This is a genomic window from Prevotella sp. oral taxon 475 (assembly GCF_018127805.1).
Lineage (GTDB): Bacteria > Bacteroidota > Bacteroidia > Bacteroidales > Bacteroidaceae > Prevotella.
In genome coordinates, this window is record NZ_CP072334.1 from 57672 (window position 1) to 115342 (window position 57671).

The following is a 57671-nucleotide window of genomic DNA, read 5'->3' on the forward strand; positions in this document are numbered from 1 at the left end:
CAGGTAAGAAACTGTGGGAGCTGACTTCGACGGCCGATAAAGCCAAAGGACCGGGCAAACGCTTGCGTTCGGCATCGCCGGATGGGGCTATCACCGTGGTGTTCAACCCTAAAGACAGTCATTATACGGCAGAGGGCTTCATTGCAACAGTGAGCGAATATCTGCCACAGGCCATGATGCTAACCTCTGTTTCTACCCTTCAGGCCTCTACAGAGACGCTTGTTTCGGGTGCGACGGCCCAATCTTTGCTCGACGTAGATATAGAAACAAACGGCAATCTCTCGCCACTCGCGCTCAAGGGCTTGTCGATAGATTTGAAAAATGCGGTCTCACACCTTTCGTCGGTTAGCATCTACGCTCTTAAAGAGGCAGGAGAAGTGCTCGGAAAGACGGCCATCCCATTGGTCAACATATCCAAAACCAACCTGACAAACAAACTGAACATGGTTCTGCCTGTAGCTTTCGAACTGGCAGAAGGACACAACTGGTTGCGCATCTGTGTAGATGTAGACGACGAAGCACAGGCCGGAAACATCATCGATGCGGCCCTAACGGCGGTGAATATCAACGAGACAACTCATGCTGTGACCAATGGAGACCCGGCCGGAGAACGAGAAGTGCAAAACGTTCGTAACTTAGCGAAAGGTGAAAACGGAACGATCTTTATCGGTAAGAACACCCGATTGATGCTCTACGACGATGGAGGGAAAGACGGAAAGGAGTCGAAAAACTTCGATGGAACGATTACTTTCGCACCGAAAGAGACCGGATATTCCATCAAACTACGTACAGTGGAGTGGGGGTTGACCGCTGCAGACAAACTCTCTCTTTATCATGGAGGCAACAAAAAGGCCGTTGCCGATGCTGTTTTTGATAGAAAAGATAAGCTGGACAGACTGATTTCTAAGGCTGAAGACGGACGCATTACCTTGAATTATACCACCGGGAAATATGCCGTTTCAAACGGATTTGCCCTTGAAGTGACCGCCGTGCAGCCGCAACCGCTCTCTGTTGCCTCGGTGAAAGCTGTGTCTGTTGCCCCTGAAAAAGTGCTGAAGGGACAAACGGATGTACCGATGTTGCGTGTAGAAGTGGAGGTAGCAGGCGAGAAAGGTTCGCTTTCTATCTCGCAATTGCGCTTCCATCAAACAACAAACGGCATTGTTACGGCTTCAAAAGTCTATGCGACAGACACCATCAGCAGCTTTTCCACAGCACATCTCTTTGATGAAAACACCACAACGGCTTCTCCTTTTACGGGCCATTACACTGTGACCGGTGAGGGAACCTACTATTTCTGGCTCTCCTACGACCTCTCTTCGACGGCCACACCGGGCCAAAGCGTCGAGGCTTCGCTGACTTCTGTTGTGGCAGAGGCGACTTCTCACACACCTGCCTCTACCGTTACAGCTCTTGCAACGGTGAAAGCAGGCATGAGCGGAACGCTCGATGTAGGGGCAAGTGCTCAATATCACACGATCCAATCGGCTGTAGATGCGCTGAAAGAGGGTATCGACGGACCTACCACCATCCGCATCGCAAAGGGCGAATACAACGAAAGGGTGTTGGTTCCGCAGATTCCCGGCATGTCGAAAATCAACACATTGACCATCACTTCCTCGTCGGGCAATTACAAAGACGTAAAGATTTATCACGACCAATACGTGAAACCGGGCTACTCGTCCGACCAAATGGCGAAGGAGATAGGCGTCTTTACTTTCGACGGAGCCGACTATACCACCCTCAAAGGAGTAGAGGTGACCACACAAAATTTGGCTTATCCCTCGGTGGTGCATCTGCGAAATATGAGCCGAAACGTAACCATCGATGGCTGTTATATCCATTGCAGTCAAACCAACAACTTCCAAACCAAAATCAATCTCATCAACATGTATGCGCCCAATACGGCCTATCACAACAACGATAACTTCCTTTTGCGAAGTTCTTTGCTTGAAGGCGGCTACATCGGAGTGCGCCTTGGAGGCACTGGTTTTGTGGCTTTGCCTAAGCAACAGGGTGGTAAATTGGAGCAAAACGTCTTTCGCGAGCAGGGCACAAAGGCTATTTATGTGGCTCGAGAGAGAGATGTGCAACTGCTGGGAAACCGTATTGAAAACACTACTACCACCCGAAACGATTTCAATGCTATCGACATCGATGCCGAGGGAGCGGTGAAGGTGGAACGAAACACCATCCGACTGGCCACGAAAAACTATTCTTCGGCCATCTATGTGCGCAATATCAATGGTGAAAAAGATTCGCAAGCAACACTTGTGAACAACGTTGTGAGCGTTGACGAGACGACTACCGACGGCACTTCTCTGCTGCTTTTCAAGGAAGGAAGTCGGCTTCTCGTAGCTCATAACACGCTCTGTCTCACCGGAAAGCCGGGCAACAGCGTTCTCTCGGTTATTGGAAAGATGGGTCAGGACGTGGTCTTCGCCAATAATTTGCTGCAGAACGAAGGCGGCGGAGTAGTGTATCGCTTCAATAAATCCGACTATCTGTCGACGTTCAAATCCTCGCACAACAATATCTTTACTACCGGAACAACGTTGGCCGAGGCAAATGTGGCCTATAAAAACCTGACCGACTGGATGCGGGCTTCGGGCGAACGATACAGTCGCAACACGCGGATTGTCTTTGCAGACGATGCTCTCTTGCAGCCCAAAGAGGAAGGTGTGCTGCGCAACGGACAGCCTTTGGCAGACGTAACCACTGATGTGACGGGTGCTGCACGCAATATCACTCGTCCCATGATAGGAGCTTATGAGCAAGTGGCCCATCCTTCGGCCACTGCTATCGGTGCTTCTGCCATTCGTGAGGGTGGTTTCAAGGTGGGTGTAGAGGGTAAAAACCTCGTTATCACCTCGGAAGAAGCTGATGCCAGGGTACAGATCTACACGCCGACAGGTATGCTGGTGGAGGCTGGGAGGATAGAAAACGGTGCCTCCAGATGGGTGGTTCCCGAACTGCCGAACGGGGTTTACGTGGTGAAACTATCTTCTGTGGCGGGCACAAAGACCCTTACTATTTGTCTATAAAATCTGCTTTTCCTTTCTTTCGCCCCAAGTCTTTTGATAGCAAAAGGCTTGGGGCGATTTTAAAATCGCTGTTCTAAACTTCCGAATACGCGCGTGTTGGCAGCCGAAAATTCGTTTCTTTGCAAATGTACGCGTATTTTTGATAGATAGGGTAGGGAGCATGTAACATCTTATATTACAATGTTTTATAGGTGCTGATGCTCCTTTTCTAAAGCCTTCCTTTTCTTTTTGTTTTCTCATCTCTTAGCTTTCGCCTTGCGTTTTCTTAGCTTTTGGCTTGCATTTTCTTAGCTTTTGGCTTGCATTTTCTTAGCTTTTGGCTTGCATTTTCTTAGCTTTTGGCTTGCATTTTCTTAGCTTTTGGCTTGTATTTTCTTAGTTTTTGCAGGTTGTTTTCTTAGCTTTTGCAAAATGGAAAATGAGAGAGGTAGGACGGAAATGGATTTTCGGAACGGAGAAATGCTGATTCTCCAGAATGAAAAATCCGATTGAGCTGTATCAAATCTTTCTTTCCTTCCCCTTGATTTCATGTTTTTTACAAATAGGAAAGGTCGAATTTCTATCTGGATATGCTATCTTTGCAGCTCTCAAACGAGCACTTGTTTCATTTGTTGTGCCGTCGAAAAGGCGGTGAATGCAGCGGGGTAGGGGCTTGCAAAGAGAGACAAATAGAGTTTTTATGAGCCCTTTGCAGGGCATTTTACAAACAATTAAAGAAAGATGAAAGATAAAATCGTAGCTTTTCTGACGTTTGCAGCCGGTCTGAAAAACGTTGGTCTGAACCTGATTCGTGTGGCCATTCTCATTGTTTTTGTGTGGATTGGCGGTTTGAAATTCGCCCATTATGAGGCTGAAGGTATTGTTCCGTTCGTGGCAAACAGTCCGTTTATGAGCTTCTTCTATGAAAAGAAGGCTCCGGAATACAAAGAATATAAGCTCAAAGAGGGCGAACTGAACTTGGAAAAACGCCAGTGGCATGAGGAAAATCGTACGTACGTCTTTTCCTATGGTCTGGGTTGTCTGATTATGAGTATCGGAATCTTGGTGTTTCTGGGTATGTTTTCGCCCAAAATCGGTATCGTTGGCGAGTTGCTTTGCATCGTGATGACCCTCGGTACGCTGTCGTTCTTAGTGACAACGCCCGAGTGTTGGGTGCCTAACTTAGGCAGTGGGGAGCACGGTTTCCCCTTGCTCTCGGGCGCAGGCAGACTGGTGGTGAAGGATACGGTGATTCTGGCCGGTGCCATCACCTTGCTTTCCAGTTCGGCCGGCAAGCTTCTCAAACAGTTGAAGACGGAATAAACGTCTTGTTTTCAAGATTATCGGCAAATAAAAAAGGTGCTGTTGCAGGGTGAAATTTCGCCCGCGACAGCACCTTTTAGCGTCTGTAAAAGAGGAGATTAAAGAATTTGAAGTGTGATTTTTTTGTACATTTCAATGTGCTTCCAACCAATTTTGGCCCCATCCGCCATCTGCTACAAGGGGAACAGACAGGGGATAAGCGGCTTGCATCTCTTCCATTACGATGCGTTGCACCTGCTCTCGCTCCGCGGGAAGAACGCTAAAGTTGAGTTCATCGTGCACTTGTAGAATCATTTTGCTGCGAATCTGTTCGCGCTGAAAACGTTGATCGATGCGCACCATCGCTACTTTGATGATGTCGGCAGCCGACCCTTGAATGGGCGCATTGATGGCATTGCGTTCTGCAAAACCGCGAACGGTGGCGTTGTTGCTGTTGATGTCGGGCAGATAACGGCGGCGATGAAAAAACGTTTCGACATAGCCGTGCTTGCGGGCTGCCTCTTTACACTCTTCCATATACTGCCGAACACGTGGAAACATTTCGAAATAGCCGTCTATGAGACGTTTGGCTTCGGCGCGGTCGATGTTCAATCGGTCGGCCAAACCAAAGATGGTGATGCCGTAAATGATGCCGAAATTGGCGCGTTTGGCCTTGTTTCGCTCGTCGCGGGTCACCTCTTCAACGGGTTTCTCGTAGATTTTGGCGGCCGTTGCAGCATGAATGTCATAACCTTCTCTAAAGGCTTCCATCATATTTGGGTCCTGACTGAGGTGCGCCATCACACGAAGTTCAATCTGACTATAGTCTGCTGAGAAGAATTCACACCCTTCTTCAGGAATAAAACACTTGCGAATCTCTTTGCCATCTTCGCCCCGAACGGGGATATTTTGCAGGTTAGGATCGCTCGAAGAGAGGCGACCTGTAGCCGTAACGGTCTGATTAAAAGAGGTGTGAATGTGTCCAGTGCGCGGGTTAATGAGCTTAGGCAGCGCGTCGACATAGGTTCCCAGCAGTTTTTTTAAGGCTCGATAGTCGAGTATATCGGCAACGATGGGATGTTTTCCGCGCAACTGTTGCAACACTTCTTCACTGGTAACATACTGTCCGGTCTTGGTTTTCTTGGGCTTTTCGATGATTTTCATTTCGCCGAAAAGAATGTCTCCCACTTGTTTTGGCGAAGAGATGTTGAAGGCTTTTCCGGCTAAACGATGGATGTTCTGTTCCAAATCATGCATCCTAAGGGTAAAAATCTCCGACGTCTCTTTGAGCGATTGCGTGTCGATGCGCACGCCGTTCATCTCCATTTTAGCCAGAACCGGCACCAAAGGCATCTCTATTTGGTAGAAAAGCTCTTCTACTTCGGCTTCCTTTAGTTGAGGTTCCAATACGTTTTTTAGGCGTAAAGTAATGTCGGCATCTTCGCAAGCATAGACGTAAACCTCAGCGGGCGAGAGGTCGCGCATGTTCTTTTGCAACTTACCCTTTGGTCCAATGAGCTGCTCTATGTGAATGGTTTGATAGCCAAGATACACCTCTGCCATGTAGTCCATGTTGTGATGAAGTTCCGGTTGGATAAGATAATGCGCAATCATCGTATCGAAAAGTTGCCCCTTGAGTTGCACTCCATAATGCGAAAGCACCTCTAAGTCGTACTTGATGTTCTGACCTACCTTTACGATGTCTTCGTTTTCGTATATCGGTTTGAAGATGTTGACGATTTTTTGAGCCGCTTCTCGTTCGGCGGGAATCGGCACATAGAAAGCTTGTTTTTCTTCAACCGAGAAGCTCAAACCCACCAATTCCGCATTGATAGGGTTGATATCGGTGGTCTCTGTGTCTAAACTGAGAATTTGTTTTGTATTGAAAAGCGAACAGATTTTCCTCATATCATCTTCATTGTCAATGAGTTGATAATCTGTTTGAGTTGTTTCTACCGTCTGATAGCTTGCGAATTTCGGCGTGTCTGCACCCTTGTGCGCAGATTCTTCAAAGAGAGAGAGTTGTTGATGGTTGTTTTTTTGATTCTTTTCACTTTTATTTAAGATTCTGTTCGCAAAACTTTTGAACTCCAGTTCGGCAAAGATTTCTTCCAATTCGGCCGTGTTCGGTTCCGTTATTTTTAGATGATCGAGATTCAGGTCGATAGGAACATCAGTTCGGATGGTGGCTAAGAACTTCGACATCTTAATGTCATCGACGGCCGTTTCCACCTTTTCGCGCATCTTACCTTTCAGCTCCGAGGTTCTGTTAAGCAGTTCTTCAACGCTCCCGAACTGGGCAATCAGCTTTGAAGCAGTTTTCTCTCCAACACCCGGACAGCCAGGAAAATTGTCGGCAGAGTCGCCCATTAGTGCCAGAAGGTCTATCACTTGGTGAGGCGAACGGAGGCCATATTTCTTATTAATATCCTCTTCTTTCAAGATCTCATACCCTCCGCCATGTCGTGGACGGTACATCAACACATTCTCGCGAACGAGCTGAGCATAATCTTTATCCGGTGTAAGCATATAAGTTTCAACACCTTCTGCCGCCGCTTTGAGGGCCAATGTGCCGATGACATCGTCTGCTTCGAACCCGTCTACCTGAAGAACAGGGATGCGATAGGCCTCTAAAATACGCTTGATAATAGGCACAGACCGCTTGATATCCTCGGGTGTGGCCTCGCGTTGTGCCTTATATTGTGGGAAAACCTCATTGCGAAAGGTGAGTCCATGGTCGAAAGCCACGCCCATATAAGTAGGCGATTCTTTGGTGATAACCTCGTTGAGTGTGTTACAGAACCCCATGATGGCTGACGTATTGAGCCCTTTCGAGTTGATGCGAGGGTTTTTTATGAAGGCGTAATACGCGCGATAGATCAGCGCATAGGCGTCGATAAGAAAGAGTCGATTCATAATTCATGTGATTATATCGTGTAAAATTACAAAAAATGGCAGACAAATACCGATTTATTCCGTAAATTTGTGTCAAATTTTACTTCATGGATCATTTGTCACTCATTCACAAACCGATACGCAAAGAGCTTGAAGACTTTGTCTCCTTCTTCAACAATGCCCTCTCGCACAACGACGGATTGCTCTCCCAGGTGTTAGAACACATCCGCAACCGAGGCGGGAAACGCATGCGTCCCATCCTCATTTTGTTGATAACCAAGAGCTTTGGCAGCGTTACCTCGGTGGCTCAACACGCTGCCGTAGGACTGGAATTGCTGCACACAGCCAGTCTTGTTCACGACGATGTGGTGGACGAAAGCGGCGAACGCCGTGGTCAAGCCTCGGTCAATGCCTCTTACAACAACAAGGTGGCAGTGCTTGTTGGCGACTACATCCTTTCCACTGCACTCCTCAACATGGCCCTGACAGATGCCTCAGACATTGTTCGCGATCTGGCAGAGCTGGGCCGAACGCTTTCCAATGGAGAGATTCTTCAACTCACCAACATCAGCAACAGTCGGATTTCTGAGGAAGTTTATTTTCAGGTGATTCGTCAGAAGACGGCCGCTTTGTTCGAATCCTGCGCCGTGATTGGGGCCAAAGCGGGTGGGGCAGAGACTCAACTGATAGAAGAAGCGCGGATTTTTGGTCGCAACATCGGCATCATTTTTCAGATTCGCGACGATATATTCGACTATTTCGATTCAAAAGAAATCGGTAAACCCACGGGCAACGACATGGCCGAAGGTAAACTCACACTGCCCGTCATCTATGCGTTGAACAGTACGAAAGACGAAGAAATGCTCTCGTTGGCTCGCAAAGTGAAAGCGCGCAACGTCTCTTCGGCCGAGATTGCTCGATTAGTGGCTTTTACAAAGGCCAACGGTGGCATCGAATACGCCGAGCAACGGATGGAGGAATGCCGACGTTTAGCCATCGACTTTATAGAGAAAAGGGTAGGGGATAGCGACCTTCAAGCCGCCCTTACGGCTTATGTCAACTTTATTATTGATAGAAAAAATTAGAAAAACGGCTCACATTTGTGAGCCGTTTTTAGATTCTTCTCCAACAGAATGCTTCATAGATCACCTCTCAAATAGAGACGATCAAACTGCTTATCATCTTTTTTCGACATCTATCCATCAATAGAGATTTGACGTGTCGTAACCTATTGATTTTCTTTGCCTTAACAAGCAGATTTCAAAAGCTAAACTTTTACACGTCGTTTTCTTAGCTTTTGCAGGCTGTTTTCTTAGCTTTTGGCGTGCGTTTTCTTAGTTTTTGCAACACGGGTTGTTAGAATTGGAAATAGATGAAGGGCTGGATAGTACTGCTTTTTACCTGTATCACGATGTAGATAACGGCCACGATGCACAGCGCATGCACCACGACGTTGGTGCGACCAAGGATGGAAACCACGCCCTCTTGCCAACTATTGGGAATAAAATGTGTGACATAACCCAACAGTATCAGGGCAAAGACATAGCGATAACCCATGATCACTTGGAGGAAAAGTTCGGAATGGAAGTCGGTAAAGATGCGGTTGAGCATGAGCAAACTGGCATCGAAGGAGGTGTTGCGGAAGAAAAGCCAGGTGAAACACACGAAGTTGAACGTGAGAAACACACCCAACCCTCGGCGTAGACCTCGGCTGCGATAGGACGAATCGCGGCCTAAGATGGTGGTTCGAAAGAACTTATGCACCGCCAAAGCCAAGCCATGCATGCCTCCCCAGGCCACAAAATGAAGGCTGGCACCATGCCACAATCCGCCCAAAAGCATGGTGATGAGGAGGTTGACGTATTGTCTGACTTTGCCTTTGCGGTTTCCACCCAGCGAGATATAGATGTAATCGCGAATCCAAGTGGAAAGAGAGATGTGCCAACGACGCCAAAAATCGGTGATGCTAACGGCCGAATAAGGAGCGTTGAAGTTGAGCGGGAAGTGGAAACCCAGGAGAAGGGCGATGCCGATGGCCATGTCGGAGTAGCCGGAGAAGTCGCAATAGATTTGCAGGGCATAACCATAGAGGCCGAGAAGGTTCTCCAATCCGCTGTAAAGTTGGGGATTATCGAAGATACGATCAACGAAGTTCAGACTGATATAATCGCTGATGACAGCCTTTTTGAACAGTCCGATGAGGATGAAATACACGCCGCGGGCAAACATCTCGTTGGTGATCGTGAGCGGACGGCGTATCTGTGGGGCAAAGTCGGAGGCTCGTACAATCGGGCCGGCTACGAGTTGGGGAAAGAAGGAGACGTAGAAGGCATAGTCGAGGATGCTGGATAGTGGCTTTAAATCGCCGCGATAGACGTCTATCGTGTAGCTTAAGCTTTGGAAAGTAAAGAAGCTAATGCCCACGGGAAGAAAGATGTCCCAAGGCTGAAAGTTGTTGTTCAGCAGCTGGGCAACCATTCCTGCAAAGAAATTGGTGTACTTGAAGTAGGCCAGAAGACCCAGATCGATCGTCAGACTCAGGGCAACGAGCCACTTGCCAAGCCCTCTTCTCGTGCGATGACGATAGATTGTGGCAGCAATGAGATAGTCGCTCAGGGTGACAAGAGCCAGTAGGAAGAAGTAGAATCCGCTGCTTTTATAGTAGAAATAGTAGGAAAAAGCGGTGACGAAGAGTAGTCTTGCCGTGCATTTGCGTTGCAAACACATATAAATAAAGGTGAATCCGAGGAAGAGAAGGAGGAAGAGGGCACTCGAAAAAATCATCGGTTCCTGTGGATGATACGTCAAGACGTTGGTCAGTTTTTCTATCATTTTTGCCGTTCTTTTCGTTGTTGATAGTTCTTAATTCCTGCTTTGAAAGAGGGAAAGATGCGTTGTGCCAGTTCTTTTCCACCCTTATGATTCAGGTGTGTATAGTCTTTGTTGGCCATTCCCCGTTCTACCAGGGCAGCAACACTCTCGGCTCCGCCCATGGCTTCATAGAAATTGAAGAAGGCCACCTGGGTGTTGGCTGCCAGTTGCTCTTGAAAGGCCACGAGTTGTCGCACCTCTTTCATCGTGCGAAGCCCCTCTTGGGTGCGCTGATCACGGTCGGGCACGCTCATGATAAGGATAGAAGTCTGCGGAAAAGCCTCTTTCAGATTTCTCACCACCCGTTCCATGCTGCGCGCATAATGGCGAATCACGCTCAAAGGATTGCCCGGCGTAGCGATATTCAGTCCGAAATGCAGAATGATGAGGTCGTAGGGGCGCAGCCGATTGAAGTCTTTCAGCAGGCTGATGGGTACCTGTGCCAGCGTAAGACCGGGCGAAGCGCGCATGCTGAAGTTGTCTAACACCACGCCTTCACGGCTCTCTAAGGCCATACCGAAGAGGGAAGTGCCGGCTCCTATGTGGCTAAAGGTGTAGGAAATGCTGCTGGTCGAGTCGGTCAGGACGGCCGTCTGCACTCCTGCTTCGCCGTCGAACGTCTGTGTAAAGCCATGTCCTTTTCGGCTGGTGGCTTGCAAGGTGAGACCCGTTGGGGTGTGAAAGAACAGTGTAGAAACCGTCCATCGTGCGGCGTGAGGATGGAATCGAACGCCCGAGGTCTTTGCCCATGCTCCTTCCTCTGGGATAAAATATCGCTCGCTAATGCCCTGTCGGCTCTTGTCGAAAGGCTTTTTGGCGGCTGCAAACTCGGTGATGCCGTTGCATTTCTGCCGGATAGAAGCTCGATTTTGCAAGATGTGCGATCCGCAATCTACCCATCCCACACCGTTTCCACCATAAGTTTGCTGGAAAAGTTCGCGTAGATCGCCCGTCAAAATGTCGCCTTCGATATACGAATCACCATAATAGGCAATGCGAACAGGCCTGTCGAGTGCTTTGATTTGTGCCATCTGACGGTAGAAATGTTCCATTCCGCCCGCCTTCCCGGCAGAATAATCTACGATGGGTTGTACGCCTTTGGGCCATGTTTCTTGAAAGTGGATCGCCTCTTTCCGACTGTTCGGTACGGCAGATGGAGGCAAAGGAGTGGGCGTAGGCACGTCTATCTCGGCCTCTTCGGGCTCGGGAAGCACAGCACTCAGTAGGTTGACGGGTCGCAAAGGGACGTCGCAGACAGAGAGAGAGGGGAGCTGATGCATCAGCAACAGCGTAGAGACGATGAGGGAGATGAGGGTAAATGTTCGCGCAGAGGGGTTCATTGGTGAATGATGGGGTGGGGTTTGCGAGACTGATGAGACAGACAATAACAGAACGACCGCTGCCTGTCAACGATCGTTCTGCCTGTTTTGAAACTGCGATAGTGAAGCGTCTTTAGAAGAATTTCACGTCTTCGCCGGTGAGTTCGCTCAACAACATGTTGGCCAAACGGCTTGTTCCCAGTCGGAACCACTTGTTGGTAAGCCACTCCTGGCCCAGTACTTCCTTCACGATGGTGTAGTAAATGATGGCGTCCATCACGGTGTTGATGCCGCCGGCGGGCTTGAAACCGATTTGGATACCCGTTTTTTCGTGATACTCTTTGATAGCTTGGCACATCACATAGGCCGCCTCGGGCGTGGCCGAAACTTTCTCTTTGCCGGTAGAAGTCTTGATGTAATCGGCCCCGGCATACATCGAAAGCAATGAGGCCTTTTTGATATGGGTAGCCGTTTTTAGGCATCCCGTCTCGAGAATCACCTTCATCGGTCTACTGCCACAGGCCTGTTTGAGTTCGGAAATGTCGTCGCACAGCTCCTCGTAGTTGCCCGAAAGGAATTTGCCCACGGGCATAACGATATCTATTTCGGTGGCTCCGTCGCGCACGGCGAGGGCCGTTTCGGCTACTTTCACTTCGATAACGGCCTGCGAAGAAGGGAAACTGCCTGCCACACAGGTCACTTCTACGCCATCTACCTCGAGCATATCGCTCACCACCTCTGCAAAACAAGGATAGGTACAGACAGCGGCCACATGCGGAAGATGGGGATAAGCGGAGTCGAATTGGTTCACTTTCTGAGTGAAAGCCAGGATGCTTGCATCCGAATCGGTGGTGTTGAGCGAAGTGAGCTCGATGCTTCCGAAGAGGAATCGCTTCACTTCGGCCGTGTCGTTTTCATGCACTTTCTCGGCGATGATTTTCTTAACGGAAGCCTGTACCTCAGCGTCGTCCATCTGTGTTGCATACTGTGCCAAGACGGCTTCATACTTGTTGGTCTCTGTGTTGTGTTCGTGGTGCTCGTGACCGCAAGCACAATGATGATGTTCTGACATTGTTATGTGTTGTTGGAATTGACGAATGAAGGAGTGGACAAGTGGACAAGGAGGTTTGTTTTGTCGCAATGAGGTTGCTCATAGACCAACTTCCTTGTCTACTTGTTCACTCGTTAATTTGTCAACTTCTTGTTATGAATATGTCTATTGCAGTCTCTCTGCGTTTTTTTCTCGATGTTTTTGAGGAGCTCTTCCTCGAGATTCACACCCGTTTGATTGGCCAAACACAGCAGCACCCACAGCACATCAGCCATTTCGTCGCCAAGGTTGGCCTTCTCTCCGGCCTTAAAACTCTGGTCGCCATACGTGCGTGCCATCACCCGGGCCAGTTCTCCTACCTCCTCGGTAAGTACTGCCAGATTGGTCAATTCGGAGAAATAGCGCACGCCGTACTGCTTGATCCATTGGTCGACCAGCTGTTGTGCGCCGACTAAAGTTAATTTTTCTTTTGTCATGTCAACTCTTTTAGGGGAAACAACAGAGAGAAAAACAAAATGAACAATAGGAAGATAACCCATAGATCAACCCCTAAGGCGATAGATGATGTTCTGTTCCACAATTTTGTTTTCAGTTTTTTGCTGCGCTGTTTCATGCCTCTTCCTTCGTATCGATACAAATGGTCACGGGCCCATCGTTGAGCAAGGCCACTTGCATGTCTGCTCCGAAGCAGCCCGTTTGCACGGGTTTGCCAAGGGCGAGAGAGAGTTCTTGGCAGAACTTCTCATAGAGAGGAATGGCCATCTCGGGTCGTGCGGCAGCGATGTACGAAGGTCGATTGCCCTTTTTGCAGCTGGCCATGAGCGTGAATTGGCTCACAACGAGCACGTCTCCGTCTATATCGCGCACCGAAAGGTTTATCACGCCGTTGTCATCGTCGAAGATACGCAGATGGCTTATCTTCTTTACGAGCAAGGCAATGTCTGCTTGGGTATCGTCATGTCCGATGCCTAAGAGCACGAGAAGGCCTCTTTGGATGGCCGATTTCACCTCTTGGTGAATGCTGACTGAGGCGTGCGAAACACGTTGAACGACTACTCGCATACGAACTATTGATGGATTCCGTTGTGCAAAATTAGATAAAATCGCCGGAACGGCAAAAGATTTCCGCCTCTCAAAACGCAGAAACTCACCGAAAGGCACCGTCTGCAACGAGTTGTTAGGAAGAGAAAAAACAAACGTTTCTATCTACTTGAAAAACAAGAAGTTACAAAATTGTTTCCAAAAGCTTAGCTTTTACATGCTGTTTTCTTAGCTTTTACACGTCGTTTTCTTAGTTTTTGGTATGCGTTTGCTTAGTTTTTGCAAAATCATCGCAAAGACATCGGTTTTCAATCGTTAAAAGAAGAGGGCAGAAAAATTGATTTTTTAGCATATTGATGCTATTTTCTAATGATTTAGTTGTACATATCTCGAATATGTTATACATTTGCGACATTATATTGTTTTTAGTAGTTAATTTTTTATTTCTTAATCAACAAAGCCTATGAGAAGGAATGATTGTTCTTTATTTGGCGGATGGAAAACCAATGCTTTGGCACTGTGCTGCCTTTGTTTACCTCTGAATTTTGCTCCGCAAGCGGCTTATGCTGCGCATGATGTACGCCAGGCAAGCCCTGAAAAGGTGGTGGTCCGGGGGGTGGTTGTCGACGTAAACGGTGAGCCTATCATAGGGGCCGTGGTGCGTGTGACGGGTTCGGCCCTGCTGACGGCTACCGATAAAACGGGTGCTTTTGCCTTAGAGGGCGTGCCGTTGAAAGCCTTGTTGGAGGTGTCTTTTCTCGGAATGAAGACGGCCACGGTGCCTAACGAGGGCAAACCGCTGAACATTGTGCTCGAAGAGGCCGACAATAGCATCGGCGAAGTGGTGGTGACGGGCTATCAGGATGTGCGTCGTCCGCGAATGACGGGATCGGTATCGGTCATCAAAAGTTCGGACATCGCCAAGATGGATGTACGCTCGATGGACCAGGTTTTGCGTGGAACGATGTCGGGTGTGGTGACTTCTTACAACGGAAGGCCGGGTGCTGATGCCACGATACGTGTGCGTGGAGCCAACTCTATCACGGGAAGCACCGACCCGATATGGATTGTCGACGGGATGCCGCTTAACGGAATGGCTCCCAGTGTGAGCAATAGCAGCGACCTGCAACGCCTTGTCACGCAGACGGGAATCGGCGATATACCGCCCAGTGACATTGAGTCGATTACCGTTCTCAAAGATGCCGCCGCCACTGCGATATATGGAGCACGCGCTGCTAACGGTGTGATTGTGGTGAAAACCAAAAGTGGGCGCGAGGGAAAGCCCAGCTACAATGCCTCGCTTTACTTCGGAGTGACGGAGCGTCCCTATAGCAATATCCGCATGATGAACACCGACGAGAAGATAGACTTTGAACGAGAGATGTTTCTCGACGGAGAGTTCGACCGCGTGGGACGGGTCTCTTCGCTGCTCAACCGTGTGAAGAACGGGGCTCTTACACAGGCTGAGGCCGACCGGGAGATAGCTGCCCTGCGGGGAATTCACACCGATTGGTTCCGCGTGCTCTATCGGTTGGCCAGCACGCAACAGGCCAATCTCAGTCTGTCGGGCGGCTCGAAACGCACGCAATTCTACAATTCGTTCACCCTTCTCAATCAGAATGGTACCGAACTCAATAACAACTATAAGCGCATCACTTTCAGTAGTAAGCTCTATCATCACTTTTCCAGTAGGCTGACGCTGCAAACTATCCTCGCCGCTACCTATCGCACCGACCGCCATACGGCTTCGTATATCTCGCCGATGGAGTATGCCTACTATGCTAACCCCTATGAAACGCCCGACGGATACGACCAAAGCTGGGACATGACGCTAAGCCGTATCCGGCCAGGACTGCGCTGGGAGACGCTCAACATGCGACGGGAGATGATGGAAAACCAACAATCTAAACGCTATTTGGGGGCTTCGCTCAACGTGAAACTCATGTGGCAGATGCCCGTTCCGGGATTGGTCTACAGTTCGCAAGCCTCGTTTTCGCTCTCCAGCTCTTCTTCCCGACGCGAAGAAGGGGCCGGTACTTACACCAATATGCGCAACAACTGGGAAGCGAAATATATCTCGGGTAACGAGGTTTTGCCCAGTCATGTGTTGGGTTCGCTGCGCGAAGGCCACTACAACACCGATGCTCTGACCTGGCGAAACATGCTTTCTTATGCCAAAGATTTCGGTGCACAACATGGCATCGAGCTGATTGCGGGGCAGGAAATCACGTCGAACATGAACTATAGCTCGTATAATTATTCGCCGCAGTTCGACCGTGTGCACCGCATTGTGGGCTTTCCGCAGGTGCCGAAGGGCACGGATATGAACACGTTTCCTTTCGACGACCTGGGCGGAACGGCTAAATATCAGTCGAAAATGTCGTCGTTCTTCGCCAACGGAACCTATTCTTTTGCCGACCGCTACGTGCTCAATGCTTCGGCAAGATACGATGGGGCCGACATCATTGGCAATCAAAACCAATTCACTCCCTTGTGGAATGTGTCGGCAAGATGGAATATCTATAAGGAGAAATTCGTTAAAACCGATTTCATTAACTTCCTTTCGCTGCGCATGGGCTATGGCTATACGGGCAGTATCGACTATAATGCGCTGCCGTTTGTCACGATGACGCTCAGCGATACCCGACCTTATGGCGGATTGGTGGTACCTACTTCCTACACCAAAGCGAATCCTAACATCAAGTGGCAGACAAAGAAAGACTTCAATATCGGTCTTGAATCGACGCTGTGGGACAACCGAATCGTTCTGAATATCAACTATTATAACAACAAAGTCATTGATTTGCTCGACCATCGGTCGCTGCCTTATTCGTCGGGAATGGGCTCAATCAAGCAGAATGTGGCCAATTTGGTGAATCGTGGATGGGAATTTGATCTCGGGATAACTCCTCTCAGACTGCGCGATTTCGAATGGGTGTTGCGCGGAAACATCAGCTTTAATAAGAATATCGTCACGAAAACGTTCTACAACAACTTGGCAGAGGTGCCCAAAAACAACGTTACCCTGGCGCGAAGCGGTAATGTTTATGTGAAAGATTACGCCGTAGGTGCTTGGTTTGGATATAGATTTGCAGGCATCAATCCTGCCGATGGACACACCCTTGCCTATGCTGCGGATGGCTCGAAGGTGGACATGGACTTGCTCAACAATGCGACCTTGAAACTGAAAACACCGCCGATGAGCTATCTGGGAGAGTCGATTCCCACCACGACGGGTGGCTTTTCTACCGACGTAAGATGGCGCGATTTCGAGCTGACAGCCAGTTTTGAGTTCCAAGCCGGCCATCTTATCCCCTCTGTTGCCTCGCAAATGGGGCAGGATGCATACAACTCTCACAATCGATATGTAGCTGCAAAGTATCGTTGGAGAGCACCGGGCGATGTGTCTGAGTTCCCCGAAATTAATAACAACAACATGGCTTACAATCAGTATCGCTTTGATGTCTCGCTGGAAAAGGGCGACTATTTGCGTTGCAATCACCTCAGTCTGGGCTACCGTCTCCGGGAAAACCTCTGCCGGATGCTGGCCTTGCGCAGTGCGAGAGTAGCTCTATCGGTGAGCAATCTCTTCACCCTGACGAGCTTTACAGGCATTGATCCGGCTTCGATGGGCAGCCTTTCTTATCCTTCTACACGCACTTACAGTCTCACGTTGAACGTGGGATTCTAACGATGTTGAACTTTATCAAGAAACAAAAGATGAAACATTTAATCGTAAAATACCGACTGGCGACGTGTGCTTGGCTGCTCGTTGCACTGGCATTACTGGGTTCGTGCCGCGACTTTCTTTATGTAGAACCCACCAACCAGTTGAGCATCAACAGCTATTTGGACGTGAAACGCCTTCTGGGCGGACATCTACGAAACTATGTAGAAGGTTCGCGCTACCTCTCTTCGGCACCCAATGTGCTGCTCGCTTACGAGGGAAACCTGATTACATACTTCTATTCGGACGATTGCAATCTGGAACATTACCTCGACAACTGGGGCGGACGAAATAACCGCGGAGACTTTAACAACTCGCTGGAATGGAAACATCCCGAGATACATGAGACCATTTGGAAGACTTATTTCCAAGCCATCGGCTTCTATAACATCGTCTTAGCCGAACTGAACAAGCACCGTTCGGCCGTGGAAGCAGAGAACGAGCAAGTGGCCGGAGAAGCTCGTGTGATGCGTGCGTTCTGCTTTTTCAGACTGTTGCAGCTCTTCTCGCCCTATCATAACAACCGATTGGGTCTGCCGCTCAACACCGATCCCGACAAAGTAGGTACGTATGATGCCTCACGAAAATCGCAAACGGAGAACTACAATTTCATTATTTCCGAGCTGGAAGCAGTCTTGGCCTACACTGCACAGCCCGTTAAAGGCTATAGTGTGTTCTACAACAAGACCTTCATTCACGGTCTTCTGGCGCAGGTTTATCTCTATAAAGGCGACTCGGGAGCCAAAGCCGAGGGTGATTATGCCAAGGCTTCGCAGCATGCACAGGCTGTGTTGGATGCCGGTATCAGTGCCGATTTGGTGAAGTTTGCAGCACAAAAGGGCGACGATTTCGAAGCCATCTTCACCAAACCCTATGCCCCGATTGTCTTTATCTACAATGATGGCAACAGATTGCAGGACATTGTGGGCAATCCTTACTATGGCATTCCGCAGTTTCCATCAGACGATCTCTATGCGCTTTATGCCGATAACGACCGCCGCAAGAAGCTTTTCTTCGAGAGCGACAAGAGCATCTATCGCTACGAGAGCGACTTCCCGTATTCTTATTTCCAGTATACGCTCTGTTCAGGAGCCGAGATGAAACTCATCGTTGCTGAGGCTGAAGCCCGCCAAGGCCATCTTTCTGCGGCGCAAAACACGCTGGCCCAGTTTGCCGCTACACGTTACACCGCCTATACGGCACCAGATAACGAGCACCTGTTGCAGACCATTCTCGACGAGCGTCGCCGCGAATTCTGCTTCGAGCCCTACATGCGCTGGCTCGACATCCACCGTTTAGAGGTGCCCGTAACCCACCGTGTGCCCAGCAAAAAGGGACCGGACAAGGTGTATCGGCTCGAGAAAGGCGACTTTAGATACACCTTTCCGCTGCCCAAAAACGCAGAGTTGAAAGACAACGACATTGAACAAAATCCTGGTTGGAATAACTTTTAATAGGTTGATAATATGAAAGATAGAATGACAAACAAAGCTTTTCATCAATTGAAAGGCGGTCTTTTGCTGCTTGTTTTGCTCTGTATCGTATGGTTGATCAACGGTTGTAGCCGCGACGTCAGTTTTATGGAGACGCAGCGAATAGGGGCAGAAGGGATTGTGAGAATGGAAGTTTCGCCCAACAGTAGGGTGCTAAATGCCGACGGGAAAAGCGAGCTGCGTTTCCTCGTTCGCTGCTACTATCAAGTGGATACGGTGGAGGTTCAGCTGCTCGACGAGCGTGTTCCGCTTAACGAAATCACCATCACCAGCTCGGACGGTAAGACCTTTCGGGCCAACGAAACCTATACCACCACCGCGCATAACGACAGCATTAGCTTCACGGCAACCCTTGATCGAGTGCGTGCCCCGCAGGTGAAAGTGGCTCTGCGACAGCCTGTTTCGCTCTCGCTTACGCCGCTGCGCGTGCCCATTGTGTTCGTCTCTTTGTATACCGAACAAACCAAAACGCAGATGGAGAACATCTCTCTCGAACTGTTGCAGCAGATGGTCGAGCAGGCCAACAAAGCCTTCTCGGGCACGTTGATGCCTGCTCCCAATGGCTGCAATGCCGCTATGCAGTTTTACGTAAAAGACTATCAGACGGTGAAAATCACCGACGAGGAGGCCGAAACGCCCGAGAAATACATTCAGGACAAGCTTCTCTCGGGTTGCGATAAAGTGCTGTATGTGTGGCTGATGAACACTGTAAGGTGGCGGCTGAGGGAAGATAGAATCCATCCACAATATACCTTTGGCAATCCAAACGATATACCGGGCATCGACTTCGAGAAGGTCAACGCACTCTCCGATATAACCAATCTCGAACCCAACGAGGTGGGTATCGCCATGACTTTTGCCGACGTCTATCAGCAGAAAACAGGCTACGAGTCGCGGCCTTTCACACGCATGCTGGGTCGATTCTATGGCTTGCTCGAGACGGGCATCAATCCCACGAAATACAATAAGGAAAAGGATGTAGACTATTGTCCCGACACACTGCCTTATTTCACATCGAACGGAACGGTAGAAAAGCAGTCTATCCCACTGGATCAATCGGGTTTGCAATACACATTCAACTCGTATAACATCATGGATCGCAATTCTACCGGCGTGTCGGTGAGCCGAGATCAGGTGCTGCGCATTCGTCAAGTCATTAAAGATTGTCCTTATAGACAGCAGGGTGTAACGCCTTAATGACCATCCCAACAAGTGTTCTGCGTCATCGTTTCATAACGGATGATGACGCAGAACGTTTGTTCTGACTCTCCTGTCCACTCTGTTTCTCAAAGTCATCTCTTAGCTTTTGAAAGGCAAAAGCTAAGAAAATGCCTTCCAAAAGCTAAGAAAACGGAAGGTAAAAGCTAAGCTTTTGAAAAACACTTTGTAAGCCATTGAAAACCACTGAGTTATCTATCCTATTTTCGCATTTTGTTTTGAGTCTGTCTATCTTTTACTTTAGAGCTGGAATAGATTCACCTATTTCTCTGCAAACAACAGCGTGACGACTCTTTTCTCGATCGATTCCATATACAAATTCGGGATGAGCAACCCCTGTTGTACAGGCGTTGCTCATCCCGAATGAGTGTATGCTGCCGGCGTTAATGGCTCTTTGAGGAGTTAAGAATGAAAGAAAGAATACACAAATTGAGCCTTTTTCTGTCCGATAACGGCTGTAAGAGTTTGTAAATCAGTGTCTTTAATGGCCCTCACTGTCTTGAAATGCTTCATCAAGACCTCTTTTGTCTTTGGTCCAATGCCTTTGATGTCGTCCAGTTCGGAGTGTAAGGCCTGTTTGCTTCGTTTGTCTCGATGGAACGTAATGGCGTAACGATGCACCTCATCTTGCAGCAATTTGAGTACATGGAACAGTTCGCTCTTCACGTCGAGACCCACTACCTCGGGTGGAAAACCGAAGAGCAACTCGTTGGTTTGATGGCGATCGTTTTTTGCCAGTCCGGCAATGGGGATGTCGAGGTGGAGCTCGTCTACAATCACCTCGCGCACAACGCTCATCTGTCCCTTGCCTCCGTCGGTGATGATGAGGTCGGGTAGGGGCGTGTTTTCTTCCAGCATGCGAGTGTACCGACGGCGAACCACTTCTTGCATCGAAGCATAATCGTCGGGACCCTGCACGGTTTTGATGTTGAACTTGCGGTAATCTCGTTTGCTGGGCTTCATCCCTTTGAAGACTACACAGCCCGCCACGGCATTTGTTCCGCCCAAGTTCGAGTTGTCGAAACACTCGATGTGATAGGGCATCTTGGACAGGCGGAGTTTGGCTTGCAGCTCTTTCATCAGGCGGATAGACCTCTGTTCGGGATTGAGCTTTTCGGTTTGTTTGAGCCTGTCGAACTGATATTGTTTGCCATTCATCTCCGATAGCTCCATCAAACGTTTTTTGTCGCCCCGCGTGGGTACGGTGAAGGTCACCCCTTGCAGGCTCCATTCCATATTGAAAGGCACAAGAACCTCTTTGGCAGAACTGTCGAAACGCTCCCGTATCTCGGGGATGGCAGAGGCCAAGATGTCTTGAAGTTCCTCCTCCAGCTTGCGTTTGAATTCGAAGGTAAAGCTTTGGTTCACCGTTCCGTTCTTCACGTGCAGGTAATTGATGAACGCCGTATGCCTTAAATCATCCTCTACGATAGAGAAAACGTCTAAGTCGCCGATATGATAGCTCACCACTTCGCTCTTGGCGCAATAGTTGTCGAGAAGCAAATACTTCTTTTTCAGTTCTTCAGCCTCCTCGAATTTCAGTTCTTCGGCCTTCTGTTGCATCTGCTCGAACAGCATTTTGCATACGCTTCGGGTGTTTCCTTTCAAGATTTCGCGTGCCTGTTTGATGTTCTCTCGATAGGTCTCAATGCTTTGTTTGCCAATGCAAGGCCCATCGCAGCTGTGAAGATGGAATTTAAGACAAGCCTTGTGCTTGTGTGCTTTGATGGTTTCTGGCGTGATAGGAAAGAGACATGCGCGAGGCTTATACAGCTTATAGATGAGCTCGAGCAGAGCATTCATCGTGGGGATGTGGCTATACGGCCCATAAAAGCTACCCATTCGCTTGTCAATCTTCCGGGTTTTGAAGATGCGCGGTAAGAGTTCGTTGGTGATACAAATGCTGGGATAGGTCTTTCCGTCTTTTAACAGCACATTGTAACGAGGGTTATACTTCTTGATCAGACTGTTCTCCAGCAGCAACGCATCCTCTTCGGTATTGACAACGGTGTAAGAGATGTCGTGAATCTTGCTCACCAGGATTTTTGTTTTTAGCCGGTCTACCTCCTTATGAAAGTAAGTTGACACTCGGCTCTTCAGATTCTTCGCCTTCCCTACATAGATAATGGTGTGTTCCGAATCGTAAAACTGATAACTGCCGGGCTTGTCGGGCAAACTCGCTACAATGCTTTTGAGTCGTTCTAATCGTTTTTCGTTTTCTTCTTTCGTCATATTCTGTTTTTCCCTTTGTTTAAAGGCGTTTTGAGATTTCTTGTTTCACGTGAAACCAATTTGATTCTTTCGGTAATCGAAAGGAAGTCGATCAGGTGGCACGTTCTGAAAGGTTACATCGCGATAGGTTTTCTTTCGAAGGGTGAAGGGGTGATCATGGAGACGTCCTTTCTTTGTTGTCGTTCTGCTGTAGATGAGGTTGTGAGGGTGGAGAGAGGGTAGTTGGGATGCTTACGTCTGAGGTGCTGGCTTTCGAGGGTGCAACTTCTGTTTTTCAAAAGCTAAGCTTTCGCCTTCTAAAAGCTAAGCTTTTGCAACTCGTTTTCTTAGCTTTTGCATGCCAAAACCTTAGCTTTTGCAAACCGCTTTCTTTTCCACCTGGCTTTCGATGCTTTACGAGCGATGAATATGCAACAACGAATAACGAGAATATCGAGGGGTGTAGGGTAGAGGTTGGATAGGCTTCTCCCTGTTGTTCGATATTCTCGTTGTCGGCAAGCTGATTGCCTTTTATAGATGTGAGCAATGTTTCTGTGGCGCGATTCCTGGTGCGATGTTTCGCAAAGGCAAGCCGAATCCTTGCTCAAATCTTCTTTTGTGCCCTTACACTTGTATGAGAGCGGAGATCTCGATGTCGCGATCGAAAGCCTCACGACCATTTAAATTCTCGTTCACCAGTTCGATAATAAAGTTGGCATACACTTTTTGGGGGTGAAATTTCTTCACCAAATCGCAGGCCGCCTTCATGGTTCCGCCGGTTGCAAGGAGGTCGTCGTGCAGCAGAATGACGTCGTTTTCGTTGATGGCATCTTTATGAATCTCGATGGTATCGGTGCCATACTCCTTTTGGTAGCTTTCTTGCACGGTTTCGCAAGGTAGCTTTCCGGGCTTTCTACATAAGACAATACCAGCGCCTAAACGGATAGCGAGTGCTGAAGACATAACAAATCCGCGCGATTCGATACCAACAATCTTCGTGATACCTTTGTCTTTGTACAATTCATACATCTCATCTGTGATGAGTTTGATACACTCTGGGTTTTTAAAGAGCGTGGTTACATCTCTAAAATTAATCCCTTTCTTCGGCCAATCTGGTATGCAACGCAGATTGTCCAGCAATAGTTTGTTATTCATTTACAGTAAGTTATGTTTCTATTTTGTTATCTTTTGTTTCACGTGAAACGGGTTCCTTTTCTTTTAAAAATCTTCTTTTTGCACGTATTTCTTCTCGCTTATCGATTCATCAAAACTAATAATACGTTGATGTCACTGGGAGAAACGCCAGGGATTCGTGAGGCCTGGGCGAGCGTTTCTGGGTTGATTCGCTCTAATTTCTGCCGTCCTTCGGTGGAAATTTCATGTAATTCGGCATAATTAAAGTGCCCTTTTATCTTAATGTCTTCCAGTCTGTGCATCTTGTTGGCTACGATACGCTCGCGTTCTATATAGCCTTTATACTTCATTTTGATCTCTGCTGCCTCGATGATTTCGTCTTTTCTGTTGGTCGGTTTGTTAACAACGGCGTTCAGTTCGGGCAGTATCTCGGCGAGTATTGTTAAGCCGATTTGCGGCCGAGCGATAAGATCGGCCACCTTACAGCTCTCGTGTAGCGGAGTGGTTCCTATCTGTTCGAGGGCTGTATTGATTTCTTTCGGTTTCACCGAAGTGGTGTTACAAAAATCGATGATTCTTCCGATGGCTTCTTTTTTCTCGTTCCAGTGGTCGTAGCGACTGCGTGTTGCCAGGCCCAAAGCATAGGAACGTTCGGTTAAACGGGCGTCTGCATCATCCTGTCGGAGCAGAATTCGGTATTCGGCTCTTGAGGTAAACATGCGGTAAGGCTCGTCGACGCCTTTCGTTGTCAGGTCGTCTATGAGGACGCCAATATAGCTTTCGTCTCGTGCCATCACAAAGGGTGCAGTGTCATGGCAGCGCAATGCTGCGTTGATACCTGCCACAAGGCCTTGTCCTCCGGCCTCTTCGTAGCCTGTAGTGCCATTCACTTGTCCCGCAAAGAATAAGCCTTTCACTACTTCCGACTCAAGAGAATGCGCCAATTGGGTGGGATCGAAGTAGTCGTATTCTATGGCATAGCCTGGGCGATAGGCCTTTGCCTCGCGCAGAGCCGGTATCTTTTTCAGAGCGTTGAGTTGCACTTCCATGGGCATACTCGAGGAAAATCCGTTGAGATACATCTCTGTGGTGTTCTCTCCCTCGGGTTCGAGAAAGAGCGAATGTTGGTCTTTATCGGGGAAGGTGACGAGTTTTGTTTCGATGGAAGGGCAGTAGCGAGGGCCTGTGCTCTGAATTTGTCCGTTGAAAAGGGGCGATTCTGCCAATCCTTTTCTTAAGGTTTCGTGTGCTTCGGGGGTGGTGTAGCAGGTCCAGCAGGGCAGTTGTTGCAGGGCGCGAGGTGTGCCCATGTAGCTGAACTGATGGAAATCGGTTTCTCCCTCCTGCCGTTCCAGGTCTTCGAAGTGTACGCTGCGGGCATCGATACGCACCGGAGTGCCCGTCTTCATACGGCCTACTCGGATGCCATGGCGGGCAATGCTCTCGCTGAAACGATAGACAGCAGGTTCTGCACATCGGCCTCCGGGAATCCGGATCTTGCCCACGTGCATCAAACCATTGAGAAAAGTGCCTGCCGTAACAATGATACTCTTTGCGTAGAACGTAGCTCCCCACACCGTTTTCACGCCAATGGCCTCGCCGTCTTTCACTAAGAGCTCGTCGGCTTGGTCTTGCCAGATGTCGAGAAGAGGAGTTTTGTCGAGCACTTCGCGCCATTTCCAAATGAATTTCCCTCGATCGCACTGCGCCCTTGGGCTCCAAACGGCGGGTCCTTTGCCTCGGTTGAGCATCCGAAACTGTATCGATGTGGCATCGGTCACCATGCCCATGTGTCCTCCCAAAGCGTCGATTTCACGTACAATCTGCCCCTTAGCGATGCCGCCTATGGCCGGATTGCAGCTCATTTGTGCCAGTTTGTTCATGTCCATGGTCACCAGGCACGTCTTGGCCCCTAAGTTAGCAGCTGCCGTTGCGGCTTCGCAGCCGGCATGACCACCGCCGATGACGAGCACATCGTAGTTGAAATTCATTCTTTTGAAGTGGGTTTCTGTTGGGTTGATGCAAAGAGCGGGGTGTGCGGGCGATAAGCGTTATCCCCTTGAAACACACCTCTTTTATCCTTTGCAAAAGTACGTATTTCTGTCGAATGCACAAACTCTTTTCCTCAAAAGCGCGGCGCAGGCTTGGTAGAGTGGTCGCTTCTTTCGGTTGTTTGAGGGGATTTGGGCGGGCGGTTGTGGTCGATGGAATCGCCGTTAAAATGAGTAGTAAATTTGTAAGTCTTGCGGAAATGGCGTATTTTTGCAGGGTTAGGTCCCGTGTGGACAGATGTTTGAGTCGTTAGAATTCCAAATGAGAACAGGACTTTTTATAGGTAGTTTCGACCCTTTTACCCTGGGTCACGATTCGATTGTGCGGCGTGCGCTTCCCCTTTTCGACCGACTTGTCATCGGAGTGGGCGTCAACGAGCGCAAGAAATATATGTATAGTGCCGAGGTTAGGGTGAAAACCATCGCTCAGATTTACGCCGGAAACAACAAAATCGAGGTGAAAGCGTATAACGATTTGGCCGTAGATTTTGCCCATCGGGAGGGTGCATGGTTCATCATTAAAGGTGTGCGGAGCGTGAAAGACTTTGAATACGAACGCGAACAGGCCGACATCAATCGACAGATAGGCGGCATCGAAACCCTTTTTCTTTATGCCGAACCGCGGTGGGAGAGTGTCAGTTCGTCGCTTGTTCGCGAACTCATTCATTTCGGAAGAGACGCAAAAGAGTTTCTTCCCTAAAGGTCTTGCATCCCGACACCCTTCCAACAGACGAGCATAACGCCTGTGGGAACATTGGAAAGGGTCTTTTTATATCTCACGAAAAAGAAACAACAGCTTATGATTACCTATAACACAGACGGCGTGAAGATGCCGAAAATCAAGAGAAGAGACACTTCTGCCTGGATCAAAACCGTGGCTGCCAGTTACGGAAAACGAGTGGGCGAGGTGGGCTATTGCTTTGTCGACGACGAGAAAATGCTCCAAGTAAACAATGAATACCTTGGACACGACTATTATACCGATGTCATCACCTTCGATTACGATGAAGACGACACCGTGAACGGCGACATTTTTATCAGCGTAGACACGGTTCGTACCAACGCAGAGAAGTTTGGCAAGACCTACGAAGACGAGCTTCACCGTGTCATCATCCATGGCATCTTGCATCTTTGTGGGCTTAACGACAAGGCTCCCGGCGAGCGAGAGCTCATGGAAGCGGCCGAAAACCGGGCCCTGGCGCTCAGATCTGCCTCGACCGCCAAGGGTTGAAGATCCTGCCGCCTCTTTGTGTTCGTTTTGCAAAAGCTAAGAAAATGGCTTCCAAAAGCTAAGAAAATGCACGCTAAAAGCTAAGCTTTTGTGCGTCGTTTTCTTAGCTTTTGAAAAATGCTTCGTAACATCCTTACCATCAGACGCTTACCGAGGCAGGAGAGAAATCTCCAATATTTTTGCGCAAACCATCCTGTGAGGGCAGTTGATGATGCCCAATGGGCGTAGTCATGGCCCCTCCCTTTCACTTAGAAGGGCGAACATTCTTTTCCCCATTCCTTCACTTAGAGGCTTGGATCAACCAACCTTTACCGGATGGTTGGTGATTCCGAGTTGGCGTAAAATGGATAAAAAGAGAGAGGCCCTTTCAAAAACGATACACGATTTTGTTGCTGATGAGCCGAAAAAAGGAAAAAGACCTGCCCCGAGGAGCAGGTCTTTTTCTTTTTCTCAGGCCATCGTATGATGCCTGGGTTTTTGTGCCGGAGTGGCTGATGAGCCACTGTGGGGCACGTTTTTTCGGGAAGAATCCTTAGATGTCTGCCACGGCTGTGGGCTTAGAGGCTGTGGGATTGTTGTTGGCATTGCCAATCTTCTTGTTGTATTGCACCTCGTCTAAGGGCAGCGGATAAATCAAAGCGTTGTCGCCGGCAGGGATATTGTAGCATGATGCGGCTTCGAAGCCACCGCCACGACGGTCGAATGCTTTGCCCAAACGCATGTAGTCGAACCAGATAATGCCTTCTCCCCAGAACTCTATTCGCTTCTGTTGGAACACCTCTTCTTGCACCTGGGCCGCCGTTGTGCCCGTAAAGGTGTACGAAGGGTTGCGATAGGTCGTTACAAAGCTGGTGAGCGTGGCAGCACCCGCTGTGGGATTACCGCCCATGGCTTCGGCTTCGGCTTTGATATAATACATTTCTTCGATGCGAATCAAGGGAATATCCGATGCGTTGATGCTCTGTCCCAACACGCCCTTATAGGCATTGAACTTCACTTGAGCGTAAGGCGGAGCCCCTACCTCGGCGATGACGTAGCTTTGTTGGGCTGCTGAGAGGTTGGAAGATAAGGTGTCGGCGTCGAGGAACCAGCCTTTGCGTACATCTGTCGAGGGAATGCTGTTGTAAAGCTTCTTATTCACCCTGCGCCAAGACCCTACACTGGCGTAACCGAAGCACAATGAGCCCATGTGAGAGGGGAAGTTGACGATCTGACTCTGAACTACGTCGTCCGTTTCGGCCGTCTTAATGCCCCAAAGCCACGAGTCGTCGTTGATCGAAACGAAGGTAGGCTTGGCAGCATCGTTCTGCGAATAGGGCGTGGCTCCGCTGTTGTTGATGACGTATTCGGCATCGGTCAGAGCCGCACTGTAGTTCTTCATCGTGAGATACACCTGGGCGCGGATGGCGCGAGCCACATATTCGTTGGCATAACGTTTGTCGTCGCGCTCGATTCCTGAGCTGTTGAACAGCGTCACGGCGTTGTTGAGGTCGTCAAGAATCTGCTGATAGGTCGCTTTCACCGTTGCACGGGCGCATCCTTCTTCTTTTGCCGTGTTTTGATTCTTCTCGGTGATGAGGGGAACGCCCAGTTTTTTGTCGGGATCTATCGAGCCATAGGTTTGCTGATAGATCTGAACGAGCTTGAAATAGTCGAACGCCCGCACGGTGTAAGCCTGTGCCAGGTTGAACTGATACTGCTTATTGGTGGTTGTTGCGTCCACTTTTGCGGTCACATCATTGGCACTTCGTATCTGATTGTAAAGTGTTTGCCAGATGATCTTGTTGCTGCTACTGGTATAATTCACGTCGGCGTAGGTCAAAGGGCTTGAAAACCAGTTGTAACCGATGTCTTCCGACACCATGTCTACGCCTCTCGATTCGAGGATAAGCATAATGGCGGGGTAGCCGAAGTCGGCATGTGTCTTCACCGTTTGCTTGTAAGCATAGAAGTTGGCCAATGCTCCCGAAACGCCGGCAGCAAGCCTTTTGGGCTGGTCTTCTATGGTTTGCTTCTTCTGTGCCTCTGTGATGGTGTCTCCTAAAGGTGCCGTGTCGAGGCAGCTCCCTAAGAGAGCAGCTCCTGCCAGCATCGATATATATCTTGAAATTTTCATGTTCTAATCTTTATTGAATGTGTGATGATGAAATGTTAGAAGCCCAGTTTCACGCCCAGCGACAGGGTTCTGCGGGCCGAATATTGCCGGTTGTTGGCGCCTGTGAAGGTCTGGCGCGGATCCATTCCTTTACGACCGCTGAAGACATAGAGGTTGTCGGCGGCGAAGTAGACGCGCAATTGCTCGATGCCTGCTGAGCTCAGCCACTGCCGGGGCAGGGTGTAGCCCAACGTGATGTTGTCGATCGAGAAGAAGTTCGACGTGATCAGGAAGCGCGAAGAACGAGCACTGGCATAGTCGTCGGTGAGGTTGAAGCGCGGAACATCGGTCGATGGATTGGCCAAAGTCCAGGATTTAAGTAGGTCTTTGTGAACTCCCTGTCCGCCTTTGAAGTCGGAACCGCTGCTCATAAAGAACTCATAGCCCGTGTCTAACAGCTTTCCGCCTAACTGATAACTGGTTTGCAGCGATAAATCAATGCCCTTCCAGTTCACCGTCGAACTGAAACCGCCGTACACCTTGGGCAGAATGTTGCCCGTTTCCTTACGGTTATATTTGAAAGCGTTCTGCCAATTGTCGGTCAACTCTTCTATAATGTTGCCGTTGGCATCGGTTTGTGCCACCTCGTTTCCGTTTGCATCGGTCGTGGTTTTGGCTCCTTTGTAGAGAGCTTTACCTGTCGCGGCGTCTACACCGGCATATTCTACGAGGTAGAAGTTGTAGATAGCTCCACCCTCGCGATACATTCTGTTGGCCGTAATGTAACGTCCGTTGTCGTAATCGGCTGAAAGCGACTGAATGCGGTTGCCCATCCAGGTGGCATTCAGCGACACATTCCAGTTCACGTCCTTACGTTTGATGATCTCGTAATTGGCTTCCAGTTCAATGCCATAGTTCTGAACGGTTCCCATATTGACGGGATAGGCACTGTAACCGTTAGACAAAGCCACCTTTTTAAAGTCGAGAAGATTGCTCGTTGCTCGGTAATAGAAGTCCAAAGAACCTGAGAGCCGGCCTTTCCAAAGCGAATAATCCGCTCCGAAGTCAAAGGCATTGGTCTTCTCCCACTTGAGATTGGGATTTCCTTTGTATCTCAACATCGCGTCGGAGAACACCCCATTCGATCCCGTCACTTTGTATTGGTCTTCGTAAGCATAGAAAGTGTAGTTGGCAAAGTCTTGATCTACGTCGCTGAGGCTTTGCAAATGGTTGTCATTACCCGTCTGTCCGAACGAGGCGCGCACCTTTAGCAAGTCCAATGCGTCGACATTGCTAAGCCAACTCTCCTTTTTCAGGTTCCAACCCAAGCCGATATTGGCGAAGTTTCCCCATCTATTGTCTTTCGAAAAGGCCGAAGTGCCATCCCGACGATAGCCTAAGCTCAGGAAGAAACGCTCTTCGAAGTTGTAATTACCGCTAAAGAAGATACCTGCCGTGCGGTATTCGTGTATCTGTCCGTCGCCGCTTCGTTGGTCGATGGTATTTCCTACGGTGTAGTCGTTGAGCTTATAGAGGTTCTGTCCTTGAGCCGAGATGGCCTCGAACTTGTAGAGATAGCCTTCAAAACCGGCCACAGCACTAACGTTATGCTTGCCGAAGCTGTTGGCATAGTTGAGCAGATACTGATGAGTAAAGGCCGACTCGCGGTTGAGTTCGCCCGAGTTGTCGCCGCCGTTTGCGGCTGATTGTCCGTAAAGCGGGTTGCGTGAGAGGTGATAAACCATATTATCGGTGTTCACACCCAGGCGTGCCGTGGCCGTAAAGCCATGGGTCAGGTCGAAGCGAGCAAACCAGTTGCCCTCGAAGATGTCGTGAAGGAACTCGCGTTTGTCGTAAACCAGCGAACCGATAGGGTTGGCAATCGACATATGGTTACGTGTGAACGCCGTACTGCTACCGTCTCCGTAGTCGTAGATCTTCTTTCCTGTCGTGGTGTTATACAGGATGTTGCCATCCGTACCGCGCACATACATCGGATAAACAGGGGCCAGGGTGTAGGCTATATTGAAGACATTGGCCGAGCTACTGGTATTGTTGCCGTCCTGATTTCCCGGTTTGGCACTGTTGATATGGATGAAAGCGATGTTCGAACCTATTGTGAGCCAGGGTCGAGCCTTGTATTCTAAGTTGCTACGAGCCGAAAGACGCTCGAAGCCCGAGCCTTTAATGATACCCTGGTCGTTGAGATAGCCGAAGGAGGTGTAATAGTTGAATGCGTCGGAGGCGCCCGAAACGTTAACGTTATACTCCTGTCGGAGTGTGGTTTTGAACGATTCTTTTTCCCAATCGTCCACTGTGAAGAAGTTCTTTCCGTCGCTATAGCCCAGTGTAGCCTTACTGTTGAGCGTGCCATCTTCGTTCACGAGACTTTCACCGCGGGGCAAAGTCCAGATGCGATAACCTGTTGCGCGTTGCAAAATGCGGCTGTTGGCCAGCGAATGGGCCTGAGCTGCGGTGCGACCGCTTCCCAAATACGTGTTGTAATAGCCTTTGTAGAGCAGTTCGTAATAGGTTTTTGGGTCTTTGATGACGTCGTAGTTGGGCAATTCTCTCGACGTAGCTCCCCATTTGGCATCGACATTGATCTTGGCCCGGCCCAATTGTCCGCGTTTGGTGGTAATCATCACCACGCCATTAGCACCGCGCGAACCATAGAGAGAGGTAGAAACGGCATCTTTGAGGGTAGTGATTTTCTCGATGTCCGAGGGGTTGATCGACGAGAGTTCGCCGTCAAAGGGAACGCCGTCTACCACATACAGCGGTTTCATACTGCCGTTAATCGAGCTGACACCCCGCACACGGATGGTCATTTCCTGTCCCGGCTGTCCGTTGTCCTGTATCACTTGCACGCCGGCCATCGAGCCAACGAGGGCCGAAGTGATGTTAGACGTCTGCCGATTGACAATTTTATCGGCTTTGATTTCAGAGGCTGCACCCGTGTAGGCCGACTTTTTCGCAGTGCCATAGGCCACCACCACCACTTCGTCTAAGTTGCGGTTGTCGGGGTCGAGGGTCACTTTCAGCTGTCGTTCTGCCTTGACGGTCTTGGTCATCATGCCGACATACGACACTTCTAAACGAGCATTCGTATTGGGAACTTCGAGTTTGAAGCTGCCCGTAGGGTCGGTAACAGTTCCTGTCTTGGTGCCTACCACCTTCACGGAAGCTCCGATGATGGGTTCGCCGTCTTCAGAAGACGTGACGACGCCGCTGACTTGAACCTGTGCCAATGCCGCTCCCACAAACAGGAAGAGACTGGCAAGAAGCATTGTTAGTCTTTTTTTCATAAAACCTCTTTTAAAAATTACTACTTAAAAACGTTATTTCTGATTTTTGAATGTCGGTTGTTGATCGTCTGTCGACGTCTTTTCCCCGGCTCTACAACAGTTGTTTGTTGTGTTGCCTGATAGCTCCCGTCGGAGAAGGGGTGAAAAGAATAGATTCTGACACTTTGCTAACAATCCTTCGTAAAGAAGATTTCTTGTCAATCAATTAGCCTGAAAACATGAACTTTTTGCAAAAATAGGCACTTTGCATGTAAAAACAAAAGTTTTTTTAAAAAAGTTATCTTTAATCCAATAAAATGTTATAATCCTGCATATTTATGCGAGTTAGGCTCTGTTTTCACCCTTTTTTCTTCTTATTTGTTATGTGATGTGTGTCGGCCTCTTGAAGCGAAGTGTCAGAATGGGGGGTGATGAAGTAGTCAGGAGGAGAGAAATGAGTGGTAAAGAGGGGAGGAGTAGGTGAATGCATGCTCACCAACAACCCCATGGGGTTGGTCTGTTGGTGCCATTGTATGTAAGAAAGGCCTCGAGCAAACCGGGAAATGGGTTAACTGAAATGCGGTTGTTGGCGTAAAAGAATTTGAGATTGATCTTAAGGGTCGGTAAGTGTTTGAATTTCAAGATGTTACTAAGCGTATTTCAAAAGCTAAGAAAACGAGGCGCAAAAGCTAAGAAAACGCAATGCGTTTTCTTAGCTTTTGCCATCCCATCTCTTAGCTTTTGTATAGTGTGTTTTTAACTTCTGCATCAGTTGGGGACGATCCACAAGCCTAAAGGGATGTTTGTTTGGGTCTCCTTAGTTAGAGAGGTGGGAGCAGTTTGGATTTGTTCTTTCCATGATTCGTGGCTTCATTGCCCATTAAATCTGCCCAGCTTCCACTTGCAAAACCACTCGTTCAGTGAGTCGATCGACCCCTTCCGGCTCATACTCTTTCTTCAAACTGGCTCCGAAAAACCAGGCAAAGGTTTGGTAAAAACCGGCGCGTACGGGGCCAAGAAAGGCTTGGATGAGATGGTAGGACGAGGAACTGCATTCGCGGTAGACCAGTTTGATGAGCAGTTTTCCCTGTGCGTAGGTGAGTTTCTTCATCCTTGGGGTGTATTCTCGTTTGATGTCGGCCTCCACTTTCTTCATATGCGCCTCTCGTGCTTTCTTGTTGGGCAGGGTTTGAAGATACTCGTAGGTCTCAATAATCATCCGATTGCACTCTTTGGCAATGGGCAACACCTTCTTGACGTTATAAACCAGGCGATTGTAAGCGGCCCGCTGGCGTTCGTCTTTCAGTTCGAGAGGCGGATAAACATACACGTTGTTGAGTTCGACATAAGGAATGCTGTCGCCATTTTGCAACACTTTGCTCACCCGCACCATCGGTACGAAGGTGGGATTGTTCATGTCTACCTCCCGATCTTCGGGGTTCACAGGTTGTGGGTCGGGGCTTTGAGCCGGCAATATACAGGTCCAGCACAGGGCCAGGAGCAGGAGTAACAGTTGGCGTTTCATCTTTTTTCCTCTTTGATGCTTGTCTTTTCGGCGAAGATTCCGCTTTCGGACGCTCGCTTCACAACAGATAATGTGCTGCAAAAATAGCCATTATTTTTTGTTGGAAAGGGCGTTGCGATATTAATTTGTAACTTTGCAGCACGATGAATGCAGAAAGAAAAACGATTGTTGGCTTTGATGCCAAACGCATTGTTCGCAACGGAACGGGGCTTGGAGCTTATGGTCGGACGCTGGTCAATGCGTTGTCGGCCTTGGGAGACGACCTTCGGTTGCTGCTCTACGCACCCGACGAAGGCCGAAAAGAACTCACCAGTCAGCTCACAACAGCTCGTAACGTGCAGTGGGTTTACCCCGTGCGGGCCCGAAACGCACTGACCAAGGCTTGGTGGCGCAGCAAAGGCATCGTGGAAGACTTGAAAAGAGACGGCGTCTGCCTCTTCCACGGCCTCTCGGGCGAACTTCCACAGGGCATCCGCAAGGCGGGCATACCGGCCATTGTCACCATACACGACCTGATCTTTATGCGTCATCCCGAGTATTATCATTGGTGGGACGCGTGGATCTATACCCGTAAGTTTCGCCAAACGCTGAAGGAGGCGCAGCGTATCATCGCTATCAGCGAGTGTACCAAGCGCGATATTGTGGAGCTGGGACGTTTTCCGGCCGAACGAATCGAAGTGATTTATCAAAGCTGCGGCACGAGATTCGCCGGTCGTCAGGCGGAGAAGCATCTGCACGAGGTGGCCCGGCGGTGGCAACTTCCTGCGCGTTTCGTGCTCAACGTGGGTACCATCGAGGCGCGGAAAAACATCCTCTTGGCCGTCAAGGCTCTGCCGTTACTACCCGAGGATGTGCATTTGGTGGTGGTAGGACGGTGCACCGGCTATGGAGAAAAGGTGAAAAGGCAGGCCCAGCGGTTGGGGGTGGCTCCTCGGTTGCACTTCCTTCATGGCGTGTGCAACGAAGATCTGCCCGCCGTCTATCAGTTGGCCGAGGCCTTTGTTTATCCCTCTCGCTACGAAGGATTCGGTTTGCCCATCATCGAAGCCATACAAAGCGGTCTGCCGGTGGTGGCCTGCACGGGTTCGTGTCTGGAGGAAGCGGGCGGTCCGCACTGTCTATACGTGGCCCCGGACGACGTGGAAGGGATGGCTCACGCCCTGCATCAATCGCTGAAAGGTGCCCCCGGAAGAGACGAACGCATCGAGAAAAGCCGAGCTTATGTGCGGAAGTTTGAAAATAAAGATGTGGCCAGCCAAGTGAAAAATCTGTATCGACAGATGGGAAGATGACGAACGCTGTGTGAACAGGTCGGGAAGTGGGAAGAAACAGCTGTCTGTATCTTTATCCTTTCCTTGTAAACGCTTCGGATCCGAAAAGATGAATAAATCGAAATCTTGTCTATCTCGATTATAATCACTACCTTTGCCTGCGTGAAAGCAAGAATATCGACTTGTTTTAATAATGATAAGTTGCAGAAAAGTCCCATCTTTTCTGCAACTTCTCGTGCAAATTATTTGGCTGTCTCAAATAATTTGCTAACACACACACACACACACACACACACACACACACACACACACACATTCGAGCGACATATAGATGTTTGCGTGTATGCGTGCGTAAGTTACAAACTTATACTTAGAAAAATAATCAGCATAGAAATTCTACGGAATTCCTATGCTGATTTGTGTGTTATTCAATAGATTTCTTTTAGAATTAAACTCAATAGGAAAATGAACAGAAGAGTAAATTTAAGAAGAGTTGAAGAACTTCTTCAACAGGTAAACGACAAAATGTTATATACCGTGCCTATGTGTAAAGTGATAAAGATAGAGAGCGAAGGATTGATCTGCTCATCTGTAACGGGTTCTGAAACAGGTAACCGACAACAGCAATGGGAGGAAGAAGAAATCGAAGAAGGAGGTGAAGACGAACTGTAAACCTAAAAGGTAGATTTCAATGAAAGGATAATAAAAAATGAATATGAAGACCTTTAATAAGAAAATGAGAAGAAATAAATTAACAATAACTGTCGGCTTGCTATTTTGGGGCTGGTTGGCAGTATCCTGCAGCAACGATACAGACCAAGAGATTCAAAACAATCAGGTGATAAATGCTGGTAACGTCAGCTTCTCGTTGAGAGAAGAAACTTTCGAGTCGGCAGTGGAAATAGACACGCGTGCCATCTCTACTATTCGAGATACGGTAGACATCGGAAACGGACTGGAAGCCGAAGTAAGTGTCGAGGCAGACTCTTCGGTTGCTCTTCCACGGGCAACAACACGTGCCACCGAACCTCTGCAAGAGGGCACTTATCACATCTATGCTTTCCAAAGCGGAGCACTAAAAGGCTCACTGACATGTACTATGGCTGGTGGAAAGCTTTCTTCGACAGGCAAGATGTATCTTCCTCATGGGACATATGACTTTATTTGTGTGAACGAACAAGTGACCTATCATGCTGCCACTGCTTCTTTCAGCGTGAAACGCGGTGATGCTTTAGTGGCTGTTTTACAAGGAAAGAGCATTAACCAAGATCCGAAACAACAGGTGGATTTTGAGTTGAAACACCTCACTGCGCGGGCAAAGATCAAGTTGGAAACCTATTGGCCCATCAAAAATATCAAGGCAACAACTCAACTGTTGGCTACTGCTACACAACAACGGGCAGTAGCAACCTTTACAGCAGCTAATCCAACGTCTATTACTTACACCACAGGTGAGGTGAAAGATACCTACGCTTTGGCAGATGCCACTGAGGAAGCAGCGAACTATACTTATGCTGCTCTGAGTAAGAACTGGCAGTATTACTTTCCCGAAACCGATGCCACGAAGTTCCAAATGGTAATGACCAGTGGGGATAAGCTCTATCGTCGCGATGTTGCCGGTGCGAAGATAGCACTGAAAGGCTTATCGTCTATGCTTCCTAACAAGTCGTATATTATTAAGGCACGATTGCTATATAAATTCCAATATCTCTTCTCTGATGGCACAACTGGTACATTGGCATGGGGAAATATTCAAGGAAAGAAAGCCGTTGCAGCAATGGTCAGTACTGACAAAGCTATTGCATTGACCGACGCAGGGTCAGCAAATGGCTATTGGTGGAGCACAGATCCAACGCAACAACAGACCCCGCACATGTATCAAGGCTTCACTGCTTGGTATAATAATTATGATGGTTACAACCTCACCTGGACTGCATCGACTACCCTTCCCACTCACCTTGTCAAAGCAAACGATCCGGTTAACTTCCCTGCTTTTTACCAAGCCGGGCATTACCAGCCCTTGCATACATTGACAGCTCCTGCTGGAAAACTTAGCGAATGGTATCTACCGACAATTGGCGAATGGAAAGTTGCCTTCATTGCATTGGGTAATTATGATGCAACCAAACTGACCAATTGGGGCGGAAGCACCTCTATTCATTGGGATACACCCCTTGTAAAGACCGTATTTGTTCAAGCCGGAGGCACTTCTCCTCTATGGTATAAAAATGGAGGGACAGCAGGTTGGTATTGGTCGAGCTCAGAATACTCTGTAACAAGTGCTCTACACGTCATTTTTTATCCACAAAATCAGTATGGTGCGTGGTGGGCAGGTAATCCTAAAAAAACACTTATGCGTGTTCGCCCATTCATCATCAAGAAGTCTTAAAAGAAGATTTCTACACCCATTCTTTGCTCATTCATTTCTAAGAAGCATTTAAAAATGGGTACATACTGCTCAAAAAGTACCTTTTGAGCTTTCTCCCCTGTCGGTTGATTCTCAAAACATCAGTTTTCAGGTCTTCTGATAGGGGAGATTGTTTTTTCTTCCTTAACTTTCTTCTCTTTGGTTAATGGTTCAAAGCAACAAGATTTTTATTAAATTAAATCGATAAAATCAAGTTTGTTCACGCAGTTTCGTTGTAAGAGAATGTATCCTTTTAAAAAGGAAAGGCCCTGCAATCTTGCCAAGAAAGAATAGATTATTCAAGATCCTAAGTCCGAGATTCGAAACTTATAATCTTTTAAAGTTATCAATTTAAAACGATTATTGTCAAATATAATTCGTATCTTTGCCGTGCAACGGGTGGTGTCGAGCCTGCGTTGCACCGACTCCCCATGGAAGAGCTGTTGTCTTTTGGCTTTTGAAACCTGTTCTATGACCGAGCCTTGGGTATGAAAATTCTTTGAAAGAGCACCTTGAAAAAATGTTGCTCTGTCTCTTGTTGGGCGTGAAAACGCCTACTTCGGAAAACAAAATAAACGACCATTGAAAAGAACGAAGTATGAATCCAACCAACAACCTATTGCAATTTGAAGTGTGCGCCAATAGCGTGGAGAGCTGTTTGGCTGCCCAAGAAGGCGGTGCCAACCGAGTGGAGCTCTGCGCCAGCATACCCGAAGGAGGGACAACACCCTCGTATGGCGAGATCATGGCTGCCCGAGAGGTGCTCAACCGCACCCGATTGCATGTGATCATACGGCCGAGAGGGGGCGATTTCACCTACTCGGACTTAGAAATGAAACGCATGCTGGCCGACATCGACCTGTGTAGGCGAGCGGGTGTGGATGGAGTGGTGTTCGGATGTCTTACCGCAGGGGGCGAAATAGACATGGAGAAAAATGCGATCCTGAAGCATCAGGCGGGCGATATGTCTGTCACCTTTCATCGGGCGTTCGACCGTTGCAGCAAACCTTACGAGGCTTTGGAATGCTTAGTGGAACTGGGCGTGGACCGTGTGCTCACCTCTGGACAGCAGCGCACGGCCGAAAAGGGTATTCGTTTGCTGTACGAACTACAAAAAAGAGCCGGAAACCGTCTCTCCGTGATGGCCGGATGTGGCGTGAACGAACGCAACATTTTCAAGATTTATGTGGAAACCAATATTCAGGAGTTCCATTTCTCGGCCCGCGAAAGTATACCCTCGCCTTGTAGTTACATGGACAAGGGAGTGTTGATGGGTACAAGAGAATATGATGAAAAATATATCGAGGTGACTACTGCCCGAAGAGTGATGCACACGATTGCGGCTCTGGCTTAACAAGGAAGTAAAGAAGATGAAGAGAAGATTTGCGATTTTGCTGATGGGTATGTGTCTTTGCTGTCTGCAAATGGTAGCATCGGAACACTTCATTTCCGATGTTCGCTATCGTGTAGTGGTGGAGAAGGCTTTTCATCAGAAGATGAATCTTGTAGGCAAGGGCTTCTTCTGCCTTGAGGGTTTACGGCCTACTGTGGAGGAGAAAGAGGCTCTCGAGTTTTTATATGCCTATATGCCGGTGGCTGATGTTACGGATTATCCCACTTCTTTCTTTCTCGACAACGTGCGCACGACGTTAAAGGTGCGCCGCACCATGCCGTGGGGAGGAAGCGTTCCCGAGCTTCTCTTCCGCCATTTTGTGCTGCCCATACGGGTGAACAACGAAAATCTGGATAGTGCCCGCATGGTGTTGTATGGCGAACTGCGGGAGAGGGTGAGCGGATTGAGCATGAAAGAGGCGATATTGGAGGTGAACCACTGGTGCCATGAGCATGTGACGTATCAGCCATCCAATGCCCGCACGCTCTCGCCGCTGGCTTGTATGAAGACGGCCATTGGACGTTGCGGCGAGGAAAGTACTTTTGCTGTGGCGGCATTGCGGGCCGTGGGAATCCCGGCCAGACAGGTTTACACGCCACGTTGGGCGCATACTGACGACAATCATGCCTGGGTAGAGGCGTGGGCAGACGGAGAGTGGCACTTCATCGGGGCTTGTGAGCCGGAACCTGTGCTCGACTTGGGATGGTTTAATCAGCCTGCTTCGCGTGCCTTACTGATGCACACGAAGGCGTTTGGCGACTATCGGGGCGACGAGGAGGTGATGCTGCGCACATCGAACTATACCGAAATCAACCTCATCGGCAACTATGCGCCTACTGCTCGCATCGACTTCCAGGTGGTGAGTGCCGCAGGAGAACCGGTGGAAGGGGCGCAGGTGGAATTCAAAATCTATAATTACGCGGAGTTTTATACGGCGGTCAATAAATACACTGATCAGCACGGACGCACGTTTCTCACAGCGGGTAGGGGTGATATGGTGGTATGGGCATCGAAGAACGGGGCCTACGGATGGGTTAAGGCTTCGTTCGGAAAGGATAAGGAGCTGACCATCCGGCTGACCAGAAACGAAAAGATGGAGGCGGAACAACGCGTGGGAGCGTTGGATTCGCTGGACATCGTTCCGCCCGCATCTTGTACCCAGATGCCCCAAGTGCCGGAGGAGATGGCCGAGAAAAACAGGAAGCGATTGGCCGAGGAGGACCGTATCAGGAAGAGTTATGAGGCTACGTTCTATCAAGGTGGTGCTAATCATGGTTTGGAGAACTATCTGCGGCGTGCAAGAGGTAATTGGCGAACTATCGAACGCTTTATCAATCGACATCCGGATCGGCCGCTGCGGGTAGAAAAACTTCTGTCTACCCTCTGCGATAAAGATCTGCACGACATCTCGCTGTCTATTCTCGAAGATCATTTCCTGGCCGAAAGCGACCAGTTAGATCCTCGGGTGGAAGACGAGATGCTGGTGCTACCCTACAAACGGGCCTTCGAGCGAGCTTTTCCCGACAGTGTTTCGCAAGGCTTCCGCCAAGATCCGGCACGGCTTGTGGCATGGACGCGGAGGCATATCCGCCTGAATCCTGACACGAAGGCTCTGCGAATTGCACAGACTCCGATAGGGGTGTGGCGGTCGAGACTGACGGATAGTCGGTCGCGCGACATCTTTTTCGTGAGTATGGCCCGAAGTCTGGGCATTGAAGCGCGTAAAGATGCCGTGACGTCGAAGGTGCAATATCGGGAAAAAGGTGTTTGGAGGGACGTGAATTTCGAAACCGAGGAACAGAAAACGGCGGCTACAGGGCGGTTGAAACTGATGTATGCTGCTGCTAAGGGGCTGCCCGACGATCCTAAATATTACAGTCATTTCACCCTCAGCAAAATAGAAAACGGGCGGGCTCGGCTGCTTAATTTTGAGGAAGGAAGTGCCGATGGAGGCGAGGGAACTACCTGGAGCAATACTTTTCGAGAGGGAACGGTGCTGGATGAGGGCACTTATCTGTTGGTGTCGGGCACCCGACTGGCCAGTGGTGGGGTGCTTGCGGCCTATCAGTTTTTCAATATTCGGGCGGGCGAAACGACGGAATTGCCACTCGTGATGCGTCATTCGGAGAGCGAAATCAGCGTTATCGGTAGTTTCGACAGTGAGTCGAAGTTTGTGAAAGATGGGCAGGAGGTAAGTCTTCTCTCGCAGACGGGTCGCGGCTATTTCGTTGTGGCTCTGCTGGGGATGGGTGAAGAACCCTCCAATCATGCGCTGCGCGACTTGGCAAAGGCTAAGGCGACACTCGATAACTGGCAGCGACCGTTTGTATTTCTCTTTGCCAACGAACGCGAGTTAGAGCGGTTCCGCTCCGAGAATTTCGGCACTCTGCCCTCCCGTCTCATCCTGGGTATCGATCCGGATGGGCGCATCCGTCGATCGGTGGCTGCGGCATTAAAGCTCGACAGTCCCACGCTCTCGCCTATTTTCCTCATCGCTGATACTTTTAATCGGGTGGTCTTCATCTCGCAGGGCTACACCATCGGACTGGGAGAGCAACTCGAAAAGGTGGCGGCCAGACTCTAAGCGGTTCGCCTCGGGTTTTTCTCTCGTCTACCGACCGGCTTCTTTCTCTACGCCTATTTGCTGGAGATAGAGCCGGTCGCGGTCGTCTTTGAGCATTTGCCGAAGCGGAATGGGCTCGTTATGATCGTTGAGATAGAGGAGTGGAGCGGGCCGATAGAGTGCGCTGGCCACCGAATGGTGCAGACGAAGGCGGGGCGTACGCAGCCGGGCGAGATGGAGGAAGGTGTGGAAGACGGACAGACTGGTGGCCACGGGGCGGTGGAGGTTGGCGGAAAGAGCCTTAACAACCGTTTCTCGTTGGGACCGATAGCGGGGCGAGAGCCAAACCAGGAGCGGCACATGCAGCTCGAAGCAGGAGGGAATGGGCGAGGCATGGAGGAAGAGATGCCGGTCGTCGTCGAAGAGATTCTCGCCATGGTCTGAGGTATAGAGCAGTGCTGAGACGGTGTTCTCCGCCTCAAGACGGGCGATGAGGCGGGAGAGCAATTGGTCGGTAGCACGAATGGTATTGTCGTAGGTATTGAGCAGCGAGGCCCGATTACCTGGAGTTGCTTCGCTGGCATCGTCGGGTTGAAAGTGAGCCAGGGAGCGCGGGTAACGCTGACGGTATTCGAAGTGCGACCCGTAGGTGTGCAGCACAATGAGTTGTTTTCGCCGTTTCTTTTGCAGTACGCGGTCAACGAGCGGCAACAGATCTCCGTCGTAGCCGCGCCCCAGAGGAGGCCGACCTGCAGGTTGCGGCATACGGATGAAGCACCACTCGTCGGCTTCCTGCCCGAAGAAGTCGATGAAGGAATGGTTGGGCAGTTGGTTGGAGAGAAAGACGGTGTGGAACCCCGCCTCGCGAAAGGCCTCGATGAGGCTTTTCTGCGTATAGATGCTGTCGTAGTTGGCAGCCGAGATGCCCGAAAGGAGCATCGGCACGCTCTTATGGGTGGTGTTGGATTGGGTCAGGACCTTGTCGAAGGCAAAGAGATCTTTCCGCATCGAGAGCTCGGGATTGGTCTTCCGGCAGTAACCATAGAGCTGAAACTGCGGTGCGCGGGCAGTTTCGCCGACAACGAGGAGGTAGACCTCGCGTTCGTCTTTCGGGCTATCGGAGCGAGCACCGAAGCGGAATGCCGCCGACGTTTCGCCGTATCGCGCCGTAGCCTGGGTGCGAAGGGCGGCCAGACGAATGTTCTGAAACACGTTGACGGGATAGAGATCGTTGGCGATGCGATAGTCTTTCCCGGTGAGGAAGAGCAGCAGAAGCAGTCCGACAGTGGCTCCCACGCCTGCCGTCCGGCGAATCCGCCTGGTGGCTTGGCTCCCCAGCGGCTTGCCTCGCCAGCCCGAGAGGGCGGCCAGGACGAGGGTGGGGACGTAGAGCACGACGACGAAAACGATGCCAGGAAGAAGATTGTCGAGCAGTTCGCCGGCCTCACCGGGATTGGTTGTGAGCAGATTGAGAAACATGTCTACAGCGATAACCGAATGCCCATACAGATAGATCAATACCATTTGAAAGGCCGAAAGAAACACCAATGGGAAGAGTACCCACAGCATTCGCCCGGGTCGGTGCCACCAGCTCAGGGCGGCGGCGTAGAGCGAGAGGGGCAACAGAAGGTTCACCAGGCGGTAGACCAACGGCACGGGCTCGGTGTAGGCCAAGCTGAGGTTGGGCAGCGACAGCACCAACATCCCGAACACGAATGTTGTGCTGGGATGTAGGAGTTTTTTTAGATGGGGTAGGGGGAGTTGCATTGGATTCTTCTTTTTAGGAGTGAAAGGAGTGGAGGAGTCAAGACGAATGTCTTGTTGCTGTTCATTCTCTCGAGATGTTGGTTCTGAAATGTGCAGAAGCATCAGGGAGTCTCCGCGGTGGTTCTGCACATTTCAGAAAGCTTCCCTGGGTGCCAGCGGTGGTTCTGCACATTTCAGAAAGCTTCCCTGGGTGCCAGCGGTGGTTCTGCACATTTCAGAAAGCTTCCCTGGGTGTCAGCGGCGTTTCTGCACATTTCGGAAAGCTTCCCTGGGTGCCAGCAGCGTTTCTGCACATTTCAGAAAGCTTCCTCCTCTTCAAAACGCTTCATTGACGTTGAAGAGGAAGCCCGACTGCCCGCTTTTCCCCATACCGTAGTCGAGGCGGATGTTGACGTTCTTCTTAAACTCCCAGCGATAGCCGATGCCCCAGTTGGGCAGGATGTGGCGCAGACGCAACGCACGGAGTTTGGGAAACACCGTTCCGGCTCCGATCCATGCCACGAGTCCGTTGCGACGGTAGACATGCTGCCGCAGTTCGGCTTGCGCCTCGAGCTTGTTGTGGTCGCGATACCGCCCGCCGTAGTAGCCGCGCATGGCGTGAGAGTTGCCCAGGAGAGCCATGTTATTCCACTCGAGCGAACCGAATTGCAACACGCCGCCAGCTTGCAGAGCCAGCGTCGAGCCGTGCCAGAGCGGACGGTAGGTAGAGGCGGTGAAGGTGGTCGTGAAGAAGAATCGGCGAGCGTTGGAGAGCTGCCGGCGCAGCATCTGCGAAAGACTGAGGTAGAAACCGCGATGAGGAGCGGTCATTACGTCGCGTGTGTCGATTTGGAAAGTAGCTCCTGTACCCACGTCGGCGGCATGGGCAGGCCCGCCGAGGAGGAGTTCGGGGCGGGTGAGATGGGCGGCGCGCATCCAGTTGAACGAGAGCGAGGGGCCGAGATAGATGCCCGGACCGAGACGAAAGAGGAAATGGGTCTGCACGTCCACCTCAGAGCGGTTCATTCGGCTTTCGTTTCCGCCGTCGTTGCCCAGGTCGTATCCCACACCCCAAAACTTGGTGGGGAAGAAAACGAAGGAAGCATCGTAGCTCAGTCGGAAGCGTTCGTGGGGCGAGAGATGCACGCCCTTGAGTCCCACCATGTAGAAGCCCACGGTGGAAACGTCGGCGTAGAGCGAGAGGTTGGAGGGCGGGAGGAGCGAGTCGGTGGGAGAGGTGTAGTAGAGTCCGGCGGCGATGAGGCCGAGCCCGAGCCGGGTGTCGGTGCTGTAATGTGGTCCGCCGATGACGCTGAAGTCGAGCTTACGGCGATTCTTCGGCTGGTTGGATTGCGCAAAATAGCGAATAACACTCCCCATCAGTCCCCTCTTTCGGGGCAGACGGCTCTTCATGCTGTCAGCCTGCCAAGAGTTCTTCGGCTCAGATACCAGCGTGGAGGACGAAGTCGAGTCGACTGTAGGTATCGGTTCCTGTGCTCGCAGTCCGCCTGTCCACAAGCAGAGAATGAGCAACAGAACGCTTCCTCGAGGATTAAAAAACCAACCGCACATTGTCTATCCACAGTGTGTTGCCCGGCGAGCCGATGAAGGCTCCACCATTGCTCGAGGAGAACTGAACGATGAGATGTGTGGGCACGTCGTCGGCCGCAGCCCAACCCGTCTCTTTGAGCTGGACGCTTTTGCCGCGACTGTTGCGCACGTAGTCGGTGGAACGTAGCCCCATGAGTCGCTCGCTGTAGCCCGCTTGTCGGCGGATGTCGCCATAGAGCACTGGATAAGTAGCGTTCGCCACCCATCCTGCCGTACTCTTGGCAAATTCCACTACCACCGTTCCCACGCGTTTGGCTGTGATGTTGCCCTGGGCATCCTCCGTGCGTTTCTGTAAGAAAAGTATCGCCGTGGCACAATCCTTCCCCGGAACGGTCTGCACTTTGCTGAATCCGGTTTGTTTGATGCGGTTGGGCTCGCCGGTGAGCGAAACGCGATAGTCGAACCGCAGTGCCCGCGGCCGCTGCGTGTAGGGAATACCCCAATTCAGAGCGCGTTCGCCGTCTTTGGTTCCGCCGATGGGTTCGTGCACGTCGCCCAGGAAGATAGAGCCGGCTGCCAGGACACTGATGTTGATCATACCGAACACTTTGACGTGCTCGATGTGGGTCATGAGTTTGGCACAGTGTCCGCCGCCGTGTGCATCACGATATACCGACTGGTTGGTCTTGACGATGCCCATCACTTTGGCCATCACATTGGACGTGGCCCAGGGCGATCGACCCAAGTTGCGGTAGGGCACGTTGCCCTCAAGCACGCGGTCGGGGCCAATCTCGTAAAGCGTTTTCTCGTCGCCGCCGATGATGGCCGATTCTTTGATATGTCGCGTCACCCAATGGTCCATATTGCCATACAGAATGGGCTCCTCGCGCTCTTGCCCCAGTGCAGTCTGCGCAAAAAGGGCGCAGACAATCAATGTTCTTAACATGTTCTTTCTTCTTTTTAGCTTCCCAAGATTGGGAAAGGTCGTTGATCCTGTTTTCAAGGCCTCCCAAAGTTGGGAAAGTCCGTTTTTCTTGTTTTTGCCGTTTCCCAAGATTGGGAATGGTTGTTTGTCTTCTATTTGAGGTTTCCCAAAGTTGGGAAAATCAGTTTCTTTCGTTTTCGGCATTTCCCAAGGTTGGGACGCATGATTTCACTTTCCGCTCACGATTTTCTGGATGTCGCTGAGCTTGTTGAGGGCCTCGACGGGGGTGAGATGGTTGATGTCGAGTCCGAGAATTTCGTCGCGAATCTGCGAGAGCACGGGGTCGTCGAGTTGGAAAAAGCTGAGTTGCATTCCCTCGCGAGTTTCGTCAAGATGCTTGGCCGAGGGCTTGACGATGGTACCCACCTGGGCGTTGTCGGTCTCGAGTTCGGTCAGCACCACGCCGGCACGTTTGACAATGCTCTTAGGCATGCCGGCAATGTCGGCTACGTGGATGCCGAAGGAGTGTTCCGAGCCGCCACGCTCCAACCGTCGCATAAAAATGATTTTCCCGTCCACCTCTTTCACGCTCACATTGTAATTTTTGATGCGACGGAAGTTTTTCTCCATCTCGTTGAGCTCGTGATAGTGGGTGGCAAAGAGTGTTCGGGCACGTGCCTTGGGCTGCTCGTGCAGATATTCTACGATGGCCCAGGCGATGCTGATGCCATCATAGGTGGAGGTGCCGCGACCCAGTTCGTCGAAGAGTACCAGCGAACGGGGCGATACGTTATTGAGGATGTTGGCGGCCTCGGTCATCTCTACCATAAAGGTAGACTCGCCCTGGGCGATGTTGTCGCTGGCTCCCACACGGGTGAAGATTTTGTCGACCAGGCCTATGCGTGCGCTTTCAGCCGGAACAAAACTGCCCATCTGTGCCAATAGAACGATGAGGGCCGTTTGTCGCAGCAGGGCCGACTTACCGGCCATGTTAGGACCGGTGATGATGATGATTTGCTGACGGTCGGCGTCGAGCAGAATGTCGTTGGGCACGTACTGTTCTCCCAAGGGGAGTTGGGTTTCGATAACGGCATGGCGACCTTGCCGGATGTCCAACACATCACTGTCTTCCACGATGGGGCGCACGTAATGGTTCTCCTCTGCCGTCTTGGCGAAACTAAGTAGACAGTCGAGCTGGGCAATGACGTTGGCATTGATTTGAATCTGCGGCGTAAACTCTTGCGTGGCCCCGATGAGTTCGCCGAAGAGTCGCTCCTCAAGCACCTGAATCTTCTCGTCGGCTCCAAGGATGCGTTCTTCGTATTGTTTGAGTTCTGAGGTGATGTATCGTTCGGCTTGCGCCAGAGTCTGCTTTCGCACCCAGTCGGCGGGTACGCGATCTTTATAGGTATTGCGCACTTCGAGGTAGTAGCCGAAGACGTTGTTGTAGCCAATCTTCAGACTGGAGATGCCGGTGGCCTCAATCTCGCGTTGCTGAATGTCCATAAGGAAATCACGACCACCGCGCGAGATGTTGCGTAGCTCGTCGAGTTCGGGTGAGAATCCGTCGGCAATGACATTTCCCTTACTCAGCAGTAGAGGTGGGTCGGGTTGAAGTTCGTTCTCGATGCGTTCGCGCAGACTTTCGCACAGATGTATCTGCTCGCCTGTTCGACGAATGGTTTCGTTGTCGCTTGCAAGACAGGCCATTTTGAGAGGTTGGATAGCCTGCAGAGCGTTTTTGAGTTGTATCATTTCGCGAGGCGACACGCGTCCCACAGCCACTTTGGAGATGATGCGCTCGAGGTCGCCGATGCGGTGGAGCTGCTCGTCGAGCAGGCTGCGGAAGTCGGGGTGGCGGAAGATGTGGCCTACCACGTCGAGTCGTTGCTGGATAGGTTGCACCTCTTTGAGCGGAAACACCATCCAGCGTTTTAAGAGGCGGGCACCCATGGCAGTGAGTGTTCGATCGATAACGCTGAGTAGCGATGCACCGTCTTCCTGCATGGGTTGAAGCAATTCGAGGGAACGGATAGTGAATCGGTCGAGCCGTACGTATCGGTCCTCCTCGATGTGAGCCAGCGAGGTAATGTGTCCCACGTTGGTGTGCTGCGTCTGTTCGAGATATTGCATGATGGCACCAGCGGCCACGACACCGCTTTGGACATGCTCCACACCAAAGCCTTTGAGGTTTTTGGTGCCGAAGTGCTTGAGCAATTTCTGTCGTGCGGTGGATTCGCTGAAGACCCAGTCGTCCATTTCGAAAACGATATGCTTGGTGCCGAAGTAGCGTTCGAAGTCCTTTTTGTGTGCCCGATCGTAGAGCACTTCTTTGGGAGCAAAACTGCCGAGGAGTTTTTCTACGTAGTCGAACGTGCCCTGCCCCGTGAGGAACTCACCGGTAGAGATGTCGAGGAAAGCCACGCCGCAAGCGGTCTTGCCGAAGTGGACGGCGGAGAGGAAGTTGTTTTCTTTATAGTTGAGCACGTTATCGCCCATGGCTACGCCAGGGGTGACGAGTTCGGTAATGCCGCGCTTGACGAGAGTTTTGGTGAGTTTGGGGTCTTCCAGTTGGTCGCAGATGGCCACACGTCTTCCAGCCCGAATCAGTTTAGGCAGATAAGTGTCCAGGGCGTGGTAGGGAAATCCTGCCATTTCGGTAACGTCGCCGCTACCACCGTTATTCCGCTTGGTAAGGGTGATGCCGAGAATGCCCGACGAGATGACGGCATCTTCACCATAGGTCTCGTAGAAGTCGCCGCAACGAAACAGCAATAAGGCATCGGGATGTTGTGCCTTGAAGCTGAAGAATTGTTTCATCATGGGGGTGAGCCCCTTGTCTTTTGCCATCTTTTTTAATTGATAATTGTCAATTAACAAGGGAATTGACGGGATTTCGGAGTCCTTTCATGCCCACGAGGAAGGCTTTGGCCGAGCCGAATTTCAGATTCATATCGATGCGAACAGGTACGTGGTTGGCATCGTCGGTGACATAGAAGCGGGCAATCTCGTGTGTCTTTCCGTCTTTCCGCTCGATATAGGCCAGTTCCAGACAGCGATACTTTCGGTCGTTATCGGCTTTAATGTTCACCTTCCCGTTATAGCGCAGGATGGCGGGAGTGAGTCCATCGCCGTCGGCCACGGTAAAGAAGATGTCATGTCCGTTTTTCCATCCTTCGGGATTGAAGGAACGAGCGCGCAGAAAGATATTCATCATGTCGTAGACGCAGTCGTCGAGAGTGCGTTTGTCCCAGAAGTGCGACCCATCGTTGCGCTGCCGATGTTGCCGTACCTGGCATTTGCCCTCGGGATAGCTATAGAACACTTCGTCTACAGTGTACCGACTGCCTTCACGGGCTCCTTTGCGATAGTAGAGCGGAGCCATGTCTATTGAGGAATAGCAGAGCAACGTGTCGCGCAGAACGAAGAAATGGTCTACCTTACTATTACCGCGGGTGATGAGACTGCCGCGATAGGCCGGCCGACCACCATAGATACTCTGCACAACAGACATCGAAGCCGTGCCAGCTTTTACCCACACGAATTTCCAATTATAATAAAGGTTATAGGTGAGAAACTCACCCGACTTAAACGCATCGTTTCTAAAAGCACACTGTGCCCTTCCCTGCATCGCGCCCATTAGCAGCAGCAACGCCAACAGGACTTTGTAGATTCGTTTTCTTTTTTTATCGTTGTTTCCTGTGTACATCATCTTTCCTTTTCTTATTTTGGGACTTCATCCATGAACGAAACGCTGTTTTTTTTCATTTCGAGCCATCGCCCGTGGGTGAAAGTCATTTTTTTTCTCGTTTTGAGGCTTCGTCCATGGACCAAACCTATTTCTTCTTATTTCGAGCCATCGTCCATAGACGAAACGTTGTTATTTCTCATTTCGAGTCGTCGGCTGTGGACGAAAGCCCATCTTTTTCTCTTTTTGAGGTTTCGGCCATAGCTGACAGTTCGTTTCAAATCGAATTCCACAGACCATGCTTTGTTAACGAATGGTTGGCGGAGCGATGCCCAATTCGCGGGCCCGTTCGGCATTTCGTCGTCTCACCGTCTTGGCCTTGTCGGGTTTCTGCTTGGTGATTTTCTGCGGTTTTTGCTCGTTCAGCGGGCGGGCCGTAGGATTCCAAGTGCGCGTCACATCCCATTTGGCCTTACATTCTATCTCTTCTGGATAGTAATACACCGATTCGGGAGCGAGGCCCTGGGCGAAATTGCCCGTATCCCAATGTCCGTTTCGATTCGTGTCGACGAAGAGTCGCAGATAGTAGGTGCCAGGTCGGACGTAGGAGAACCGGGCCGTGGACCCTGTGGTCGATACTTGTTTCACCACGCCGTCCGAACTGTTGAGCAGCTGAACCACGAGAGTGGTGTCGCTCAATCCCGAGAGACCGACAGAGAGTGTGCTGTAGTCGTCATCGCTTTTCACCCGGAACCCCTGCTTCATCTTGCCCGACATGCCGCCGTAGAGATCGACGAAGGCCATGCTGTCCAGTTCCAAACTGTATTCAATTCCAGGCTGCCAGTCGGCCGTTAGTTCCAGTCGGCGGCAGTGCAACAGGGGCATTTCGGGCGGTGCCAGACTGTCGGCTGAGAGCCGCACGCGCAATCCATGCCGAGCTTCATACCACAATGTGTCGTGCTTGGCGTAGAGATGTATCTTGCTGGTGTCGACCAAGGCCAACGGCGTGGGTAACGTGAGGGCGACGCGACTGTCGGGGTCAAGTTCGCCCGTAGGTTTTATTTCCACCTTGAGTGCTTCAGGACGCATCTCCGTTTCATAAGGGTCACCCTTCTTTCGAGCCTTGTCTTGCGTTTTCTTCCATTCGTCGTAAAGCTTCTGCCGGTCTTTCATTCGCTTGACATACGACTGCTTGGCCACCATCTCCAGCGTGTCGGTTTGCTCTCTGAGCTGCCCGGTGGTATCGGTGCTGAGGTATTGCAGCTCGATGCGCAGCGTGTCGTTGTTCACCAAAGCCGTGTCGCGAAGCCAGTAGATGAGCGTGTCACGTCGCACAGTCGACTCGACAACAACGGCCTCTTCGGCCTTGAAGTTGAGCCCTCGAAGCCGCGGCAACTCTTTGTTTCCGGTAGTAAAGAAGAGCGAGAAACACTCGGGCTGCGACCGTTCGGCCTTGATGAGAAATCGGTCGGTCTGTGGAGCGGTGAAAGCTCGCAGCATCACGTCGTCGGGTAGGAAGCGAGTATAACCCACACGGGCGATAGAGTCGATGCGAAGCGAGTCGCGCCAAAGGGTGTCTTGCCGCACGTCGGGTCTGGAAGAGGGCACGATCGTGTCTCGAGAGAAGGCCATCTGTTCGCTCTTCTGCGTGAATCGGTAGTCGCCATCGACATCTTGTAGCGCATACACGCGGTATTTTCCCGGGGCCACCCCTTTGATGGTGAAATGCCCTCGACTGTCGGTTTTCGACACGCGCAACATCGGCAGTCGTTCGAAAGCACTGTCGGCCAGATGGGCATACAATCCCACGAGGATGCCTTTCACCGGCTCGAGGTTCTCGGCCGCCAACACATAACCTGATACTTCCAACGTGTCGATCTTCTGCCCCGTGGCAAACGTGTAGGTATAACCGCCCAAAGGGTTACCCTCGTTGTTGTCGCTGATGGCGTCGGAGAAGTCGATTGTGTAAGTCGTGTTAGGTTTCAGCGAGTCTTTCAGTTCGACGGTGATGTTTTTTCCGCCGGCCTTTATCTCCGGAGCCTCAAGCTGCGGAGGCGATACCACCACATTTTCCGTTGCGTTGTCCACCTTGATAAACTCGTTGAAGCGAATGTGAATCTTTCGTCCCTTCACGCCGGTAGCCTTGTCTTCAGGCGTAGCACCGATGACGCGCGGCGGCGTTTCGTCATACCATCCACCGTCAGGACTACCCATCCGGGCGCAAGCATACAACGTCAATAGCACCGCCATGCCGGCCAACGCCCAGGCCATGCCGCTCCAGAGCTTTCTTCTTCGGTGAAAAAAGCCCAGGCATTCGTCTTTATAATGAGGTTTTCGGATGTCCATTTCTCTACGTTCTACCTTCTTTTAAAGGGTTAGAGAAGTTGCAATATCTCTTCTATATTCTTTCGGCTGTTGCTCAAACGCGGCACCTTATGTTGTCCGCCCAGCTTGCCTTTTGCCTTGAGCCAATCGTTGAACAGTCCCCGTCGAGCCACGATCACTTCGAGCGGTTGCAGCGTGATGTTCTTGAATCGCTTAGCCTCATAGTCGCTATTGAGCTGTTGCAGCCGTTCGTCCAGCAGTCGGGCAAAGTCTTCTACGTCGTCCGGAGCCTTCGAAAACTCGATCACCCATTGGTGCCTGCATTGTGCCTGCTCGTTCATAAACACCGGAGCCGCCGTATATTCCAGCACCTCAGCTCCCGTTTCGCCACAAGCATAAGCCAGTCCGCGTTCAGCGTTATCCATAATCAGCTCCTCACCGAAGGCGTTGATAAAATATTTTGTGCGTCCGGTGATCTTGAATTTATACGGCTGGCGCGAGGTAAACTCAACGGTGTCGCCGATCTCATACCGCCAAAGTCCGCACGAAGTACTGATGAGCATAGCATAGTTTCGTCCCGTTTCCACGCCCCAAAGCGGAACGATGGTAGGATGTTCGGTACCGTATTCGTCCATCGGAACAAACTCGTAGAACACGTCATAGTCCAGCATCAGCAGCATCGCCTCGTCCTGTGGGTCGTCCTGAATGCCGAAGAATCCCTCGCTGGCGTTATAGGTTTCCATGTAGTGCATAGAAGGGCGGGCGATGAGTTGGCGGTATTGCTCGCGGTAAGGACCGAAAGCAATGCCGCCATGAAAGAACACTTCCAAGCCCGGCCACACCTCGTCGATGCTGCTTTTGCCCGACAATTCCAACACACGTACCAACACCGAGAGCATCCACGAGGGCACTCCCGAGAGGTTGGTCACGTTTTTCGTCATCGTCTCGCGGGCGATTTGATCGCGCTTCGCTTCAAAATCGGCCAGCAGAGCCGTGCTTTTTTTCGGTACACGCACCAGGTTAGCCAGTGGATGAATGTTCTCGATGAGAATGGCACTCAGGTCGCCCACCAAGCTCCCTGCTACGTTATAGTTGGGCGAATGACTTCCACCCAGTATCAATCCCTTGCCGTCGAAGAGTCTACTCCCAGGGTTGTTCCTCAGATAGAGGGCCACCACGTCGCGGCCGCCTTGATAATGAATCTCGCGCAGCCCTTCTTTAGACACCGGAATAAACTTACTCTTGTCGTTGGTCGTGCCCGACGACTTGGCAAACCACTTCACCCGCCCCGGCCACAGCACATTTTTCTCGCCGTGTCTCATGCGGTCGATGTCGCCTTTCAGCTCTTCATAAGTATTCACAGGCACATTTCGGGCAAAGTCTTCATAGCCTTTCACACGCTCAAAACCGTGTCTTCGCCCATATTCTGTAGGCGTCGCCCGGCTGATCAAATGCGAAAGAACGCGATTTTGCAACGCTTCTCCCTCCAGGGCATACGCTTCCAAAGCCTTTTGTCTGCCTTCGAACGCCCTGCCCACTATGCTTGTTATACTCATTCTGTCGCTTTTTTAAACCACAAAATTACGATAAACTTTTGTAAACGCCCTGCTATTCACCTATTTTAATAGGCTCCTCGTGGCCCTCATTGTCTTATTCTTTGTATGTAAAAACTAAAAACAAAAGATCCAAGTGACGACTCATGCCAACCGAGAACAACTGTCTGCCCCTCCCAAACTTCCTTTCTGGCAGAGCATGAATAACTGACCTCTCAACTTGTTCTTCCCCGAATCCTTAGAACTCCGACCTATTTTTCATTCTCATTTGATCAATGGCCAATTCTCCATTCTCCTAATTTTGTAGACCCAAACAGGCCTCTTCCTCCCTCATTTAGAGTGCCTGGAGAGACCAAGACCTACGGCCTTGTTCCCTCTCTACATGCCGTAGACAGGGTAGGCTCATTTCATTCGCCAACCCTGCTCTGCCAACGGACCAACCCCGATGGGGTTGTTGGCACAAGAGAGTGTAAGAATGCTCCCAAGCAGATGGGGAAACGGATCAACGGAAATGGGGTTGTTGACGCAAAAGAATGTGAGATGAAATCCAGGTAAATAGGAATACAGACCAACTCCTACACAGTGATTGACACAAAAGAGTGTGATGTTGATGCCGGGCCGCGATAAGTGTCTGATTCTTAGGTTGTTACCAAACGCTTTTCAAAAGCTAAGAAAACGACATGCAAAAGCTAAGAGATGACATGGTAAAAGCTAAGAAAATGCACCTCAAAAGCTAAGAGATCAAGTAGTAAGGAGGGAAGTAGTAAGAAGTAAGGAGGGAAGGAATAAAGAGTAAAGAGAGAACCGTCCGACTGCATGTAGGGGGTATGCTATTTGAATTAGCGTAGGAGATGAGCGTGTATACGAGGATGCATCGCCGTCAGTACGGCTCTATCTGTTGGTCGTTTTACCGGTTCGACTGTCTAAAACGCCCTGCGGACCATACACCAACGTCGTGATCGTGCTGGCGGCAAACACCTGTTGTGCCGCCTGTTGAATCTCTTCTGCCGTGATGGCATCGATCTGTTGCAGCAGTGCAGGGATGCTTTTTTCGCGGTTGAAGTGGAGAAAACTCTTACCGAAATCCAGCGCAAAGCTCTCTCGATTGTCGCAAGCCACGCAGATTTGTCCCTTAATTTGCTTCTTAGCGGCCAAGAGTGCGCGGTGCGAGAGGGGGCGTTCGATGAGTCGATCGAGCTCTCGCCGCACCAGTCGGAGGCATTTTTGCACGTCGTGCGGGTCGCATCCGAAATACACACACCAAACACCCGTGTCGGCATAGCTCACCATGTTGCTTTCCACCGTGTAGACCAAGGCATGCCGTTCGCGTAGGGCGATATTCAGACGGGCGTTCATCCCCGGTCCGCCCAACAGATTGTTCACCAAATAAAGCGGCATACGGCGACGGTCATAGGTGCTGAATGCCCGGTTGCCCAGCATTACATGCGCCTGATGCGTGTCCATATCGCGCACCAAAGTTTGTGGAACATAGGTTGGTAGAGGCTCCTTTTCGTGCGTGTCAACGCAAGGTTGCGCTGCCGGAAAGGAAGAAGTGGCCTTCCGGAGCAAACGAACCAGCAACCGAAAGTCGATGTCGCCGTGAGCGAAAAAGATCATATTATCGGGTCGATAGAAGCGGCGGGTAAACGAAAGAGCGTCTGCCGAGGTGTAGGTGCGCAGCTGTTCGGCACTTCCCAGAATGTTATGACCCAAGGGATGACCGCTAAAGACGGCGTTTTCGAAGTCGTCGTAAATCCGTTCGGCCGGCGAATCGTTGTAGCTTTCTATTTCGTCGCAAATCACTTCCACCTCCTTTTCCAACTCGTTTTGCGGATAAATGCTGTGGAAGACGATGTCGCTGAGCAGATCTACGGCCTTGGGAGCGTGTTCTTTCAGTATGGCCGCATAATACACGGTGTCTTCTTTATTGGTAAAAGCGTTGAGGTCTCCACCCACGCTTTCCAAGCCATTGAGGATGTTCCATGCCGTTCTGCGCTGCGTTCCTTTAAAAGACGTGTGCTCGCAGAAGTGCGCCATGCCCACTTCGGCAGATGTTTCGTTGCGCGTCCCGGCATTGATTTCATACCCGCAGTACACCACCGGCGAGTCCGACGGCCGATGAATGATGCGCAATCCGTTGGCAAGCGTGTGCGTGTTATAGCCCGAATACGATTGGCTCTCTCTCTGTTTCTCTGCCCTTTTTTTCATTCCAATTCAACGACTTTTACAAAGAAAAAAACAATCTGCGCCCTCACGGGCACAAATTGCCAATTTTACTAAACCATTAAATTATATAAATATGGAAACATCATTCAAGCAACGTCTTAATTTCGGCATCGATATCTTTGATTTGCGCATCGCGTTTTTGCAGCACATTGTTTCTGTCGATGAGGAAAAAGGTGGGCAAGGTCTGCACGTTATACAGCGAAAGGACACGACTGCGCAAGCCATCCTCGTCCCAAACGCTCACCCATGGTAGGGCTGCCGTCTTGGTTTTCCAGTAATGTTCTTGCGAATCGAACGACACCTGATAAATTTCAAAGCCCCGGTCGTGGTATTTATTATAGATGTCTCGCATCATCATGATCCGCTTCAGACTGCCTTCCTCAGAGAAAACCTGGAAATCCAGCAACACCACTTTCCCTTTCAAGGAAGTGAGTCGGCGCATTTTCCCGTGGTTGTCGGGTAGAGAGATGTCGATCACTCCCGAGGTTTCGATCTGTTCTGCGTTGATCACTCGGCGGGCATTGTTCTCTGCAATGCGCACGTTTTTCATCCCTTCGATGGCGATGTTGTGCAGGTTCAGTCCGCGTTCGGCCTTTGGAAAGTAAGTGTCCCAGCTGGTAGCAACGGCAGCAAACACTTTTACGTCGTCCTTACTGCTGCGCGGATTGAAGATCAACAGGTTGGCATTGCCCAGCAGGATGGTCTGAAAGAGCGCATAATAGGCATAAGCCTTCATCGGCTCTTTGAAGATATAGTGGGTTTTGACGTGGTTTTTATAAACGTCGAGCACCTGCTTCACGCTGTCTTCCACAGCCTCAACGCCGAGCGAAGGACTGGAGGCGATACGGTCTACGCTGGCTTGCAGGTCGATTTGTAGCAAGGCCAACTCGCGTATTTTCTCGCATTCTTCCGACCCGCTCACCTCATATCCCACCGACATCGTGGGGTAATGAGCCTTCACTGTGATATTTTCGGTGGAGTCGATGGCCAGATTCACTATCTGTCCGGCGATTCGCAGGCGGTAGAACTCAGGAAATTCGGGAGCCGGTTGCTCAAAACAGAATGCCCCTTTCTCGTCCAGTTGCACGCTGTCTACGGTTTTTGCGCCATCCAAACTCATGTTTTCAAAGTAGAGCACAGAATCTTTTGCCTGCGCAATCACTCCGCTCACCTTGAATTTCTTGCCGGTGCACGAAGCCATGGCCAGCAGAATCGCTGCCACCATCCCAACAGTATGTATCTTCGATAGAGTCTTTTTCATTTGAGGAGTCGTTTCATAACCTTTTTGCAAAGTTAAGACAAAGCTCTCAAATCGCAAAGATCCGACCTGTTTTTTTGAGCATCAGGTCTTGCAAAAGCGTGATAAGGCGACGAGTGTCATCTCTTATGGATGGATCAATAGCCTGTTACGCTCTATTCTGATGGTCTTTTTCGCTTTTACGACACGAGCTTTCCGATGACCATTCCCCCGTAAATGGCTAATAAACCCAGGATGATGCTGCCACCGATATACAACCCTGCTGTCATGATGTGGGTAGAACGGAACAGCTGAAAGCTCTCGTTTAGATAGCTGCTAAAGGTGGTCAGACCGCCACAAAGACCTGCTATAAGAAATAGTTTCAGTCCATTACCGATGCCTATCCGTCCGCTTTCTGCCACTGCATACACAAATCCGATGAACAGACAGCCCAACAAATTGGCTGTTAGCGTTCCGAAAGGGAGGGGCGAAAGGCTGGTTCCTTGCGCCACTTTGGCTATGAGAAACCGGACAATACTACCTAAAGCTCCACCGAGAGCTACAAGAAAGATATGACGTATCATCTGTATATAGCGTTTTAGGATGCAAAATTACGTTTTTCTGGGGAAGTTTCTATCTGTTCGAGTCTGTGATGTGGTGAAAGGAAAAAGAACAGTGCTTACATAAGAGTCGATGGAAGGGTCGACAGAAAAGGGTACAAAAAAAGGGATTCCGCTGAATCCCAACCTTTTGTTAACCTTAAATCTAATACCATGAAAAACACGATGCAAAGGTAGTCAGTTTTTTCTTTAGTTGCAATACTTATGCCTTCCTTTTTTATGTTTCTTGCTGTATTCTTGACTTAAATCAATATTATAAGTAGTAAGGAGGGAAGTAGTAAGGAGTAGGGAGAGAAGTAGTAAGGGGTGAGGGGAGGAGTCATTTTAATTGGGTGTCAGCTATACATTTTGTGCTATGCGATTGTTAGCGCAAAGAAACTTGACGGCTTTTTACAACCAATGCTGCAAACGAGTTTCTATTCTCTTAGTTTTCGCCATCCAAAAGCTAAGAAAACGCATGGCGAAAGCTAAGAAAATGAGGTGCAAAAGCTAAGCTTTTGAAATGTGTTATGCAAGCCTCTGGTTATCAATGGGTTACAAATGCTACTTCCCGCGCCTGTTTTTCAAGACGAAAAGCAGGGCGGAAGGCCCATCAATGGCGAGCGAAACGAAGCCGGAAAGGAGAACTGTTTCGGTGGGAAAACAGTTTTACGCTATAACGAAAGGAGAGAGGGGGCGCTTCTTTCATTGAA

35 protein-coding genes (1 of these 35 only partly in view) are annotated in these 57671 nt (G+C 50.2%); 13 read left to right on the forward strand and 22 right to left on the reverse strand.

The window, feature by feature from the left end; genetic code table 11:
* On the forward strand, window positions 1-3044 hold the 3' portion of the coding sequence (locus J5A66_RS00230; protein WP_211790504.1) for a BNR-repeat neuraminidase N-terminal domain-containing protein. 1165 nt of this gene lie to the left of the window's left edge; only the last 3044 of its 4209 coding nucleotides appear in the window; its start codon lies beyond the left edge, outside the window; it ends in the stop codon at window positions 3042-3044.
* A gap of 720 nt (window positions 3045-3764) precedes the next feature.
* On the forward strand, window positions 3765-4346 hold the full coding sequence (locus J5A66_RS00235; RefSeq protein WP_211790505.1) for a DUF417 family protein: 582 nt from the start codon (window positions 3765-3767) through the stop codon (window positions 4344-4346).
* Window positions 4347-4478: 132 nt separating this feature from the next.
* Here the strand turns inward: J5A66_RS00235 and polA are convergent, their stop codons facing one another.
* Window positions 4479-7241 (reverse strand): DNA polymerase I, encoded by a 2763-nt coding sequence (gene polA / locus J5A66_RS00240; protein WP_211790506.1) that lies wholly within the window; start codon window positions 7239-7241, stop codon window positions 4479-4481.
* An 86-nt stretch (window positions 7242-7327) separates the two neighbouring features.
* Here polA and J5A66_RS00245 point away from each other — a divergent pair, with 86 nt between their 5' ends.
* Entirely contained in the window at window positions 7328-8305 is a 978-nt protein-coding gene (locus J5A66_RS00245; protein ID WP_211790507.1) for a polyprenyl synthetase family protein, read from the forward strand.
* A 271-nt stretch (window positions 8306-8576) separates the two neighbouring features.
* Here J5A66_RS00245 and J5A66_RS00250 read toward each other — a convergent pair whose 3' ends face one another.
* From J5A66_RS00250 to dtd, 5 genes are all read right to left on the reverse strand, one after another.
* Entirely contained in the window at window positions 8577-10052 is a 1476-nt protein-coding gene (locus tag J5A66_RS00250; RefSeq protein WP_211790508.1) for an MBOAT family protein, read from the reverse strand.
* On the reverse strand, window positions 10049-11431 hold the full coding sequence (locus tag J5A66_RS00255; protein ID WP_211790509.1) for a GDSL-type esterase/lipase family protein: 1383 nt from the start codon (window positions 11429-11431) through the stop codon (window positions 10049-10051). Before J5A66_RS00255 ends, J5A66_RS00250 begins: the two co-directional genes overlap by 4 nt.
* A gap of 112 nt (window positions 11432-11543) precedes the next feature.
* Entirely contained in the window at window positions 11544-12482 is a 939-nt protein-coding gene (gene deoC / locus J5A66_RS00260) for a deoxyribose-phosphate aldolase (protein WP_211790510.1), read from the reverse strand.
* Between the two features lie 113 nt (window positions 12483-12595).
* Entirely contained in the window at window positions 12596-12937 is a 342-nt protein-coding gene (locus J5A66_RS00265) for a nucleotide pyrophosphohydrolase (RefSeq protein ID WP_211790511.1), read from the reverse strand.
* Window positions 12938-13070: 133 nt separating this feature from the next.
* Window positions 13071-13523, reverse strand: coding sequence for a D-aminoacyl-tRNA deacylase (gene dtd, locus J5A66_RS00270; protein WP_211790512.1), 453 nt, complete (start codon window positions 13521-13523; stop codon window positions 13071-13073).
* A gap of 442 nt (window positions 13524-13965) precedes the next feature.
* On the opposite strand from dtd, the gene J5A66_RS00275 reads away from it, so the two are divergent.
* From J5A66_RS00275 to J5A66_RS00285, 3 genes are read left to right on the forward strand one after another with little or no spacing between them, the layout of a single operon-like run.
* On the forward strand, window positions 13966-17193 hold the full coding sequence (locus J5A66_RS00275) for a SusC/RagA family TonB-linked outer membrane protein (protein ID WP_211790513.1): 3228 nt from the start codon (window positions 13966-13968) through the stop codon (window positions 17191-17193).
* 29 nt (window positions 17194-17222) lie between these two features.
* Window positions 17223-18683, forward strand: a complete 1461-nt coding sequence (locus J5A66_RS00280; RefSeq protein ID WP_211790514.1) for a RagB/SusD family nutrient uptake outer membrane protein — start codon at window positions 17223-17225, stop codon at window positions 18681-18683.
* Between the two features lie 24 nt (window positions 18684-18707).
* Window positions 18708-19919: a hypothetical protein gene (locus J5A66_RS00285; RefSeq protein WP_211790515.1), complete on the forward strand. Its 1212-nt coding sequence runs from the start codon at window positions 18708-18710 to the stop codon at window positions 19917-19919.
* Window positions 19920-20342: 423 nt separating this feature from the next.
* Here J5A66_RS00285 and uvrC read toward each other — a convergent pair whose 3' ends face one another.
* The 3 genes from uvrC to mnmG all read right to left on the reverse strand — a co-directional run bounded on the left by uvrC (window position 20343) and on the right by mnmG (window position 25276).
* On the reverse strand, window positions 20343-22172 hold the full coding sequence (uvrC, locus tag J5A66_RS00290; protein ID WP_211790516.1) for an excinuclease ABC subunit UvrC: 1830 nt from the start codon (window positions 22170-22172) through the stop codon (window positions 20343-20345).
* Between the two features lie 603 nt (window positions 22173-22775).
* A complete protein-coding gene (locus J5A66_RS00295; RefSeq protein WP_211790517.1) occupies window positions 22776-23306 on the reverse strand; it encodes an adenine phosphoribosyltransferase in 531 nt (176 codons plus the stop codon).
* Between the two features lie 98 nt (window positions 23307-23404).
* The gene (gene mnmG / locus J5A66_RS00300; protein ID WP_211790518.1) at window positions 23405-25276 is read right to left on the reverse strand and encodes a tRNA uridine-5-carboxymethylaminomethyl(34) synthesis enzyme MnmG; all 1872 of its coding nucleotides are present in this window, start codon (window positions 25274-25276) and stop codon (window positions 23405-23407) included.
* Between the two features lie 322 nt (window positions 25277-25598).
* On the opposite strand from mnmG, the gene coaD reads away from it, so the two are divergent.
* Both coaD and ybeY read left to right on the forward strand, forming a co-directional pair.
* On the forward strand, window positions 25599-26036 hold the full coding sequence (gene coaD, locus J5A66_RS00305) for a pantetheine-phosphate adenylyltransferase (RefSeq protein WP_211790519.1): 438 nt from the start codon (window positions 25599-25601) through the stop codon (window positions 26034-26036).
* Window positions 26037-26135: 99 nt separating this feature from the next.
* Window positions 26136-26567: an rRNA maturation RNase YbeY gene (gene ybeY / locus J5A66_RS00310; RefSeq protein ID WP_211790520.1), complete on the forward strand. Its 432-nt coding sequence runs from the start codon at window positions 26136-26138 to the stop codon at window positions 26565-26567.
* Window positions 26568-27099: 532 nt separating this feature from the next.
* Here the strand turns inward: ybeY and J5A66_RS00315 are convergent.
* The 3 genes from J5A66_RS00315 to J5A66_RS00325 all read right to left on the reverse strand — a co-directional run bounded on the left by J5A66_RS00315 (window position 27100) and on the right by J5A66_RS00325 (window position 33474).
* Window positions 27100-28683: a RagB/SusD family nutrient uptake outer membrane protein gene (locus J5A66_RS00315; protein ID WP_211790521.1), complete on the reverse strand. Its 1584-nt coding sequence runs from the start codon at window positions 28681-28683 to the stop codon at window positions 27100-27102.
* A gap of 35 nt (window positions 28684-28718) precedes the next feature.
* On the reverse strand, window positions 28719-31970 hold the full coding sequence (locus tag J5A66_RS00320; protein WP_211790522.1) for a SusC/RagA family TonB-linked outer membrane protein: 3252 nt from the start codon (window positions 31968-31970) through the stop codon (window positions 28719-28721).
* Between the two features lie 859 nt (window positions 31971-32829).
* Entirely contained in the window at window positions 32830-33474 is a 645-nt protein-coding gene (locus tag J5A66_RS00325) for a DUF4294 domain-containing protein (RefSeq protein ID WP_211790523.1), read from the reverse strand.
* 143 nt (window positions 33475-33617) lie between these two features.
* Here J5A66_RS00325 and J5A66_RS00330 point away from each other — a divergent pair, with 143 nt between their 5' ends.
* The 5 genes from J5A66_RS00330 (at window position 33618) to J5A66_RS00350 (ending at window position 41129) form a co-directional block, all read left to right on the forward strand.
* The gene (locus J5A66_RS00330) at window positions 33618-34766 is read left to right on the forward strand and encodes a glycosyltransferase family 1 protein (RefSeq protein ID WP_211790524.1); all 1149 of its coding nucleotides are present in this window, start codon (window positions 33618-33620) and stop codon (window positions 34764-34766) included.
* A 444-nt stretch (window positions 34767-35210) separates the two neighbouring features.
* A complete protein-coding gene (locus J5A66_RS00335) occupies window positions 35211-35417 on the forward strand; it encodes a hypothetical protein (RefSeq protein WP_211790525.1) in 207 nt (68 codons plus the stop codon).
* Window positions 35418-35454: 37 nt separating this feature from the next.
* The gene (locus tag J5A66_RS00340) at window positions 35455-37134 is read left to right on the forward strand and encodes a hypothetical protein (protein WP_211790526.1); all 1680 of its coding nucleotides are present in this window, start codon (window positions 35455-35457) and stop codon (window positions 37132-37134) included.
* Between the two features lie 616 nt (window positions 37135-37750).
* Entirely contained in the window at window positions 37751-38506 is a 756-nt protein-coding gene (locus J5A66_RS00345; protein WP_211790527.1) for a copper homeostasis protein CutC, read from the forward strand.
* A 16-nt stretch (window positions 38507-38522) separates the two neighbouring features.
* On the forward strand, window positions 38523-41129 hold the full coding sequence (locus J5A66_RS00350; RefSeq protein WP_211790528.1) for a transglutaminase family protein: 2607 nt from the start codon (window positions 38523-38525) through the stop codon (window positions 41127-41129).
* Window positions 41130-41156: 27 nt separating this feature from the next.
* Here J5A66_RS00350 and J5A66_RS00355 read toward each other — a convergent pair whose 3' ends face one another.
* From J5A66_RS00355 to J5A66_RS00400, 10 genes are all read right to left on the reverse strand, one after another.
* A complete protein-coding gene (locus J5A66_RS00355) occupies window positions 41157-42875 on the reverse strand; it encodes a phosphoethanolamine transferase (protein WP_211790529.1) in 1719 nt (572 codons plus the stop codon).
* 315 nt (window positions 42876-43190) lie between these two features.
* Window positions 43191-44426, reverse strand: a complete 1236-nt coding sequence (locus tag J5A66_RS00360; RefSeq protein ID WP_249109975.1) for a hypothetical protein — start codon at window positions 44424-44426, stop codon at window positions 43191-43193.
* Entirely contained in the window at window positions 44407-45351 is a 945-nt protein-coding gene (locus J5A66_RS00365; RefSeq protein WP_211790530.1) for a PCMD domain-containing protein, read from the reverse strand. Before J5A66_RS00365 ends, J5A66_RS00360 begins: the two co-directional genes overlap by 20 nt.
* Window positions 45352-45558: 207 nt before the next feature.
* Complete coding sequence (gene mutS, locus J5A66_RS00370; RefSeq protein WP_211790531.1) at window positions 45559-48180, reverse strand: DNA mismatch repair protein MutS; 2622 nt, start codon at window positions 48178-48180, stop codon at window positions 45559-45561.
* A gap of 19 nt (window positions 48181-48199) precedes the next feature.
* Window positions 48200-49042: a DUF3108 domain-containing protein gene (locus J5A66_RS00375; protein ID WP_249109977.1), complete on the reverse strand. Its 843-nt coding sequence runs from the start codon at window positions 49040-49042 to the stop codon at window positions 48200-48202.
* 282 nt (window positions 49043-49324) lie between these two features.
* The gene (locus J5A66_RS00380) at window positions 49325-51268 is read right to left on the reverse strand and encodes an Ig-like domain-containing protein (protein WP_249110036.1); all 1944 of its coding nucleotides are present in this window, start codon (window positions 51266-51268) and stop codon (window positions 49325-49327) included.
* 125 nt (window positions 51269-51393) lie between these two features.
* The gene (locus J5A66_RS00385) at window positions 51394-52899 is read right to left on the reverse strand and encodes a GH3 auxin-responsive promoter family protein (RefSeq protein WP_211790532.1); all 1506 of its coding nucleotides are present in this window, start codon (window positions 52897-52899) and stop codon (window positions 51394-51396) included.
* A gap of 888 nt (window positions 52900-53787) precedes the next feature.
* Window positions 53788-55104: a pitrilysin family protein gene (locus tag J5A66_RS00390; RefSeq protein WP_211790533.1), complete on the reverse strand. Its 1317-nt coding sequence runs from the start codon at window positions 55102-55104 to the stop codon at window positions 53788-53790.
* Window positions 55105-55204: 100 nt separating this feature from the next.
* On the reverse strand, window positions 55205-56383 hold the full coding sequence (locus J5A66_RS00395; protein ID WP_249109978.1) for a TlpA disulfide reductase family protein: 1179 nt from the start codon (window positions 56381-56383) through the stop codon (window positions 55205-55207).
* Between the two features lie 176 nt (window positions 56384-56559).
* Window positions 56560-56943, reverse strand: coding sequence for a CrcB family protein (locus J5A66_RS00400; protein ID WP_211790534.1), 384 nt, complete (start codon window positions 56941-56943; stop codon window positions 56560-56562).
* Between the last annotated feature and the right edge of the window lie 728 nt (window positions 56944-57671).

Excerpts from the sequence above, each read along its gene's own strand:
- J5A66_RS00350 (WP_211790528.1), top strand. The coding sequence starts at position 38,523 with ATGAAGAGAAGATTTGCGATTTTGCTGATGGGTATGTGTCTTTGCTGT.
- J5A66_RS00315 (WP_211790521.1), bottom strand. The coding sequence starts at position 28,683 with ATGAAAATTTCAAGATATATATCGATGCTGGCAGGAGCTGCTCTCTTA.
- J5A66_RS00320 (WP_211790522.1), bottom strand. The coding sequence starts at position 31,970 with ATGAAAAAAAGACTAACAATGCTTCTTGCCAGTCTCTTCCTGTTTGTG.
- J5A66_RS00385 (WP_211790532.1), bottom strand. The coding sequence starts at position 52,899 with ATGAGTATAACAAGCATAGTGGGCAGGGCGTTCGAAGGCAGACAAAAG.
- J5A66_RS00345 (WP_211790527.1), top strand. The coding sequence starts at position 37,751 with ATGAATCCAACCAACAACCTATTGCAATTTGAAGTGTGCGCCAATAGC.
- J5A66_RS00375 (WP_249109977.1), bottom strand. The coding sequence starts at position 49,042 with ATGATGTACACAGGAAACAACGATAAAAAAAGAAAACGAATCTACAAA.
- J5A66_RS00340 (WP_211790526.1), top strand. The coding sequence starts at position 35,455 with ATGAATATGAAGACCTTTAATAAGAAAATGAGAAGAAATAAATTAACA.
- J5A66_RS00285 (WP_211790515.1), top strand. The coding sequence starts at position 18,708 with ATGACAAACAAAGCTTTTCATCAATTGAAAGGCGGTCTTTTGCTGCTT.
- mutS (WP_211790531.1), bottom strand. The coding sequence starts at position 48,180 with ATGGCAAAAGACAAGGGGCTCACCCCCATGATGAAACAATTCTTCAGC.
- J5A66_RS00250 (WP_211790508.1), bottom strand. The coding sequence starts at position 10,052 with ATGATAGAAAAACTGACCAACGTCTTGACGTATCATCCACAGGAACCG.
- J5A66_RS00245 (WP_211790507.1), top strand. The coding sequence starts at position 7,328 with ATGGATCATTTGTCACTCATTCACAAACCGATACGCAAAGAGCTTGAA.
- polA (WP_211790506.1), bottom strand. The coding sequence starts at position 7,241 with ATGAATCGACTCTTTCTTATCGACGCCTATGCGCTGATCTATCGCGCG.
- J5A66_RS00395 (WP_249109978.1), bottom strand. The coding sequence starts at position 56,383 with ATGAAAAAGACTCTATCGAAGATACATACTGTTGGGATGGTGGCAGCG.
- J5A66_RS00265 (WP_211790511.1), bottom strand. The coding sequence starts at position 12,937 with ATGACAAAAGAAAAATTAACTTTAGTCGGCGCACAACAGCTGGTCGAC.
- dtd (WP_211790512.1), bottom strand. The coding sequence starts at position 13,523 with ATGCGAGTAGTCGTTCAACGTGTTTCGCACGCCTCAGTCAGCATTCAC.
- J5A66_RS00330 (WP_211790524.1), top strand. The coding sequence starts at position 33,618 with ATGAATGCAGAAAGAAAAACGATTGTTGGCTTTGATGCCAAACGCATT.
- deoC (WP_211790510.1), bottom strand. The coding sequence starts at position 12,482 with ATGTCAGAACATCATCATTGTGCTTGCGGTCACGAGCACCACGAACAC.
- J5A66_RS00335 (WP_211790525.1), top strand. The coding sequence starts at position 35,211 with ATGAACAGAAGAGTAAATTTAAGAAGAGTTGAAGAACTTCTTCAACAG.
- J5A66_RS00360 (WP_249109975.1), bottom strand. The coding sequence starts at position 44,426 with ATGTGCGGTTGGTTTTTTAATCCTCGAGGAAGCGTTCTGTTGCTCATT.
- J5A66_RS00255 (WP_211790509.1), bottom strand. The coding sequence starts at position 11,431 with ATGAACCCCTCTGCGCGAACATTTACCCTCATCTCCCTCATCGTCTCT.
- J5A66_RS00295 (WP_211790517.1), bottom strand. The coding sequence starts at position 23,306 with ATGAATAACAAACTATTGCTGGACAATCTGCGTTGCATACCAGATTGG.
- J5A66_RS00380 (WP_249110036.1), bottom strand. The coding sequence starts at position 51,268 with ATGGCGGTGCTATTGACGTTGTATGCTTGCGCCCGGATGGGTAGTCCT.
- coaD (WP_211790519.1), top strand. The coding sequence starts at position 25,599 with ATGAGAACAGGACTTTTTATAGGTAGTTTCGACCCTTTTACCCTGGGT.
- J5A66_RS00235 (WP_211790505.1), top strand. The coding sequence starts at position 3,765 with ATGAAAGATAAAATCGTAGCTTTTCTGACGTTTGCAGCCGGTCTGAAA.
- mnmG (WP_211790518.1), bottom strand. The coding sequence starts at position 25,276 with ATGAATTTCAACTACGATGTGCTCGTCATCGGCGGTGGTCATGCCGGC.
- J5A66_RS00325 (WP_211790523.1), bottom strand. The coding sequence starts at position 33,474 with ATGAAACGCCAACTGTTACTCCTGCTCCTGGCCCTGTGCTGGACCTGT.
- uvrC (WP_211790516.1), bottom strand. The coding sequence starts at position 22,172 with ATGACGAAAGAAGAAAACGAAAAACGATTAGAACGACTCAAAAGCATT.
- J5A66_RS00365 (WP_211790530.1), bottom strand. The coding sequence starts at position 45,351 with ATGTTAAGAACATTGATTGTCTGCGCCCTTTTTGCGCAGACTGCACTG.
- J5A66_RS00390 (WP_211790533.1), bottom strand. The coding sequence starts at position 55,104 with ATGAAAAAAAGGGCAGAGAAACAGAGAGAGAGCCAATCGTATTCGGGC.
- J5A66_RS00400 (WP_211790534.1), bottom strand. The coding sequence starts at position 56,943 with ATGATACGTCATATCTTTCTTGTAGCTCTCGGTGGAGCTTTAGGTAGT.
- ybeY (WP_211790520.1), top strand. The coding sequence starts at position 26,136 with ATGATTACCTATAACACAGACGGCGTGAAGATGCCGAAAATCAAGAGA.
- J5A66_RS00275 (WP_211790513.1), top strand. The coding sequence starts at position 13,966 with ATGAGAAGGAATGATTGTTCTTTATTTGGCGGATGGAAAACCAATGCT.
- J5A66_RS00280 (WP_211790514.1), top strand. The coding sequence starts at position 17,223 with ATGAAACATTTAATCGTAAAATACCGACTGGCGACGTGTGCTTGGCTG.
- J5A66_RS00355 (WP_211790529.1), bottom strand. The coding sequence starts at position 42,875 with ATGCAACTCCCCCTACCCCATCTAAAAAAACTCCTACATCCCAGCACA.